The sequence below is a fragment of the Leifsonia sp. NPDC058230 genome, from assembly GCF_042882245.1.
Lineage (GTDB): Bacteria > Actinomycetota > Actinomycetes > Actinomycetales > Microbacteriaceae > Leifsonia.
On sequence record NZ_JBHVWM010000005.1, the window covers coordinates 397,604 to 452,377 of the forward strand.

At 66.5% G+C, this 54,774-nt stretch carries 60 protein-coding genes (2 of these 60 only partly in view); 40 read left to right on the forward strand and 20 right to left on the reverse strand.

All coding sequences use genetic code 11. The annotated features are described in order from the left end of the window. The 3 genes from ACFVV0_RS17925 to ACFVV0_RS17935 form a co-directional block, all read left to right on the forward strand. On the forward strand, window positions 1–499 hold the 3' portion of the coding sequence (locus ACFVV0_RS17925; RefSeq protein ID WP_387066164.1) for a dihydrofolate reductase family protein. 92 nt of this gene lie to the left of the window's left edge; 499 of the gene's 591 nt are visible here — the last part of the coding sequence; its start codon lies off the left edge, out of view; the stop codon is at window positions 497–499. Window positions 500–582: 83 nt separating this feature from the next. Next, window positions 583–1,149, forward strand: a complete 567-nt coding sequence (locus ACFVV0_RS17930; protein ID WP_387066167.1) for an RNA polymerase sigma factor — start codon at window positions 583–585, stop codon at window positions 1,147–1,149. Further along, entirely contained in the window at window positions 1,146–1,910 is a 765-nt protein-coding gene (locus ACFVV0_RS17935; RefSeq protein ID WP_387066169.1) for a hypothetical protein, read from the forward strand. Before ACFVV0_RS17930 ends, ACFVV0_RS17935 begins: the two co-directional genes overlap by 4 nt. Window positions 1,911–2,303: 393 nt before the next feature. Here ACFVV0_RS17935 and ACFVV0_RS17940 read toward each other — a convergent pair whose 3' ends face one another. Further along, window positions 2,304–2,720: a hypothetical protein gene (locus ACFVV0_RS17940; RefSeq protein WP_387066171.1), complete on the reverse strand. Its 417-nt coding sequence runs from the start codon at window positions 2,718–2,720 to the stop codon at window positions 2,304–2,306. A 210-nt stretch (window positions 2,721–2,930) separates the two neighbouring features. Here ACFVV0_RS17940 and ACFVV0_RS17945 point away from each other — a divergent pair, with 210 nt between their 5' ends. The 4 genes from ACFVV0_RS17945 to ACFVV0_RS17960 are packed head-to-tail and all read left to right on the forward strand — an operon-like array spanning window position 2,931 to window position 6,349. Continuing rightward, window positions 2,931–3,893: an aldo/keto reductase gene (locus ACFVV0_RS17945; protein WP_387066173.1), complete on the forward strand. Its 963-nt coding sequence runs from the start codon at window positions 2,931–2,933 to the stop codon at window positions 3,891–3,893. Beyond that, window positions 3,886–4,773, forward strand: coding sequence for an amidohydrolase family protein (locus ACFVV0_RS17950; protein WP_387066176.1), 888 nt, complete (start codon window positions 3,886–3,888; stop codon window positions 4,771–4,773). Before ACFVV0_RS17945 ends, ACFVV0_RS17950 begins: the two co-directional genes overlap by 8 nt. Continuing rightward, window positions 4,770–5,297 (forward strand): GDSL-type esterase/lipase family protein, encoded by a 528-nt coding sequence (locus ACFVV0_RS17955; RefSeq protein WP_387066179.1) that lies wholly within the window; start codon window positions 4,770–4,772, stop codon window positions 5,295–5,297. Before ACFVV0_RS17950 ends, ACFVV0_RS17955 begins: the two co-directional genes overlap by 4 nt. Further along, entirely contained in the window at window positions 5,294–6,349 is a 1,056-nt protein-coding gene (locus tag ACFVV0_RS17960) for an enolase C-terminal domain-like protein (protein WP_387066181.1), read from the forward strand. The genes ACFVV0_RS17955 and ACFVV0_RS17960 overlap by 4 nt, the downstream gene beginning before the upstream one ends. 3 nt (window positions 6,350–6,352) lie before the next feature. Here the strand turns inward: ACFVV0_RS17960 and ACFVV0_RS17965 are convergent, their stop codons facing one another. Beyond that, a complete protein-coding gene (locus ACFVV0_RS17965; protein ID WP_387066183.1) occupies window positions 6,353–7,114 on the reverse strand; it encodes a FadR/GntR family transcriptional regulator in 762 nt (253 codons plus the stop codon). Window positions 7,115–7,307: 193 nt separating this feature from the next. On the opposite strand from ACFVV0_RS17965, the gene ACFVV0_RS17970 reads away from it, so the two are divergent. From ACFVV0_RS17970 to ACFVV0_RS17995, 6 genes are read left to right on the forward strand one after another with little or no spacing between them, the layout of a single operon-like run. Then, window positions 7,308–8,321: an ABC transporter permease gene (locus tag ACFVV0_RS17970; RefSeq protein ID WP_387066185.1), complete on the forward strand. Its 1,014-nt coding sequence runs from the start codon at window positions 7,308–7,310 to the stop codon at window positions 8,319–8,321. Between the two features lie 8 nt (window positions 8,322–8,329). Continuing rightward, a complete protein-coding gene (locus ACFVV0_RS17975) occupies window positions 8,330–9,274 on the forward strand; it encodes a carbohydrate ABC transporter permease (RefSeq protein WP_387066187.1) in 945 nt (314 codons plus the stop codon). 46 nt (window positions 9,275–9,320) lie between these two features. Beyond that, a complete protein-coding gene (locus ACFVV0_RS17980; protein WP_387066189.1) occupies window positions 9,321–10,814 on the forward strand; it encodes an ABC transporter substrate-binding protein in 1,494 nt (497 codons plus the stop codon). Window positions 10,815–10,860: 46 nt separating this feature from the next. Then, on the forward strand, window positions 10,861–11,079 hold the full coding sequence (tatA, locus tag ACFVV0_RS17985) for a twin-arginine translocase TatA/TatE family subunit (protein ID WP_387066192.1): 219 nt from the start codon (window positions 10,861–10,863) through the stop codon (window positions 11,077–11,079). Window positions 11,080–11,131: 52 nt separating this feature from the next. Further along, complete coding sequence (gene tatC / locus ACFVV0_RS17990) at window positions 11,132–11,890, forward strand: twin-arginine translocase subunit TatC (RefSeq protein WP_387066195.1); 759 nt, start codon at window positions 11,132–11,134, stop codon at window positions 11,888–11,890. Between the two features lie 12 nt (window positions 11,891–11,902). Further along, complete coding sequence (locus tag ACFVV0_RS17995) at window positions 11,903–12,229, forward strand: twin-arginine translocase TatA/TatE family subunit (protein ID WP_387066198.1); 327 nt, start codon at window positions 11,903–11,905, stop codon at window positions 12,227–12,229. Here ACFVV0_RS17995 and ACFVV0_RS18000 read toward each other — a convergent pair. Next, the gene (locus ACFVV0_RS18000; RefSeq protein ID WP_387066201.1) at window positions 12,226–12,768 is read right to left on the reverse strand and encodes a GNAT family N-acetyltransferase; all 543 of its coding nucleotides are present in this window, start codon (window positions 12,766–12,768) and stop codon (window positions 12,226–12,228) included. The genes ACFVV0_RS17995 and ACFVV0_RS18000 overlap by 4 nt on opposite strands. A 27-nt stretch (window positions 12,769–12,795) precedes the next feature. Further along, on the reverse strand, window positions 12,796–13,233 hold the full coding sequence (locus ACFVV0_RS18005; protein WP_387066204.1) for a DUF805 domain-containing protein: 438 nt from the start codon (window positions 13,231–13,233) through the stop codon (window positions 12,796–12,798). A gap of 377 nt (window positions 13,234–13,610) precedes the next feature. Here ACFVV0_RS18005 and ACFVV0_RS18010 point away from each other — a divergent pair, with 377 nt between their 5' ends. Together ACFVV0_RS18010 and ACFVV0_RS18015 are read left to right on the forward strand one after the other, a co-directional pair. Continuing rightward, a complete protein-coding gene (locus ACFVV0_RS18010; protein WP_387066207.1) occupies window positions 13,611–14,372 on the forward strand; it encodes an SDR family oxidoreductase in 762 nt (253 codons plus the stop codon). Between the two features lie 102 nt (window positions 14,373–14,474). Next, window positions 14,475–15,299 (forward strand): HNH endonuclease family protein, encoded by an 825-nt coding sequence (locus ACFVV0_RS18015; protein ID WP_387066210.1) that lies wholly within the window; start codon window positions 14,475–14,477, stop codon window positions 15,297–15,299. Window position 15,300: 1 nt separating this feature from the next. Here ACFVV0_RS18015 and ACFVV0_RS18020 read toward each other — a convergent pair whose 3' ends face one another. Then, complete coding sequence (locus ACFVV0_RS18020) at window positions 15,301–15,756, reverse strand: hypothetical protein (protein ID WP_387066212.1); 456 nt, start codon at window positions 15,754–15,756, stop codon at window positions 15,301–15,303. Window positions 15,757–15,934: 178 nt separating this feature from the next. Next, window positions 15,935–18,325, reverse strand: a complete 2,391-nt coding sequence (locus tag ACFVV0_RS18025; RefSeq protein WP_387066214.1) for an ATP-binding cassette domain-containing protein — start codon at window positions 18,323–18,325, stop codon at window positions 15,935–15,937. A 287-nt stretch (window positions 18,326–18,612) separates the two neighbouring features. On the opposite strand from ACFVV0_RS18025, the gene ACFVV0_RS18030 reads away from it, so the two are divergent. The 8 genes from ACFVV0_RS18030 to ACFVV0_RS18065 all read left to right on the forward strand — a co-directional run bounded on the left by ACFVV0_RS18030 (window position 18,613) and on the right by ACFVV0_RS18065 (window position 28,070). Next, window positions 18,613–19,926 carry an ABC transporter substrate-binding protein gene (locus tag ACFVV0_RS18030; RefSeq protein WP_387066217.1) on the forward strand — a complete coding sequence of 438 codons (1,314 nt, stop codon included), beginning with the start codon at window positions 18,613–18,615 and terminating at the stop codon, window positions 19,924–19,926. A gap of 87 nt (window positions 19,927–20,013) precedes the next feature. Beyond that, the gene (locus tag ACFVV0_RS18035) at window positions 20,014–20,946 is read left to right on the forward strand and encodes a carbohydrate ABC transporter permease (protein WP_387066220.1); all 933 of its coding nucleotides are present in this window, start codon (window positions 20,014–20,016) and stop codon (window positions 20,944–20,946) included. 4 nt (window positions 20,947–20,950) lie between these two features. After that, the gene (locus tag ACFVV0_RS18040; protein WP_387066223.1) at window positions 20,951–21,739 is read left to right on the forward strand and encodes a carbohydrate ABC transporter permease; all 789 of its coding nucleotides are present in this window, start codon (window positions 20,951–20,953) and stop codon (window positions 21,737–21,739) included. A 35-nt stretch (window positions 21,740–21,774) separates the two neighbouring features. Beyond that, entirely contained in the window at window positions 21,775–22,980 is a 1,206-nt protein-coding gene (locus ACFVV0_RS18045) for a glycoside hydrolase family 99-like domain-containing protein (protein WP_387066226.1), read from the forward strand. Between the two features lie 24 nt (window positions 22,981–23,004). Beyond that, window positions 23,005–24,030 carry a LacI family DNA-binding transcriptional regulator gene (locus ACFVV0_RS18050; protein ID WP_387066229.1) on the forward strand — a complete coding sequence of 342 codons (1,026 nt, stop codon included), beginning with the start codon at window positions 23,005–23,007 and terminating at the stop codon, window positions 24,028–24,030. A gap of 178 nt (window positions 24,031–24,208) precedes the next feature. Next, window positions 24,209–25,015 (forward strand): ABC transporter ATP-binding protein, encoded by an 807-nt coding sequence (locus tag ACFVV0_RS18055; protein WP_387066369.1) that lies wholly within the window; start codon window positions 24,209–24,211, stop codon window positions 25,013–25,015. Continuing rightward, the gene (locus tag ACFVV0_RS18060; RefSeq protein ID WP_387066231.1) at window positions 25,012–25,998 is read left to right on the forward strand and encodes an iron-siderophore ABC transporter substrate-binding protein; all 987 of its coding nucleotides are present in this window, start codon (window positions 25,012–25,014) and stop codon (window positions 25,996–25,998) included. Before ACFVV0_RS18055 ends, ACFVV0_RS18060 begins: the two co-directional genes overlap by 4 nt. A gap of 2 nt (window positions 25,999–26,000) precedes the next feature. Next, window positions 26,001–28,070, forward strand: coding sequence for an iron ABC transporter permease (locus tag ACFVV0_RS18065; protein ID WP_387066235.1), 2,070 nt, complete (start codon window positions 26,001–26,003; stop codon window positions 28,068–28,070). A gap of 30 nt (window positions 28,071–28,100) precedes the next feature. On the opposite strand, the gene ACFVV0_RS18070 is transcribed toward ACFVV0_RS18065, so the two are convergent. After that, a complete protein-coding gene (locus ACFVV0_RS18070) occupies window positions 28,101–28,724 on the reverse strand; it encodes a LysE family translocator (RefSeq protein WP_387066238.1) in 624 nt (207 codons plus the stop codon). 63 nt (window positions 28,725–28,787) lie between these two features. After that, a complete protein-coding gene (locus ACFVV0_RS18075; RefSeq protein WP_387066241.1) occupies window positions 28,788–29,546 on the reverse strand; it encodes an MBL fold metallo-hydrolase in 759 nt (252 codons plus the stop codon). Window positions 29,547–29,807: 261 nt separating this feature from the next. Between ACFVV0_RS18075 and ACFVV0_RS18080 the strand changes: the two genes are divergently transcribed. Further along, the gene (locus ACFVV0_RS18080; protein ID WP_387066245.1) at window positions 29,808–32,777 is read left to right on the forward strand and encodes a lamin tail domain-containing protein; all 2,970 of its coding nucleotides are present in this window, start codon (window positions 29,808–29,810) and stop codon (window positions 32,775–32,777) included. Window positions 32,778–32,892: 115 nt separating this feature from the next. On the opposite strand, the gene ACFVV0_RS18085 is transcribed toward ACFVV0_RS18080, so the two are convergent. Further along, the gene (locus ACFVV0_RS18085; RefSeq protein ID WP_387066246.1) at window positions 32,893–33,312 is read right to left on the reverse strand and encodes a hypothetical protein; all 420 of its coding nucleotides are present in this window, start codon (window positions 33,310–33,312) and stop codon (window positions 32,893–32,895) included. 192 nt (window positions 33,313–33,504) lie between these two features. Here ACFVV0_RS18085 and ACFVV0_RS18090 point away from each other — a divergent pair, with 192 nt between their 5' ends. Together ACFVV0_RS18090 and ACFVV0_RS18095 are read left to right on the forward strand one after the other, a co-directional pair. Continuing rightward, window positions 33,505–33,858 (forward strand): hypothetical protein, encoded by a 354-nt coding sequence (locus ACFVV0_RS18090; protein WP_387066247.1) that lies wholly within the window; start codon window positions 33,505–33,507, stop codon window positions 33,856–33,858. 128 nt (window positions 33,859–33,986) lie between these two features. Then, window positions 33,987–34,436: a hypothetical protein gene (locus tag ACFVV0_RS18095; protein ID WP_387066248.1), complete on the forward strand. Its 450-nt coding sequence runs from the start codon at window positions 33,987–33,989 to the stop codon at window positions 34,434–34,436. A gap of 27 nt (window positions 34,437–34,463) precedes the next feature. Here ACFVV0_RS18095 and ACFVV0_RS18100 read toward each other — a convergent pair whose 3' ends face one another. Together ACFVV0_RS18100 and ACFVV0_RS18105 are read right to left on the reverse strand one after the other, a co-directional pair. Next, window positions 34,464–35,120, reverse strand: coding sequence for a response regulator transcription factor (locus ACFVV0_RS18100; protein WP_387066250.1), 657 nt, complete (start codon window positions 35,118–35,120; stop codon window positions 34,464–34,466). Next, a complete protein-coding gene (locus ACFVV0_RS18105) occupies window positions 35,117–36,568 on the reverse strand; it encodes a sensor histidine kinase (protein WP_387066252.1) in 1,452 nt (483 codons plus the stop codon). The genes ACFVV0_RS18100 and ACFVV0_RS18105 overlap by 4 nt, the downstream gene beginning before the upstream one ends. Window positions 36,569–36,736: 168 nt before the next feature. Here ACFVV0_RS18105 and ACFVV0_RS18110 point away from each other — a divergent pair, with 168 nt between their 5' ends. The 3 genes from ACFVV0_RS18110 to ACFVV0_RS18120 are packed head-to-tail and all read left to right on the forward strand — an operon-like array spanning window position 36,737 to window position 38,389. After that, complete coding sequence (locus tag ACFVV0_RS18110) at window positions 36,737–37,168, forward strand: hypothetical protein (RefSeq protein ID WP_387066254.1); 432 nt, start codon at window positions 36,737–36,739, stop codon at window positions 37,166–37,168. Then, a complete protein-coding gene (locus ACFVV0_RS18115) occupies window positions 37,162–37,377 on the forward strand; it encodes a helix-turn-helix transcriptional regulator (protein WP_387066255.1) in 216 nt (71 codons plus the stop codon). The genes ACFVV0_RS18110 and ACFVV0_RS18115 overlap by 7 nt, the downstream gene beginning before the upstream one ends. Before the next feature lie 16 nt (window positions 37,378–37,393). After that, window positions 37,394–38,389, forward strand: coding sequence for an NAD(P)-dependent alcohol dehydrogenase (locus ACFVV0_RS18120; RefSeq protein ID WP_387066257.1), 996 nt, complete (start codon window positions 37,394–37,396; stop codon window positions 38,387–38,389). Between the two features lie 134 nt (window positions 38,390–38,523). On the opposite strand, the gene ACFVV0_RS18125 is transcribed toward ACFVV0_RS18120, so the two are convergent. Genes ACFVV0_RS18125 through ACFVV0_RS18140 form a run of 4 tightly spaced genes read right to left on the reverse strand, consistent with a single transcriptional unit; the run spans window position 38,524 to window position 40,820 of the window. Continuing rightward, window positions 38,524–38,838: a CHY zinc finger protein gene (locus ACFVV0_RS18125; protein ID WP_387066371.1), complete on the reverse strand. Its 315-nt coding sequence runs from the start codon at window positions 38,836–38,838 to the stop codon at window positions 38,524–38,526. A gap of 5 nt (window positions 38,839–38,843) precedes the next feature. Next, window positions 38,844–39,440, reverse strand: a complete 597-nt coding sequence (locus tag ACFVV0_RS18130; RefSeq protein WP_387066259.1) for an energy-coupling factor transporter transmembrane component T family protein — start codon at window positions 39,438–39,440, stop codon at window positions 38,844–38,846. Continuing rightward, the gene (locus tag ACFVV0_RS18135; RefSeq protein ID WP_387066261.1) at window positions 39,434–40,132 is read right to left on the reverse strand and encodes an energy-coupling factor ABC transporter ATP-binding protein; all 699 of its coding nucleotides are present in this window, start codon (window positions 40,130–40,132) and stop codon (window positions 39,434–39,436) included. The genes ACFVV0_RS18130 and ACFVV0_RS18135 overlap by 7 nt, the downstream gene beginning before the upstream one ends. A 46-nt stretch (window positions 40,133–40,178) precedes the next feature. Next, the gene (locus ACFVV0_RS18140; protein ID WP_387066263.1) at window positions 40,179–40,820 is read right to left on the reverse strand and encodes a biotin transporter BioY; all 642 of its coding nucleotides are present in this window, start codon (window positions 40,818–40,820) and stop codon (window positions 40,179–40,181) included. Between the two features lie 94 nt (window positions 40,821–40,914). Here ACFVV0_RS18140 and ACFVV0_RS18145 point away from each other — a divergent pair, with 94 nt between their 5' ends. Next, window positions 40,915–41,535 (forward strand): TetR/AcrR family transcriptional regulator C-terminal domain-containing protein, encoded by a 621-nt coding sequence (locus ACFVV0_RS18145; RefSeq protein WP_387066268.1) that lies wholly within the window; start codon window positions 40,915–40,917, stop codon window positions 41,533–41,535. Window positions 41,536–41,585: 50 nt separating this feature from the next. Here ACFVV0_RS18145 and ACFVV0_RS18150 read toward each other — a convergent pair whose 3' ends face one another. Both ACFVV0_RS18150 and ACFVV0_RS18155 read right to left on the reverse strand, forming a co-directional pair. Further along, window positions 41,586–41,933: a DUF3566 domain-containing protein gene (locus ACFVV0_RS18150; RefSeq protein WP_387066270.1), complete on the reverse strand. Its 348-nt coding sequence runs from the start codon at window positions 41,931–41,933 to the stop codon at window positions 41,586–41,588. Window positions 41,934–42,048: 115 nt separating this feature from the next. Further along, the gene (locus ACFVV0_RS18155) at window positions 42,049–43,086 is read right to left on the reverse strand and encodes a hypothetical protein (protein ID WP_387066272.1); all 1,038 of its coding nucleotides are present in this window, start codon (window positions 43,084–43,086) and stop codon (window positions 42,049–42,051) included. Window positions 43,087–43,133: 47 nt separating this feature from the next. On the opposite strand from ACFVV0_RS18155, the gene ACFVV0_RS18160 reads away from it, so the two are divergent. The 6 genes from ACFVV0_RS18160 to ACFVV0_RS18185 all read left to right on the forward strand — a co-directional run bounded on the left by ACFVV0_RS18160 (window position 43,134) and on the right by ACFVV0_RS18185 (window position 48,026). Next, a complete protein-coding gene (locus ACFVV0_RS18160; protein WP_387066274.1) occupies window positions 43,134–43,427 on the forward strand; it encodes a DUF2218 domain-containing protein in 294 nt (97 codons plus the stop codon). Between the two features lie 1,195 nt (window positions 43,428–44,622). Beyond that, window positions 44,623–45,210, forward strand: a complete 588-nt coding sequence (locus tag ACFVV0_RS18165; RefSeq protein ID WP_387066276.1) for a hypothetical protein — start codon at window positions 44,623–44,625, stop codon at window positions 45,208–45,210. Between the two features lie 92 nt (window positions 45,211–45,302). Continuing rightward, complete coding sequence (locus tag ACFVV0_RS18170) at window positions 45,303–45,554, forward strand: hypothetical protein (protein WP_387066278.1); 252 nt, start codon at window positions 45,303–45,305, stop codon at window positions 45,552–45,554. Between the two features lie 46 nt (window positions 45,555–45,600). After that, window positions 45,601–46,269, forward strand: coding sequence for a hypothetical protein (locus ACFVV0_RS18175; protein WP_387066280.1), 669 nt, complete (start codon window positions 45,601–45,603; stop codon window positions 46,267–46,269). 481 nt (window positions 46,270–46,750) lie between these two features. After that, complete coding sequence (locus tag ACFVV0_RS18180) at window positions 46,751–47,263, forward strand: hypothetical protein (protein WP_387066282.1); 513 nt, start codon at window positions 46,751–46,753, stop codon at window positions 47,261–47,263. 175 nt (window positions 47,264–47,438) lie between these two features. Further along, window positions 47,439–48,026, forward strand: coding sequence for a hypothetical protein (locus tag ACFVV0_RS18185; RefSeq protein ID WP_387066284.1), 588 nt, complete (start codon window positions 47,439–47,441; stop codon window positions 48,024–48,026). Window positions 48,027–48,072: 46 nt separating this feature from the next. Here ACFVV0_RS18185 and ACFVV0_RS18190 read toward each other — a convergent pair whose 3' ends face one another. Beyond that, on the reverse strand, window positions 48,073–48,711 hold the full coding sequence (locus ACFVV0_RS18190) for a ScbR family autoregulator-binding transcription factor (protein WP_387066286.1): 639 nt from the start codon (window positions 48,709–48,711) through the stop codon (window positions 48,073–48,075). Window positions 48,712–48,869: 158 nt separating this feature from the next. Between ACFVV0_RS18190 and poxB the strand changes: the two genes are divergently transcribed. Both poxB and ACFVV0_RS18200 read left to right on the forward strand, forming a co-directional pair. Then, the gene (poxB, locus tag ACFVV0_RS18195; RefSeq protein ID WP_387066288.1) at window positions 48,870–50,603 is read left to right on the forward strand and encodes a ubiquinone-dependent pyruvate dehydrogenase; all 1,734 of its coding nucleotides are present in this window, start codon (window positions 48,870–48,872) and stop codon (window positions 50,601–50,603) included. Window positions 50,604–50,678: 75 nt separating this feature from the next. After that, window positions 50,679–52,352, forward strand: coding sequence for an LCP family protein (locus tag ACFVV0_RS18200; protein WP_387066291.1), 1,674 nt, complete (start codon window positions 50,679–50,681; stop codon window positions 52,350–52,352). Window positions 52,353–52,393: 41 nt separating this feature from the next. Here ACFVV0_RS18200 and ACFVV0_RS18205 read toward each other — a convergent pair whose 3' ends face one another. Continuing rightward, entirely contained in the window at window positions 52,394–52,879 is a 486-nt protein-coding gene (locus tag ACFVV0_RS18205; RefSeq protein ID WP_387066293.1) for a MarR family winged helix-turn-helix transcriptional regulator, read from the reverse strand. A gap of 56 nt (window positions 52,880–52,935) precedes the next feature. After that, on the reverse strand, window positions 52,936–53,481 hold the full coding sequence (locus ACFVV0_RS18210; RefSeq protein WP_387066295.1) for a hypothetical protein: 546 nt from the start codon (window positions 53,479–53,481) through the stop codon (window positions 52,936–52,938). A gap of 84 nt (window positions 53,482–53,565) precedes the next feature. On the opposite strand from ACFVV0_RS18210, the gene ACFVV0_RS18215 reads away from it, so the two are divergent. Further along, window positions 53,566–54,348, forward strand: coding sequence for a trans-aconitate 2-methyltransferase (locus ACFVV0_RS18215; protein ID WP_387066297.1), 783 nt, complete (start codon window positions 53,566–53,568; stop codon window positions 54,346–54,348). Window positions 54,349–54,462: 114 nt separating this feature from the next. After that, a protein-coding gene (locus ACFVV0_RS18220) for an NADPH-dependent FMN reductase (RefSeq protein ID WP_387066299.1) crosses the window boundary here: on the forward strand, window positions 54,463–54,774 show its 5' portion. The gene runs 276 nt beyond the window's last position; 312 of the gene's 588 nt are visible here — the first part of the coding sequence; its start codon is at window positions 54,463–54,465; its stop codon lies off the right edge, out of view.

A 54,774-nucleotide genomic window follows, 5' to 3' on the forward strand; every position in this document is an offset into this window, starting at 1 on the left:
CAGCGGTGACGTCCCGTTGGACGAGAGCGGCGAGGTGAAGGTGTCGCAGGCGTCCTACGACTACACCCGCCCGTACTGGGACCAGATCGGGGCGACGATCGTCGGCCGCCACGTTTTCGACATGACGGACGGCTGGGACGGGAAGCCTCCGAGCGGGGTCGACCACGTGGTCGTCGTGACGCACCGGCCGAAGCCTGCGGGCTGGGACCCCGAGGCGCCGTTTCGCTTCGTCGACGGCATCGAGGCAGCCGTGGCCACAGCGCAGGAGCTCGCTGGCGACCGCATCGTCGAGGTCGCCGCCGGCGACGTCGGTGGACAGGTGTTTGCAGCGGACCTGGTCGACGAGGTGCGGATGGACGTCGTACCCGTCGTTTTCGGGTCCGGCAAACGCTACTTCGGGACGGCCCACCCACAGCAGGTGCTGGAGGATCCCGACGCGGTGATCCAGGGCAACCGGGTGCTTCACCTGCGCTATCGGGTGCGCCGTCGACCGAGCTGAGCGGGTTCGCCGCCGAAAGGGGTCTCAATGAATTGCGACCTCGCGTGTAACAAAAGCGGCCGCGGCGGACATTCATGTATGTGATGGATGACGAGGACGAGCTGTGGCAACGAGCGCGTCGAGATGACGGCGCCGCGTTCGCCGCACTCTTCGACCTGCACCACGCCCGGGTCTATCGACGCGCGCTCGCCCTCCTGGGCGATGTGCACGACGCCGACGATATCGCTGCAGCGGCATTCTTTGAGTTGTGGCGCAAGCGTCGCTCAGTGCCTCTCGTCTCCGGATCGGTCCTCCCGTGGCTGCTGGTCACGACCGTCAACCTCTCGCGCAACTCCCGCCGGGGCACGGCGCGTTACCGGGCGCTGCTCCGCGACATCCCTCATCCGCTGTCCGTGGCCGGCCCCGATGCCGAACAGTTGGAGACGAGCCGGCGGCTCACGGAGGCGCTCGGCCGGCTGGCGCCGGTGGATGCCGCACTCTTCGTTCTCACGGTCCTGGAAGAACTCCCAGTCGCGGCGGCGGCGCAGACAGTCGGACTGAAGGCCGCCAACGCGCGGGTGCGTCTCCACCGGGCCCGCACCCGGCTCCGCGTCGAGCTTCACGACCTCAACCCCGATGTCCGTCCGATTGTTGAAGGGAGCCCATCGTGACTGAGCCCGAAATGCACCCGGATGTCGCCCGCGCGGTTCGAGGAGAACTTGCTGCAATCGGAACCAAGCGCAGCCGTCTGCAGCGTCACCAGCGCCGCGTTCGGATACTCTCCATCAGCATCGCCGCGGTCGTGGTCGCCGGCGTTTCCACCGGCGCGGCAATCGCTGTCAACGCCTTCCCGGGCTCCACAACCGTCGTTCCCGTGGGCGGCGTCCGCTCGACGACTCACACCGGGACAGGCGCCCTTGAGCTCGGGCCAGTGCCAAAGGGAGCTACCAGGGTGATCGTCACGGTCCGATGCGGCAACCCGCAGGGCACGATCTCGATCAAGGCCGTGCCACAAGACAAGAGCGGTCCCCCCGGCTTCGCCACGTTCTACTGCGCGGGCGGTGGCTCAGTTGATCCTCAGGGCCGGGTCCACCCGTGGCACATGAAGGACGCGCTCCTCCCCCCTCCCGGCAGCACGTCGATCACCATCACGGCCGACCCCGGAACGACATGGACGGTCACCGGGCAGTACGCAACCTCATCGATGACGCCGTGGGGCAAGAATGCAAAGGGCCAGACCTACGGGGTATGCAACATTGATGGGTGCCCGCAACTGATTGGCGCACGTGCCACGAACGGGAAGGACGGATTCGTGCTCAGGTCGCAGTTCGGTACCTTCCAAGGAACCGGCTACATCCCTGTCTACGAGTCCGACGGCACAACCGTCATCGGCAAGTTCTCCATCGGCATCCCTGAGGACGAATGGAAATAATGGCCCCGACCGGAGAGCAGCCCGCGCTGTGCCGCTAGGGTTGCGGGGTGAATGTCGAGCTGCGGGAGCTGGTGCTGCCCGACGATCGCGGCCGTGTTATCGACTTCCTCAGTGCGAGCGTCTGGCCCTTCCACTCCGCGTCGACACTGAGCGAGGACGCCGTAGGTCAACGACTGGATGCGAATCTCTACGCGCCGCCGGGTGCTGCGGCCTGGTGGATCGCCGTTGCGAGCGACCCACACGCCGGCATCGTGTCGGTCGACGAGCTCGAAGGCAACGCGCCGATGCTCCGGCTACGCCTTGCGACGGGAGTGGGAAGCCAACCGGGACAGCGCTTCAATGGGGCGATGAAACCAGCAATCTTCCCATGCACGAGGCCCCGGGTTCACGTGGTCAATGGTCCACTGCCGCCCTCAGGATGGCGGCGATTCGCTTCTTGTCGGCGTCATCCAATGTGGTCAGAGCGAAACCGACCGGCCACAGGTTCCCGTCGTCCAGTGTCGCCGCTTGCTGGAACTCGAGGGTCGCGTAGCGGATCTTGAACTTCGATCCCGGCTTGAAGGCGACGACCGTCTTGCCGTCGGCGTCTGCATAGGCCGGCATCCCATACCAGGTCTTCGCAGCCAGCGAGGTGTTCTCCTTGACCAGCTGGTGGAATGCCTCCGCGAGTTCCTTGTCGGTCCCGGTCATTGCGGCGATCGCAGCATCGCACGCGGCCGCAGCGTCCGCGCCCTCCTGCGCAGCCTTCTTCTCGGCGATGGCTGCCTTGATGGCGGCCTTTTCCTCTTTGTTGAATGTGGTCGTAGCCATTGGTTTCCTTCCTGTCTGTGAGCTAACACCAGTATTGAGTCGGCGTACTGCCTTTCGCTTCTCGAATCCTGCTCGATTGCAGTGACCGGGGCGGGCATTCCAACTTTGATGGCCCGCATGGGCTTGGCAATGCTGTGTCATCACATATAAGATCTATGTTGAGTTAGCAGCCGGACTCACTAAATCGGCCGTCAAGGAAGACAGGATGCCATGTCGGCGGCGACTGAGGTGATCGAGATCGGCACGCGCGAGCATAAACCTGGCCCCGTGGCGATCGGATACGGTGCCGCCGCGCTCGGCGCTCCGGCAATGACCGATGATCAGGCGAACGATCTCGTCGACCGGGCCTGGGAGTGCGGCATCCGTTATTTCGACACGGCACCGCATTACGGCCTCGGAGTGTCGGAGCGACGCCTCGGTCGCGCGCTCCGCGCACGCCCGCGTGACGAGTTGATTCTTTCGACCAAGGTGGGGCGACTGCTGATGCCCGATGCGGGCGGCGAGTTGCAGCGTGTGTGGGACTACTCGCCAGAGGGCATCCGGCGCAGCATCACGGACTCGCTGACGCGGCTGGAGCTCGAGCGTATCGACATCGCGTATCTTCACGATCCCGACTTCTATGAGGGCGCAGATGACGGAGTTAACGCCCTAGAGACGGCGATCGATGCGCTGGTCGAGCTCCGTGATGAAGGCCTGATCGAAGCGATCGGCGTGGGCTCGACGGATGTCGACGTTCTCGCAGGGGCCGTCCGAACAGGAGTTTTGGACCTGGTGATGCTCGCTGGGCGATTCACCTTGCTCGAGCAGTCTTCGCTGCGAGAGCTTCTTCCGTTATGCCTCGTCCACGGCGTCGGAGTCGTCAACGTCGGCGTCTTCAATACCGGCATTCTGGCCGAGACAACACCGACTGATTCCGCGCGCTATGCGTATCGTCCAGCCTCGCCTGATGTGGTCTCGCGGGCTCGGAGGCTAGCAATCGTGTGCGCCGAGTTCGGGGTCGATCTGCCGACGGCAGCAATTCACTACGCCAAGCGACATCCGGCCGTTCGGGCCGTCGTCGTCGGTGCCGACGACGACGCCCAGATCGCGCAGAATGTCGAGCGATGGCATACATCGGTGCCCGACGGGCTGTGGACGCGTCTCGCAGAACTCGAGCTGATCGCCAATGTCTAGGAGGATCGACGCGCACCTCCATCTTTGGGATCGCACTGATGGCGGCTACGACTGGATCGCCAAGGGAAGTGCACTCGATGCGACCTTCAGCGCCGCTGACGCGCGAGCCGAACTGGATCGTGCCGGCATCGATGCGGCGGTAGTCGTCCAGGCCGATGAAAGCGCGCGGGACACGGAATTCCTGCTTGCGTGCGCACGCAGGTACCCGTGGGTCGCCGGTGTGGTCGGGTGGCTGCCGATCGAACACCCCGCAGTGTCACTCGCCGTGCTGGACGCCTTGGGTGTCGATGACCGATTGTGTGGCATCCGTGTCGCGACCCGTGACTCATTTCTCGAGCGAGCATCGGTACGCGACACTCTTTTCCACGTGGCCGAAAGAGGGCTCGCTTTCGACGTGCCCGCCGTTTGGCCGCGCCACTTCGACGATGTCGAGGCGCTGGCGGACGCCGTCCCCGAGCTGACGATTGTCCTCGACCATCTCGGTAAGCCTCCCCTCGCGGACCGCTCACAAGCGAAGCGCACAGCGTGGCGCGACGCGCTGGCTCGTCTCGCCATGCGACCCAATGTGTTCGCAAAGGTGTCGGGTTTGCGTAACACGCTGCCCGAGGGTAGCTCGCTCACGACGGCCATCGCGCGCCCCGCCTGGGATGCCGCGCTCGAGACGTTCGGTGTTTCCCGCCTGATGTATGGAGGCGACTGGCCCATCACGGTTGCCTTCGATGGCTATCAACCCGTGTTCGAGACGCTCGCGTCACTGGCCGCGGAGCTGTCGGACCACGAGCAGAACCAGTTCTTCGGCGGAACGGCCGAACAGGTGTATTCACTATCCGTCATCGGCGCTGGGCCGATGACGAACACAACAGAGGAGAGCAAGCAATGACAGGACCGGTCGTATTTCTGGGCGATAGCCTCACGTATGGGGGCAAATGGGACGAGTGGTTCTCCGAGCTCGACGCCCGCAACTTCGGCATTGGCGGCAACAAGGCCTCCGATGTTCTCAAGCGATTGGATGCGGTGATCGAGCTCGAACCGAGCCTGGTCGTCCTCATGCTGGGGACGAACGACATCGGACAACCCGATCTCACCACGATCGATATCGCGGCGGGGTACGCGCAGATTCTGGCGCGGCTCAGGCTCGAGTCGTCGGCATCGGTCATCGTGCAGTCTGCGCCGCCGCGGCAGGCCCAATGGGCCGCTCCGCTGCGCGAGCTGAACAATCGATATCGATCGTTGGCCGACGCGTTCGGACACGGGTACCTCGACGTGTGGCCCGTCTTCTCGGCAGACGGCGTCGAACTCGATGGACCCCTGACCACGGATGGTGTCCATTTCACCGATGAGGGCTACGACCGCTGGATGTCCGTCTTGCGCCCGATGGTCGAACGCGAGATCAGCGCTTCATGAGAATCACGGGGGTCACGGTCGAGCATGGCCCGAGCGCCACGAGGAGCTCTCTGCCGTGGCGAGACGGGCTGCCGCGTCGGTCGTGGGTGGGGCAATCGGGCTTTCTGCGCATCTCGACCGATGAGGGGATCGACGGCTACGCGGCGATCGACAACCCGCGGCGCATGCAAGACCTGGTCGACAAGCACTTCGCGACCGAGCTGATCGGCCAGGATCCGCTCGCTCGCGAGTACCTCTGGCACCGGATGTGGGAAGTGAACAGGCTCGAATACATGCCGACGCCACTTTTCGGAACGGTCGACATCGCACTCTGGGATCTGGCCGGAAAAGCTGCAGGGATGCCGGTGCACAGTCTGCTGGGCACATTCCGTCGATCGATCCCCGCCTATGCAAGCACGGTGACATTCGGGTCGATCGCTGAATACCTCGACGTGATCGATCAGTGCCTTGACCTCGGGTACAGGGCGGTCAAGCTCCACGCTTGGGGTGACGCCCGGCGCGATGCCCAGTTGTCGCAGGCTGTGCGCGATCATGTCGGACCGGGCTTTCCGCTCATGTTCGACGGTTCCGCCGGTTTCGATCTGAACGACGCCGTGTACCTGGGTCGTGCTCTGAGTGAGGTCGACTACCTCTGGTACGAGGAGCCCATGCGCGAGTTCAGCGTGACATCGTACAAATGGCTCGGGGAGCGCGTCGATGTGCCGTTGCTCGTCGCAGAAGTGACGGAGGGTGCGCACCTCAACGTCGCCGACTTCATCATGGGCGGATCAGCGAGCATGGTGCGCACGAGTTCAGGATTCAAGGGCGGTATCACGGGCGCGATGCGGATCGCGCATCTCGCGGACTCCTTTCAGATGCGGGCGGAAGTCCACGGTGCCGGGCTCGCCAACGAGCATCTCTGCATGGCGATACCGAACACCACCTACTACGAGTCGCTGGTGACGACGAATCCGGTGCGTCAGGATGCACGGCTCACGGCATCCGCGGAGCTCGTCGCCCCCGAAGAGCCCGGTATCGGATGGGAGCGGCTGCCGGAGCAGGCAATCGCATAGGGTTCAAACGCGCTCCACCGGGATCGTGGAGCGCGTTTTCTCCCATGACGTGAGAATGTGCTGGCGCATTGCAGCGTAAGCGCCGTCGGCATCGCCGGAGAGGATCACGTCATGGATTCTGCGGTGCTCGTCGAGCGACGACCGCAAGCGTTCCGGATCGGTGACAGTCGCATTGATGACCGCCCACTCGTGGACCTTGTGGACGATGCGGGTGCCGAACAGATTGCCGGAGGCGCGCAGGATGATGTCGTGGAACTCGTGGTCGTACGTGACGAACGACGAGCCCACAGTGACGCTGTCCGCAAGCCGGCCGAGGGCCTCAGTGAGGTCGTCCTTGAATTCGTCGGTCATGCGCTGGGTGGCGATCCTGGCGAGTTCGGCCTCCATGGCGGCGCGCACGGTGACGAGTTGGTCGAGGGTGTCGAGAGTCCGGTCGAAGCGAACCTGCGCTGCGATGACAAGGGGGTCGAGGAGGTTCCACGACTCAATGCTCGTCACGATTGTTCCGCGTCCCTGATGAATCTTGATGAGACCCTTTTCCTCGAGCACGCGTAACGCCTCCCTCGCGACCGTGCGGCTCACGCCGTACTGTTCGCAGAGGTCGGACTCTTTGGGCAGCAAGCTACCGGCCGGGAACTCGCCAGAGGTGATCCGATCGACCAGCGCCTCGACGACTGCGGGGACGAGCTTCTGCGGTCGGTTGAGGCGATGATCGAGGCGGCCTGCACTCGCGGCGGGCGTGCGGTCATCTGTCTGGAGCGTCACAAGGGGCCTCCCGGCTGTCGTCGTCGCGGGCTGCGACGGGGGATCATTCTGTCTAGGATATCATTCGTCACAGAGTAGACATCATACCTTTGCGAGCTATACACTCCATTGAGCACGACCCGTTGGCACGACGACGTTTTGACGATTCTGTAAGGAACATTGTGGTCCCTCTCATCCCACTCGGCCCGCTCGCATGACGGTGGCGGCCGAGAAAACCACGGGCGCGCCAGAGGAGACGGCACCTCAGGTCCTGCGACCAACACCGCCGCGAGCAGGTCGGCGCCCCGGTAGCGTGCGGGTGCGCCTTTTCGGCAGGAGCCTCACGCTCTGGTGGATGGCGCTCCCCGCCCTGGCTGTCATCTTCGTATTCCAATACATTCCGATGGCCGGACTCCTCATCGCCTTTCAGAATTACAAGGCGTCGACCGGTCTGTTCGGAAGTCAATGGGTCGGGTTCAGCAACTTCGAGTACCTGTTCGCAACGAACGACGCGCTGCGGATCACAGTCAACACGGTGTTCATGAACTCGCTGTTCATTCTGGCCAATCTCGTGGTGGCGTTGCTGATCGCGATTCTGCTCAACGAAGTGCGAGACCGCTGGGCGTGGCTCGGCAAGTTCTACCAGTCGGTACTCTTCCTCCCGCACTTCTTCTCATGGGTGGTCGTGAGTTATTTCGCCCTGGCGTTCCTCGATCCTGCGAACGGCCTGATCAATCACCTGCTTGAATTCGTCGGGCTGCCGAAGGTCAATTGGTATGGCGAGCCGGGCTTCTGGCCCGCCATCCTCACGATCGTTTCCGTATGGAAGAACGTGGGCTTCTGGGTGATCGTATATACCGCCGGCATCCTGGCGATCAGTCCGGAACTCTACGAAGCCGCCCGTATCGATCGGGCGAGCAAATGGCAGCAGATCCGCCACATCACGATTCCCTCATTGATGCCACTGATCATCATCAACTTCCTGCTATCGGTCGGTGGCATCTTCCGCGCCGACTTCGGGCTGTTCTACATGGTGACGAACAACAGCACTCTCCTGTACCCCACCACCGACGTGATCGACACCTACGTGTATCGCTCGCTCACTTCACTCGGCGACGTCGGAATGGCGTCGGCTGCGGGCTTCTACCAGGCCATCGTCGGATTCGCACTCGTGATCATCGCCAATTGGCTGGTACGACGCAATGATCCCGACAGAGCACTCTTCTAGGAAGACAGATGACTCAGATACTCAATCCGCCTCCCACCGTCGCGCCCGCGAAACGGCGCAAGCGTACGCAGCGTGTCGCCGTTCCCGCCAAAGCGCCGACAGTCGGCCAGCTCATCATTCATTTCGGGCTGCTCTTGTGCGCCATGTCGTTCCTCACGCCGCTCGTGCTCGTGGTCTCCGCCTCGTTCTCCTCCGAGAAATCGATAGCCGACAACGGCTACGCACTCGTGCCTGGACAGTTCAGCACCCGCGCGTACCAATATCTGCTGACCGACCCGAGTCAGTTGATCCAGGCCTACGCGGTCTCGATATTCGTCACCTTCGTGGGCACGGCCTTCTCCGTTCTGATCATGGCGCTGCTCGGCTATGTGCTCTCGCGACGAGACTTCCGGCCGCGCCGAGGTTTGGCCTTCTATGTGCTCTTCACGATGCTTTTCAGTGGCGGACTCGTCCCGTCATACATCTTGATGACCCAGTATCTGCACCTTCAGAACAACATCCTGGCCCTCATGCTGCCGTACCTCGTCGTGCCATGGAATGTGCTCCTTCTGCGCACCTTCTTCATGCAGCTGCCGGTCGGTGTGATCGAGGCGGCGCGGGTCGACGGCGCTGGCGAATGGCGCACCTTCTTCCAGGTCGTCTTGCCCATGTCGACACCCGCGATCGCGACGATCGGCATGTTCACGATGCTCATGTACTGGAACGACTGGTGGCTCGGGCTGCTTTATATCAGCGACGCGAACCTCAGCCCCGTACAGCTGTGGCTGTACAAGATCATGTCGAACATCGACGCCTTCTCCACCAACCCCATGCTCGGCGGCGTCGGAGACACCCCCGTTCAGTCCCTTCGCATGGCAATCGCTGTTCTCGCAATCGGCCCGGTGATCATCGCTTTCGTCTTCTTGCAGAAGTACTTCGTACGCGGTCTGACCCTGGGCGGAGTGCGTGAATAGTCCGTTCGGCCCGCTCATCCCCATCCATCACAGCAAAGGAGCTCCAATGAAGGTACCTGTCTCGCGTCGCGCATTTCTCGGCGCCGGCCTGTCGACGGCGGCATTCGCCACACTAGCGCTGGCAGGATGCGCGCCGGCAACGACGAGCGTTGCCGCAAACGGCACCATCCGCTACCAGTTCTTCACTGGATCGGCACTCAAAGATGTCGGTTCGGTCGAGACCGCGATCAATGCGCTGCTCAAGAAGCGGGGCAAGAAGTTCACCGTCAAGCTCGAGCCGCTCGACAGCACCACCTATCGCCAACGCATGCCCCTCGACCTCGCGGCAGGAACAGCCGCCGACGTCTTCTTCACCGCTCCCTGGCTCAATGACTATTACAAGAACGTCTCCGACGGCAACCTGCTCGCCCTCGACAGCCTCCTGTCGAAGAGTGCCCCGACGCTCAAGAGCACGATGTCCGAGAGTTGGTGGAACGCGGTTCGGGTCAACGGCAAGGTCTATGGAGTGATCAACCAGCAGTTGTTCCCGAAAACGTGGGGGTTCGTAGCAAAGGGCGACCTCGCCGAGAAATACGGTCTCGATGCGTCGAAGATCACACGGTACGACCAACTCGGCCCCTTCCTTGCTGACGTGAAGAAGGGCGAGCCCGACGTGACGCCGCTCTACAGCGAAGTGAGCGGGTCGACCTTCTTCCGGTCGGAGATCTACGGCTGGGACGGTTCGCTGGAAACGTACGGCCTTGCCGTCAAGGCCGACGACAAGAATCTCAAAGTCTTCAACATGTTCGAGACGGACGAGTTCAAGGAGACCTGCGAGCTCATGCGCAAATGGGCCCGCGCCGGGTACACAGCGACGACGGCGCCTTCGGGTACCGACGCCAACTCGGCCTGGGCGAATGGCAAGATCGCTCTCCAATTCAACCAAGTGAATCGGGGAACGCCCTGGCCGTTCGATGTCGTGCAGAAGACTCTCGTCGATCCTCTGACCCTGTCGACGGCATCCGTCAATGCGACGATGACCGGGATCAATGCGGCGAGCAAGAATCCGCAAGCGGCGATCGAATGGATCGAGCTCCTCAATACCGACAAAGAGTTGTACAACCTGATCTGCTTCGGCATCGAAGGCAAGCACTGGGAGTTCATCGACAAATCCAAGGGGGTCGTTGGATTTCCGGCCGGGGTCACCGCCTCGACCAGTCCTTACAACCCGAACGAGGATTGGGCGTTCGGTAACCAGTTCAATGCGTACTACCGCACGCGAGAAGCGGCCGACGCTCAGCTCTGGAAACAGCAGGAGGGGCAGAACAGCTCGGCCGCGATCTCCACTCTCATGGGCTTCAACCTCGACACCACGTCGCTGAAGACGCAGATCGCGACAGTGACAGCGGCGATCGGTCAATACAAGCCGCAGAGCGTTCTCGGGCAGGTCGACCCGGCGACCGGGGTCCCCAACATGGTGAACCAGCTCAAAGCGGCCGGTATCGATGCGATCCAGAAAGAAGCGCAGAAGCAGATCGACGCATGGAAGAAGAACAGCTGACGCACTCTCTCGCGCAGCACCCGACACCTTCACAAAGGAGATCATCATGATCGGTGGACTAACAGGATGGCACCTGCTCATCATTCTGGCCGTTGTACTGCTTCTCTTCGGAGCTCCGAAGTTGCCGGCGCTCGCCAAGAGCGTCGGGCAGTCCATGCGCATATTCAAGGGCGAAGTGGACGAGCTGAAGAAGGGGCCGGCTGTGCCCGAGGCACGTAGCACGCCAACCCATGATGACGTGAGCGCGTCCGAGTCCAAGCCCTAGTCCGTTGACCACAGCGACGAGGCGAGCCCGCGGTAAGGGGCGTAACCGGAGCATGACGCTGGCTCAGCACTTCGCTGAGCTCCGGAGACGCCTTTATTGGGCAGCGCTGGCCCTTGTGGTCGGCTCGGCGGCAGGCTGGTTCGTATCCGATGTCGTGATGGACGCATTGCGGGTTCCCGTCATGCAGATCACTCAGACGCAAGGACGAACGGCGGCGCTCAACTACGACAGCATCACCGGCGCCTTCGACCTCAAAATGCAGATGGCACTGACGATCGGCGTGGTCGTATCCAGTCCGGTATGGCTCTACCAGTTGTGGGCATTCTTCGTGCCAGGCCTGACTCGCCGCGAACGCCGCTACGCCTTCGGCTTCTTCTTCAGTGCCGTTCCACTGTTCGCGGTGGGCGTGGTCAGCGGGTGGCTCCTCGTTCCCCACATCGTGACCCTCCTCACGGGCTTCGCATCCAATCAAGACAGCGCAATCATCGGTGCGAAGACCTATTTCGACTTCGTGATGAAGTTGGTCATCGCCGTCGGCATCGCGTTCGTCTTGCCGCTTTTCCTTGTTCTCCTCAACTTTGTCGGCGTGCTGAGCGCGAAATCGATTCTTTCGTCATGGCGGGTTGCGCTCATCGTCATCGCGATCTTTTGCGCTATCGCAACTCCGGCTGCCGACGTGCTTTCAATGTTCTTGCTCGCGGCGCCCATGGTGTCGCTGTACTTTGGCGCTGCCGGGGTCGCAGTTCTTCACGACAAACGTCTCAAGCGGGCCGAACTCCAGCCCACGTTCAGCGCCGGCACAATCGCCTAGGAGCATCCGCCCATGTTTGGACTGACCTTCGACAAACTCGTGCTCATCGGCGTCATCGCAGCCTTCCTTCTGGGGCCGAAACGCCTACCCGCGGCGGCCGCAACACTAGGCAGCTGGGTTCGTCGGATGCGCACGGTCACAGAGGACGCAAAGAACAGGCTCCGCGAAGAAGCGGGTCCAGAATTCGACGATATCGACTGGAAGAAGCTCGACCCGCGACAATACGATCCACGACGGATCATCCGCGAAGCCCTGCTCGAGGAGCATCCGACCCCATCGGAATCCACGGCTGCGGCGCCCACAGAACCACCCGAAGCGAATCGAAGTAGCCAGCCTTAGCCTCGGTTGGGTACGTGTGGAGGTGCGGCGGTGAACAGTTCGCACTCCGTGTCGTAGTAGCGAGTAGTGGGTCCTTCGTCTGTCATGCCGAGCCGCAGACAGATCCGATGCGACGCAAGGTTTTCGGGGTGGGCTACGGCGATGATCCGATCGAGACCGGACTCGAACCCGTGTTGCAATACGAGCTTCGCCGCAGCCGTCGCGTAGCCGTGACCCCACGCATCCGGGTGGAAATGCCAGCCGATCTCGATCTCGTCTGAGGGGCCTTGGGTACCGGAAAGCCGGATGCCCTGCAGCATGACCGTACCGACGAGCTCTCCTGTGGCAACTGCCTCGACAGCCCAATAGCCAAGAGTCGGGTCTTCGGTGCTGCGCAGGCGCCTGATCAATGCGTGAGCTTGTTCGGGGTCTTCCATGACCTTGGGTTCACGCCCGATGTACCTCTGAACCGCCCACCTCGAATAGAGGTCGTAGACGAACGCTGCATCCTCCGAGCGCCACGGGCGCAGAAACACGCAGTCCCCGGTCAATTCGTTCACCCTCCGAGCCTAGGGCGCTCTTCCGCTCTAAGGCTGGGCCGGCATAAGGGGGTCAGCTTCTGCGGCTGGACGGGAGGCCGCCGGGGCCCGTGCAACGTCGAAGCGTGCGCCGTCGGGGTCGGATGCTCCCGCGAGGTTGATCAGCAGCATTATCGGTCCGATCACCGGAATGAGGGCAAAGAAGAGCAGGCCGCCGGAACTGTTCACGTCGTGCAGTCGCCGCCAGGTGACCGCCAGCAGCGGCACGATCAGAGCGACAGCGTATCCAGTCGTGGCCAGCAACAGCACAAGCAATGCGATGCGGTAGGCCGCTTCGGGGAGCAACTGAAGCGGAAGCGGTAGCACGACGTTGCCGAGGAATAGCGGAAGGATGGCGACGAGGTACGCGAACCAGAACTCGGAGCGGCCTGCACGGCCTGAGAACGTCGCGTACTTCCGCCAGAAGCGCGACGCGGCCTGGTCCATCGTTGCATGCGCAAGTGGCTGATCAAGCGACGCTGCCACACGCTCTCTGTTCGGAACGTTCACGCTCGAACCCTAGCGCCTGCTTACCCCATTGGTACCCGCATCCCCGGCGACAAAGGGATCGAGGCGGGGTACCATCCACATTGGCTGAGACTGCTCTCCGACGTCGGCATCGAGCTCGCAGCCCCCGCGCCACGGACGCGGACCCGGCCCCACTGCGCAGGATTCGCTTGGATCGTCGCTCTTCCGCCGGTCGCGTCCGCACCGGAACACGCACGTTTCCACCCGTGACGGGTCGAACGAGTCCGACGTCGCATCACCGTCGGCGACCACGTCGACATCCACCAACAGAGAAACGACGAAAGGCAACGAGGACGATGACTGGAACACAGACAGGAAAGGTCGCGATCGTGACCGGCGGGGCGAAGAACCTCGGCAAGCTCTTCTCCACAGCGCTGGCTGAAGAAGGGGCGAATGTGGTGGTTCACTACAATTCGGCCGGCAGTGCGGACGACGCGGCAGCGACCGTTTCGGAGCTCGAGAAGCTCGGAGTGCAGGCCCTCGCCTATCAGGGCGACCTCACCACGGTCCCCGAGATCAAGAAGCTCGTGGATGCGACCATCGAGCGATTCGGACGCTGGGACATCCTGGTGAACACAGCCGGGTTGATCGTTCGGAAGCCGCTCGCCCAGACCACCGAGGAGGAGTACGACAACTCGTTCCTCATCAACGCGAAGATCCCGTTCTTCCTGATGGCGGAAGCGGACGGCCGCATGTCCGACAACGGACGGATCATCAACATGGTCACGACCCAGCTGGCGTTCACGGCTCCGACGTATGCCGCATACACCGGTAGCAAGTCGCCCGTCGAGCAGTTCACGAAAGCGTTCGCGAAGGAGGTCGGCGGGCGTGGCATCACGGTCAACTCGATCGCCCCCGGACCGCAGAAGACCAAGTTCTTCTACGACGCCGAGAACGACCAGACGATCGCCTGGCTGAAAGGCCTCACCATCAGCGGCGACATCGGCGACCCCGAGGACGTCGTGCCCGTCATGCGGTTCCTCGCATCACCGGATGCGCGATGGGTGACCGCGCAGACCATCTACGTGAACGGCGGGATGATCGCACCGATCAACTGACACCACGGTCGGGTCGGCAGGTGGTGACGGCCGAAGGCGGGTTCGGGCAGTGACCTGGAGTGGGAGCCGCGTCCGCCATCCGTTTGCTGAGAGACTCTCGACGTGCCCGCGCCAAAGCCTCCTGCCGCTCCTCGACCGACAATTCGTCATCGCACTGGATGGGGGAAGGGCCCCACCCGAACGAAACGACTCGCGATCGCGGGCCTCGGCGTGCTCGCCGGAGGGGTCGTCGCGACGCTGGTGAGCGGTGCCGTCTTCGGTGCGATCAACTCGAACCCGGCGACGCCGGTCTCAGCATCGCCGACCATTTCGGCGTCGGTCCCGGTCGCCGGCAGCTCGGCAACGCAGGGCGGGGCGCTCGACCTCCTCGAAACGCTGCCGGTGAAAGGACGGGCACCGAAGACCGGCTACGACCGAGTTGCACAGTTCGGCACGGCGTGGCTGGACGTCGACCGCAACGGCTGCGACACCCGCAACGACATCCTCGCGCGGGACCTTCACCCGGCCGTGAAGTCCGGCGTATGCAGGGTGACGGCGGGCACGCTCGACGACCCGTACACCGGCAAGACGATCGCCTTCGTCCGTGGCAGTGCAACGTCGGCCGCGGTGCAGATCGACCATGTCGTCCCCCTCCTGAACGCGTGGGAGACGGGTGCGCAACAGTTGACGCAGGCGCAGCGCGTGGCGCTGGCGAACGATCCGATGAACCTGTTCGCAGTCGACGGACCGACGAACGGCAAGAAGGGCGCAGGTGACGCAGCGACCTGGCTGCCGCCCGAAAAGGGCTTCCGTTGCACGTACGTTGCACGACAGGTCTCGGTCAAAGCCACCTACGGGTTGTGGGTCACCCGGGCCGAGCACGATGCGATCGAACGGATTCTGGCGAGCTGCGCGAGCGAGCCCGCGATCACGTCGACGCTGCCGTGACCTACCAGCGAACCTTGTCGCCGACCACCGAGCCCAGCTCTCCGAGCGAGCAGCACTCGTAGAGTCCCGCGAACCATCCGCCTCGCCCGCGCGAGTCGAGGAGCGGCTTGAGGGTGACCACCGGGCCCGCGGGTTCGGAGAGTTGCGGCCAGTCCCGGCCGAGGAGGAGGGTCACGTCGGCCTGCACCTCACGGAGCACGGCGGCGGCGGCACGATCGAGCTGGTGCTCCTCCACCTGGAACGAGCGATCCCCGAACCGTGCGAACAGGGGAGCGCCGCTCACCCGGGGATTCGCGTTGCGGGCGAGTTGCTTCGCTTTCGTCGTGGTGCCCGTGCGCGATCGTCCGTCGTAGAGGATGAGGTCGGGCACGACGACGCTGAGTCGCGATGTGTCCTTCCTCACCACGTCGACGATCGCCATGAGCTCACTCCGTTGGAAGCCGCGTTCATTGCTCATGAGTGAATTCTCATCCAGCGGGGAGGACTCGCGACCGACCCTTGCGGCATTCGAACGTCGGGAGCGCGTTCCGTAACGGGATCCGAACGGGACCCCCCGTTGCGAGCCGATCCGGGGGCTACAGTCGCATGCTTCTCGAAGCTCGGATTCACGGTCCGGCCCCAGGAAGGGTGACCGGTCAGGCGCCGACGTACGCCGCGAGGTGCTCGCCGGTGAGGGTGGAGCGGGCTGCGACGAGGTCGGCGGGTGTTCCCTCGAAGACGACCAGCCCGCCGTCGTGGCCGGCGCCGGGGCCGAGGTCGATGATCCAGTCGGCGTGCGCCATGACGGCCTGGTGGTGCTCGATGACGATCACCGATTTTCCGGCGTCGACGAGCCGGTCGAGCAGGCCGAGCAGGTTCTCGACGTCGGCGAGGTGCAGGCCGGTGGTCGGCTCGTCGAGGATGTACACGCCGCCCTTCTCGGCCAGGTGGGTGGCCAGCTTGAGGCGCTGCCTCTCGCCTCCGGACAGGGTGGTGAGCGGCTGGCCCAGGCTGACGTAGCCGAGGCCGACGTCGGCGAGCCGACTGAGGATGGCGTGCGCGGCCGGGATGTGCGCCTCACCGCTGCGGAAGAACGCCTCGGCCTCCTCCACCGACATCGCGAGCACCTCGCTGATGTCCCGCCCGCCGAGGTGGTACTCCAGCACCGAGGCGTCGAAGCGCTTCCCCTCGCACACCTCGCACGTCGTCGCGGCGGTGGCCATCATCCCGAGGTCGGTGTAGATGACGCCTGCGCCGTTGCAGTTCGGGCATGCGCCCTCGGAGTTGGCGCTGAACAGTGCCGGCTTCACACCGTTGGCCTTCGCGAAGGCCTTGCGGATCGGCTCGAGGAGGCCGGTGTACGTCGCGGGGTTGCTGCGCCGTGAGCCACGGATCGCGCCCTGGTCGACCGAGACCACGCCCGCGTCGGTGGGGATCGACCCGTTCACGAGCGAGCTCTTTCCCGAGCCGGCGACACCAGTGACCACCACGAGCACCCCGAGCGGGATGTCGACGTCGACGTCGCGCAGGTTGTTGGCCGTCGCCCCGCGGATCGAGAGGCTTCCGGTCGCCGTGCGCACCGCATCCTTGACCGCCGCCCTGTCGTCGAGATGACGGCCGGTGAGCGTCTCGCTGGAGCGGAGCCCGTCGACCGTGCCCTCGAAGCAGACCGTGCCGCCGGCCGCACCGGCTCCCGGACCGAGGTCGACGACGTGGTCGGCGATCGCGATCGCCTCGGGCTTGTGCTCCACGACGAGCACCGTGTTGCCCTTGTCCCTGAGCTGCAGCAGCAGCTTGTTCATGCGCTCGATGTCGTGCGGGTGCAGTCCGATCGTCGGCTCATCGAAGACGTACGTGACGTCGGTGAGCGAGGAGCCCAGGTGCCGGATCATCTTGGTGCGCTGAGCCTCTCCGCCCGACAGGGTGCCGGCCGGGCGATCGAGTGAGAGGTATCCCAGCCCGATCTCCACGAACGATTCGAGGGTCTCTCGCAGGGCGGTCAGCAACGGTGCCACCGTCGGCTCGTCGAGGCCGCGAACCCATTCGGCCAGGTCGCTGATCTGCATCGAGCACGCGTCGGCGATGTTGACGCCGTCGATCCGGGATGAGCGGGCACCCTCGTTGAGCCGGGTCCCGCCGCAGTCGGGGCAGGTCGTGAACGTGACCGCGCGGTCCACGAAAGCGCGGATGTGCGGTTGCATGGCCTCGCGGTCCTTGGAGAGGAAGGACTTCTGCACCTTGGGGATCAGCCCCTCATAGGTCAGGTTGATGTCGCCGACCTTCACCTTGACCGGCTCCCGGTAAAGGAAGTCGTGCAGTTCCTTCTCGGTGTAGTCGCGGATCGGCTTGTCGGCGTCGAGGAACCCCGACCCGGTGAAGATGCGCACACCCCACCCGTCCGCGGTGTATCCGGGGATGGTCATCGCACCCTCGTTCAGCGACTTGGTGTCGTCGTACAGCTGGGTGAGGTCGATGTCGTTCACCTTGCCCATGCCCTCGCACCGCGGGCACATGCCGCCGGTGAGCGTGAAGCTGCGACGCTCTTTCACGGTCTTCCCGCCGCGCTCGATCGTGACCGCGCCGGCCCCGCTCACCGACGGGACGTTGAAGGCGAAGGCCTGGGGCGATCCGATCTGCGGCTGCCCGAGCCGGCTGAAGACGATCCGCAGCATGGCGTTGGCGTCGGTGGCCGTGCCGACGGTGGAGCGGGAGTTGGCGCCCATCCGCTCCTGGTCCACGATGATCGCCGTTGTCAGCCCTTCGAGCACGTCTACATCGGGCCGGGCGAGGTTCGGCATGAAGCCCTGCACGAAGGCGCTGTACGTCTCGTTGATCATCCGCTGCGACTCGGCGGCGATCGTGCCGAACACGAGCGAGCTCTTCCCCGAGCCCGACACCCCGGTGAAGACGGTGAGGCGGCGTTTCGGGAGCTCGAGGCTGATGTCTTTGAGGTTGTTCTCGCGGGCGCCCTGCACCCTGATCACGTCGTGGCTGTCGCCGATGTGCCGTGCGGGCGACTCCGTCGTGGTGCTCGTGGCGGTACTCATCTGCGTCTCCATCTTTCGCGCGGTGGTCACCTGATCTAGGGTGCCATCTCGCGCCGGAGTTGCCTAGGCGACCTGCCTCCGGCCGGTGGGTGCGCACGCGCGTTCGGCAGAGCAGCGATGATAGAGCGGCGGCCGGCGGTGCTGGCGTCCGAATTTGAAATGATTCACCGATTTTCTCTAGACAAGGAGGCGATGAAGGTTCTAGAGTGACAAACCAGTTGAAACATTTCAACTCTCGGCAGCACGATCACACACCTGCAATTGAGTCACGCGAAGGAGCTTGACAAATGCATCGCACAGTAAAGCGGGGCGCCACCGTTCTTGCGGCCATCGCCCTGGCAGCAGCCGCCCTCACCGGATGCTCGTCCTCGGCGCCGGCCGCGGACGCCCCGGTGTCGCTGACCTGGTGGGGCTGGAACGCCTTCAACAAGGATCAGGTGATCAAGGACTTCCAGGCAGCGAACCCGAAGATCAAGGTCACCTACAAGCAGTACGCCTACAACGACTACGTCACCGCCCTGCGTCCCGGACTCTCCTCCAACAAGGGACCGGACGTCTTCCAGGTGCAGCCCGGCGACCTCGTCACGAACTTCGGCCCGCTCGCCGTTCCCGTGGAGGATCGGGTCGCCAAAGACCTCGGCGACGACTGGGCGAGCAAATTCAACCAGGAGGGCCTCAGCCAGCTCCAGTTCGAGAAGAAGCAGGTGGCTCTTCCGGCGTACATGTCGGCTGCCGGCCTCATCTACTACAACAAGAAGATCCTCGACCAGTACGGACTCAGCGTGCCCACGGACTTCGCTGAGTGGAAGACGGTCTGCGAGACGCTGAAGGCCAACAACGTCGGCTGCCTCGCACACGGCGCCAAAGACGCCTGGGTCAACACCGACGTCTTCCTCGCGCTGATCAACAGCATCGCCCCCGGCAAGGTCTACGACGCGATCGATGGAAAGACCTCGTGGACCGACCCCGAGTTCGTGAAGGCGATGGACGCCTGGTCCGAGCTGTTCACCAGCGGCATCATCGGTTCGGGCGCCACGGCGGCGACCGAGTATCCGGATGCGCAGACCACCTTCATGGAGGACAAGGCCGCGTTCATCGCGCTGGGCACCTGGAACACTCCCGCGACGATGACGAAGACCGGCCAGGTCGACGCCCAGAAGACCGTGACGAAGAAGATCGACGGGCTGTTCCTGTCCGCGCCCTTCCCGGCGCCGGTCACGGGAGACGACCCCACGAAGCTGTTCGGCGGACCGGACAACGGCTTCGCGGTCTCGGCCAAATCGTCGAAGCAGGATGCGGCGTTCAAGTTCCTCGAATTCCTCACCGCTGGTGGCGGCCAGAAGATCCAGGCGGCCGGCGGGAACATCCCGGCGATCACCTCCGTCAAGGTGGCGACCACCGACGTGATCGACCCCAGCCAGGTCGCTGACATCGAGGGCCAGCAGGAGGCGCTCGCCGATCTGGTCGGCGCGCGTCAGATCCCGTACAGCGATCTGACGACGGCTCTCGGGGATGCGCTCTCCGCAGTGGCGGCGGGCACATCGTCTCCCGCGGATGCACTGAAGCAGGTCGAATCGGCGTCGAAGTCGGTCAGCCGGTAGAAAGAGCTGGCGAACACGGCGGGGGTGGGCTCGGAGCCCGCCCCCGCCCTGGTCACCGCAGACTGCTGCACTCGAAGAAGAGGACGTATGACCACCCAACTGCAACAGAGGGTCTCGGTGCCGCCGCGCGCGGAACCGGTCCCACCGCGCCGGCGTCGTGCGCTGCGCGTCTCGGACTACCTGTGGGCGCTGCCGGCGCTCATCCTGGTGATCGGCGTCATCCACGCGGGAATCGCGGCCAACGCCTTCTACTCGCTGTTCGACTGGTCCGGTGTCGGTGCGCCGACGGACTTCGTCGGCGGTGCGAACTACGTGAAGCTCCTCCAGGACCCGATCTTCTGGCAGTCGCTCGGAAACACTCTGGTCTTCGCCGTGGCCACGGTGGCGATCCAACTCGTGCTCGGCCTCGGGCTCGCGATCCTCGTGCGCACCAAGGTGCGCCTGCGCGGCCTGCTTCGCACGCTGGTCTTCGTTCCCGTCGTGCTCGCGCCGGCCGTGGTGGCCACCTCGTTCCGATTCCTGCTCACCCCCGACGGCGGATTCAACCAGCTCCTGAGGGGGCTGGGACTCGAGGGCTTCAGCCAGCCGTGGCTCGCCGATCCGAAGACTGCGTTCGGCGTGATCATCCTGATCAATGTCTGGCAGTACACGGGCTACAGCTTCCTGATCTACGACGCGGCGATCGGCCAGATCGATCGCGGCATCTTCGAGGCGGCGCGCATCGACGGGGCGTCGACCTGGAAGATGACCCGGATGGTCATGGCGCCCATGCTCCGCGGATCGCACATCGTGCTCATCGTGCTCGGCTTCATCAGTGCGCTCAAGATGTTCGACCTCGTCTACCTCACGACCGGAGGCGGTCCCGGCACGACGACGCAGGTGCTCACGGGCTACATCTATCGACAGGTGATCGCCCAGTTCCACGCCGGCTACGGAGCTGCGCTGTCGATCGTCCTGGTGGCGATCGCGCTCGTCTTCGCGATTCTGCAGGTTCGGCTCTCCACCCGGGAAGGCAGGTAGCGACGTGTTCCAGTTCCAGAAGCCGACCGGTCGGGTGATCAGTCAGATCCTCGTCGTGATCGCCCTCGTGGTGCTCGTGATCCCGCTCGTGCTCATCCTGAAGGAGTCGCTCGCCGGCGAGGGTCTCAACAACTATGCGCTCGTGCTGTCGACCACCCCGTTCCTGCAGTTCTTCGGCAACAGCCTGATCGTCTCGGTGTCGACAGTCGTGCTCGTGATGTACCTCGGGCTCAGCGCGTCGTACTGCTTCGCCGTGCTGCAGCCACGGGGCTCGACGGTCGGAGCGGTCGTCATCCTCACGGGGCTCGCGCTTCCCGCGATCGCGCTGGTGGTCCCGCTGTATTACGTGATCCAGGCCGTCGGCCTCCTCGACACCTACTGGTCGGTCATCATCCCGCTCACGGTCATCTCGATTCCGTTCGGCGTGCTCGTCGGCACCAACTACATCCGGGGGCTGCCGGCCGAGCTGTACGAAGCCGGGCGGTTGGACGGCGCCAACTCCTGGCAGTTCTTCTGGCAGATCCTGGTTCCGGTCTGCCGTCCGATCCTGTCGGTCATCGCGATCTTCACTTTCCTCGCCGCCTGGAACGAGTACCTGCTTCCCCTGCTGTTCATCCAGTCGACGGATCTGCAGGTGCTCACCCAGGTTCCGACGTACTTCCAGAGTGAACGCCTCGTCGACACTCCCAAGATCTTCGCCGCGAACATCCTGATCTCCCTGCCCATCGTCGTCGTCTTCATCGTTCTGCAGAAGACCTTCCGGGCCGGCGTCTCCGCGGGGGCGGTCAAATGAGCGTCGTCTCACCACACAATCAAGGAGCAACATCGATGGATCGACCGAAGGTACTCGCGTACTACTTCCCGGACTGGCACAAGGATCCGAGGAATGCGCGGTGGTTCGGCCAGGACTGGGACGAATGGACCCTTCTGAAGTCGGCGAAGCCGCGCTTCGACGGGCACCGGCAGCCGCGCGTGCCGATCGACGGATACTTCGACGAAGCGACCGCGGCGGGAGCCGAACGTCAGATCAGCATCGCCAAGAAGTACGGCGTCGACGGGTTCCTCGTCGACTACTACTGGTACGACGACGGATCGTATCTGCAGGCCGGCCTCGACGACGGCCTGCTCGCCGCCGAGAACGGCGAGGACGTGGAGTTCGCCCTGATGTGGGCGAACCACGAGCTCGTCGACATCTTTCCGCACGACGATCCTGCGAACCACTCGCCGGCCCGGCTGAAAGACGGCGCGATCGATCGTGAGGCGTTCGAGAAGATGGCACGGCACGTCATCGACGCCTACTTCTCCCGCCCGAACTACCTCACCGTCGACGGCCGGCCCTGGTTCTCGATCTACGAGCTCGGAAACCTGATCCTGGGGCTCGGCGGTGTCGAAGAGGCCGCGAGCGCTCTCCGCTGGTTCGACGAGGAGACGAAGCGCGCAGGGTTCGCCGGCGTGCACCTGGATGCGGTGATCTGGGGGATCGGCGTGCTGCCCACGGCGATCGCGCTCGACGACCCGGCGCAGCTGATCCCGAGACTCGGCTTCCTGTCGGCGACCTCGTACGTCTGGGTGCACCACGCCGATGTGAGCTCCTTCGACTTCCCCGTCGCCCGGATCGAGGCGCTGCGGGATGCCGCATTCGCCGAGTACGAGGCATACGCCGCGGAGCTCGCCGTGCCGTTCTATCCGAATGTGACGGTCGGCTGGGATGCGTCCCCGCGCACCGACCAGAGCCGCGAGTTCGTCCAGGGCCGCTACCCGTGGACTCCCACCTGGGACCCCACTCCGGAGGAGTTCGGGGAGGGGCTGGCGATGGCGAAGGATTTCCTCGAGCGGCACCGGCCACCGCATCCGATTGTCACGATCAATGCCTGGAACGAATGGACCGAGGGGTCTGCGCTCCTCCCCGACAGTCACAACGGCTACGGCTTCCTCGAGATGGTCCGGGAGGTGTTCGGGGTGGCGGATGCGCGCCTCGAGGCGGTCCCGCCGGAGGAAACCGTCCGTCAGGCTAGTGTGGGCACAGGTCGATAGACATCCAGCTATTGGGAGTTGGCAATGGCGAAGAACGTCACCATCAAAGACGTCGCCGTCCTCGCGGGCGTGTCGCTCGGAACGATGTCGAACTACATCAATGGCACCAAGACGGTGTCGGCCGAGACGCGGGCTCGGATCGACCGCGCCATCGAAGACACCAGGTTCGTTCCGAACCGGGCCGTGCGAACGCTCCGGGGCAACCGCACGCACACGCTCGGGCTCCTCGTTCCGGATGCCGCGAATCCCTATTTCACCGAGATCGCCCGCGGAGTGGAAGACGTGGCGCGCAGCCGCGGCTACGTTCTCGTGTACTGCGACACGGCGGGTGATCCGGTGCGCCAGGGCGTCTACGTCCGCAACCTCGCCGAGATGCGCGTGGGTGGACTCATCATCGCTTCGGCGACCGCTGAGCCCCCGGATCTCGGCGACCTCGAGTCCCTCGGCACCCCGATCGTCGTGCTGGGGCACGAGGGCATGGCGCTGAACTCGTCCTCGGTGTCGGTCGACCAGCACCAGGGGGGCTTCCTCGCGATGAAGCACCTGCTTGATCTCGGCCACAAGCGGGTGCTGTTCGCCGGTGGACCCGGCGGCGACCTCGTCATGAAGGCCCGTTTCGAGGGGGCGACACTCGCGATCAAGGCGGCCGGTGAGGATCCGGAGATGCTGCACCGCGCGGATGCGTCGGGTCGCACGGTGCGCGAGCGCAGCGAGCTGGCCGACATCATCATGGCGATGCAGCCGAGACCGACCGCCGTTCTCTGCGGGAACGACATGATCGCCATCGCGATCGTCAACAAGCTCATCCGTGACGGCTGGTCGGTGCCGGACGACATCGCGATCGTCGGCTACGACGACATCGACGACGCGCAGCTGGCGGTCATCCCGCTGACCACGATCAGGCAGCCCGCCCACGAGATCGGTGAGTCGGCGGCAAGGCTCCTGTTCGAGACGGCCGACGATCCGACGCGACCCCAGCGGCAGGTCAGCTTCACGCCGGAGCTCGTCGTGCGCGGGTCGACGATGCCGCCGCTTCGCCGCGAGTCCTGACAGCGGGACTTTCAGCCGATAGGTTAGGTAAGGCTTGCCTCAAATCGGAGTTGTGGAGTTAGGTTAGCCTGCCCTAAGCTCATGGCTTGTGGCTCCCCGCATCCCGACCCCCGAACCCCATCGAATCGACGATGACCCGGCAGGCGAACGCCGACGGGCCGGTCTGACAGCCCGGTCGATGCGCGTGGCCTACGACGGCGTCGACGTGGTCCACGACGCCATGCTCGTGCTGCCCGAAGGCCGGGTCACAGCGCTGATCGGCCCGAACGGCAGCGGCAAGTCCACCCTCCTGCGGGCGGTCTCGCGGCTGCACAAGGTGCGTTCGGGAAGCGTGACGCTGGAGCACGCCGACGCGCTGCCCGAGAACGCCCTGACTCTGACCCGCACCGAGTTCGCCCGGTGCGTCACGCTCCTGGCGCAGAGCCGCCCGACCCCCGCCGGGCTGAGCGTTCGCGACGTGGTCGGGTTCGGCCGGCATCCGCACCGTCGGAGATTCCGCGGGGTCGATGCGGATGCCGCACTCGCGGTCGAGCGGGCCATGGCACTCACCGGGGTGAGCGAGTTCGCCGACCGCGGCGTCGAGAGCCTCTCCGGCGGACAGCTGCAGCGGGTCTGGCTGGCCTGCTGCCTCGCGCAGGACACCGACGTTCTGCTGCTCGATGAGCCGACCACCTACCTCGACCTGCGCTATCAGGTCGAGATCCTGGACCTCATCCGTGACCTCGCCGACCTCCACGGAGTGACCATCGGCGTGGTGCTGCACGACCTCGACCAGGCCGCCGCCGTCGCCGATCAGGTCGTGCTGCTCTCGGCAGGCCGCGTCGTCGCCGCCGGACCGGCAGCAGACGTGTACGACCCCGAGCGACTGACCGAGACGTACGGCATCCGTATCGAGGTCGACGTCAACCCGTCGACCGGCATGCCACGAACCCGCCCTGTGGGCAGCCATCACCTCAGAACCGAAAGGACCCCCCTCCCCTCATGACCAGACGCCCGATCACCCGACGCCTGATCCCCTCCGCGATCGCCGTCGCCGCGGTCTTCGCGCTCGCCGCCTGCGGCACGACCGAAGCCCCGGCCGCCGGCTCCACGAACGGCGCCGCTCTCACAGTGACGGATGCGCGCGGCGAGAAGGTAGAGCTCGCCGGTCCCGCCAAGCGCGTCGTCGGCACCGAATGGAACGTCGTCGAGACGCTCGTCACGCTCGGCGTGGATCCCGTCGGGGTCGCCGACGTCCCCGGCTACACGGCCTGGGACACCGCCGCCGCACTGCCGAAGGGCGTGAAAGACATCGGTACACGCGGCGAGCCGAGCGTCGACACGGTCGCTGCGCTCAACCCCGACCTCGTCGTGGCGACGACCGACCTCTCCGAGTCGGCCATCGCCCAGTTGGAGAAGATCGCCCCGGTCGTCGTCGTGCGTTCGGCGGATGCGAGCAGGCAGATCGATCAGATGATCGACAACGTGAACCTGATCGCCGAGGCCACGGGCACCGAGAGCGCGGCGAAGAGCGAGATCGCCGCGTTCGAGAAGGCGATCGCCGACGGCAAGCAGAAGCTCGCCGCGGCGGGGCTCGCCGGTGCGAAGCTCGCGTTCGCCGACGGGTGGAAGGAGGGCAACCAGGTCTCCGTGCGCCCGTACGTCACGGGCTCGCTGCTCGCCGACATCAACACCGAGCTCGGCCTCGTCGATCCGTGGGCGCTCGACGGGGACAAGGACTACGGACTCGCCTCGACGGATGTCGAGGGCCTGACCAAGCTCGGGGATGCGCGCTTCGCCTACATCGCGAACAACGCAGACGCCGGCGATCCGTTCGCCGACGGCCTCAAGGACAACGCTGTGTGGAACTCGCTGCCGTTCGTGCAGAACGGGCAGACGTACCGTCTCGCCGACGGCATCTGGATGTTCGGCGGCACCGCGGCGATGAAGCAGTACATCGCCGCGATCGTCGACGCTCTCACCGACTGAGCATGGAGCTCCGCGCACTCCCGAGCGCGACGCTCGCGGTGCCGCGCGGCGGCCGGATGCTCCTCCTCGCGATCGCCGCAGCGCTCGCGGTGGGCGTCCTGGCCGTCGTGCACCTCGGCCAGGGCACGGCGACGCTCGACCCGAACGCGCTGTGGCGCGCGCTGACCGGATCCGGCTCCACGCAGGCCGACGCCGTGCTCGTCGCCTCCCGGCTGCCGAGGCTCGCGGCGGGGCTGGTCGTCGGATGCACGCTCGGCGCAGCCGGCGCCGCGCTGCAATCCGTGTCGCGCAACGTGCTCGCCTCCCCGGACACGCTCGCCGTGAACGCGGGGGCGTATCTCGCGGTGGTGTCGATCGCGGCGTTCGGCATCACGCTGCCCGCCCTTCCGGCGGGCGGGGCCGCCTTCCTCGGCGGATTGGCCGCGGCCGCAGTCGTGCTCGGTCTGTCGCGCGCCGGCGCGGGCCCGATCCGGCTGGTCCTGGCCGGTTCGGCACTGACCCTCGCGTTCAGCGGTCTGAGCGGGATGCTCCTGCTCCTCCGCGCGCAGCAGACGACGGGACTGTTCGCCTGGGGGAACGGCTCGCTCGCCCAGATCGGGATGCAGGGAATCGAGCAGCTCGCCCCGATCGCGTTCCTGGCGCTCGCGGGCCTGCTCATCCTCGGCCGGCGCCTCGACATCCTGACGCTCGGTGACGACGAGGCGGCCGTTGTCGGCGTCGACCCGCGCCTCACGCGGAGCATCGCCGTCATCCTGTCCGTGCTGCTCGCGGCGGTCGCCGTGACGATCGCCGGACCGATCGGATTCGTCGGGTTGTGTGCGCCGGCGATCGTCCGGCTGGTCGCGACGCGGGTCCCCGGGCTGATGCGGCATCGGGCGTTCGTGCCCGCGTCGGCGGTGGCCGGTGTCCTCGTCGTGCTGGGCTCGGACGTTCTGCTTCGAGCCGTGTTCGGTGCGCAGGCGGGCGTCTCGGTTCCCACGGGAATCGTCACGACCATCCTGGGTGCCGTCGTGCTCGTGGTGCTCGCGTACCGGTCGCGCGACACGAGCTCGAACAGCCCGACGACGGCGTTCACCCGGCTTCGCAGCCGGCGGGCGTTCGTGCTCACGCTGGTCGTCGCGAGCGTGGCACTGGTCGCCGCCGTGCTCGCTGCGACGCTGCTGGGGGATGCGCGCCTCCTGCTCGGCGACGTCGGAAACTGGCTGACCGGCCAGGCCGGACGGGTCGTCACCTTCGTGCTCGACACCCGGATACCGCGGGTCACTGCTGCTCTGCTGGCGGGTGCGGCGCTCGCCGTCGCTGGCGCCGTGGTGCAGGCGGTGTCGCGCAACCCGCTCGCCGAGCCCGGCATCCTCGGTGTCGTCGGGGGAGCGGGAGTCGGCGCTGTCGCTGTGCTGACGGTCATCCCGCTCGCGAGCTTCTGGCTGGTCGGCGGCGCCGCCCTGGCCGGAGCCGCGGCGGCTGCGGCCGTCGTGTTCGGCCTGGCTGCGCGGAGGGGTCTCGAGCAGAACCGGCTGGTGCTGATCGGTGTCGGAGTCTCTGCGGGAGCGTCGTCCATCGTCAGTCTTCTGATCGTGCTCACCGATCCGTACAACGGGGCCAAGGCGCTCGTCTGGCTCTCCGGGTCGACCTACGGCCGCACGTTCCCGCAGGTGCTGCCCGTGCTGGTCGTGCTCGTCTGCGCCCTGCCCGTGCTCGCCGTCATGAGCCGGCAGCTCGACCTGATCGGGCTGGATCCGGACACGCCTCGCCTGCTAGGCATCCGTCTCGGGCCGGCCCGCTTGGGGCTGCTGAGCGTGGCGGTCGTGCTGACGGCGGCGTCGGTGGCCGCCGTCGGCGTTGTCGGGTTCGTCGGGCTCGTCGCGCCGCATGCCGCTCGGGCGCTGGTCGGTCAGCGTCACGCGCGCGTGATCCCGGTCGCCGCGGTGCTGGGCGCCCTGCTGGTCTGCGTGGCCGACACCATCGGCCGGACCATCATCGCGCCCGCGCAGATCCCGGTCGGCCTGGTGACCGCGGTCGTCGGAGCGCCCTACTTCATCTGGCTGCTCTGGAGGTCCCGCCGCGAAGCGTGAGCGGAGCCGGCCGGGTCAGGCAGCGTCGGGCTATTCGGCGCTCGTCGCAACCGTTACGACGCCGAGCGCGGCGAGCACGCCCGCCGACACCCGCTCGAGCGTCTTCGTGACCCGCGGCCGCCGCAGCCAGACCACCGCGCGAGACGCCAGAACCGACACGATGGCGAGATAGACCATCGCGACGACGGCGTCGACTGCGCCCAGCAGCATGGTGTTGCCGATGGATGCGCTGTCCTGCGGGATGAACTGCGGCGCCACCGCGAGGAAGAACAGCCCGACCTTCGGGTTGAGCAGCGTCGACACGGCGCCGGCCGCCAGGCTCGAATGGAGTCGCACGCGCGGCGGCTCCAGTTCGAGCTTGCCGGCACCCTTGCGGGAGGCGAGGAAGGCGCTCACCCCGAGGTAGACCAGGTACAGGCCGCCGACGATCTTCAGCACGCGGTACGCTTCCGCCGACTGTTCGAGCAGAGCCGCCAGACCGAAGGCGACGGCGGCGGCCCAGATGAGCGAGCCGACCGCCGAGCCGATGGATGCGGCGATGCCGGCGCGCATCCGCACCAGGCTGTACCGGAGAACGAGAAACGTGTCCGGTCCGGGTGTGAGCGCCAGCAGGGCGCAGAGCCCGGCGAAGGCGAGGATCGAGGGCAGCGTCATCGGCACAGAGTAGCAGCGGCCGGAGGTGCGCGCGGCCGCGGGCCAGGTGCCGGTCGGCAGCGGCTAGCGCTGCGTCCGCCGGAGCGCCTCCGCGACGACGAATGCCGGGGACGCTTCGATCAGCGGGCCGTGTCCGGGGAGGATCAGCCGCGCGGGGATGGCGGCGATCGACTGCAGGTTGGCGAGCGCAGCATCCGGATCGGTGTGCCACATCCGGGCGAGCAGCTGCGGCCCCGCGCCGGCCGTGGTGGGGTGCGCGGTGACGAGGGCGTCGCCGGTGATCAGGATGCCCGCATCCGGAAGCAGGTAGGCCGTGTGCCCGGGGGTGTGCCCGGGGATCGGCACAGCCTCGATCCGCTGCCCGGCGACGGTCTGCAGGCCGTCGGGGAGTGGCTGAACCGTGCGGACTCCGACGTCGCCCAGCCCGCCGGCGCGGATCGCGTGCACGGTCCAGCGGGCGACGCGCGGTCTCCAGACCCTCGGGAGGATGTCGCCGACGCCGATCTGGTGCAGCTCGGTTCTGGTGATGTTCGGAAGCTCGTCAGGATGGCCGAAGACGCGGGGTCCGTACCGCTCGACGAGGGCCGCGATGGACCCGATGTGGTCGCTGTGCCCGTGCGTGACCAGGATGCTCGCCAGATCCTCCGGCCGGCCCCCGGCCCGCCTGATCGACTCCTCGACCAGCGGAAGGTCGGCCGGATACCCCGCGTCGACGAGCGCGACCTCGCCGCCGCCCACGAGCACCACCCAATTCGAGGCCGGCCCCTGAACGAACTGAACGCCCGGCGCCATCTCGCCCTGCCACACGATCGAAGAACTCACCTCCCCAGTCTGCCGACAACCCGCCGAGTACACGAATTCTCCGCGTACTCGACGGTTTTCGCCGCACTTCGCGCGTACCCGAGGGGCAGGATGCGCGGACTCGGGGGGACGCGGTGGTTCAGGTGGCGTTAGGGCCGCGTTCACGCGCCGTTCGTCCTGCTGCTCGAAGCTGCAGGAGATCGCACCTCCGTTCTCGAAGATGCCGCCCGCGGCATGGAGGTGCGCGACCCTCACCTCTTTTCCCTAGAAGGAGACCTACGCGTGCGCACTCATAGGCGCGGCCTCATCGCCGCCCTCGTCACCGGATTGGTGGTCGTGGCCCCGTTGACGGCCCTGGCCGCCCCGGCCGCAGCCGCCACACCCACCGTCGTCATCAACGAGGTCGAGTCGGACGGCGGAACGCCTGGCGACTGGATCGAGCTGAAGAACACCGGGACCGATCCTGTCGATCTGTCGGGCTTCATCGTCCGCGACAACAAGGATGCGGACACATTCGCCATCCCGGCCGGCACGATCGTCGCAGCGGGCGACTACTACGTGGCCGACGTCGACCCGGAATTCGGACTCGGGGGCGCGGACAGCGCACGTCTGTTCGAGCCGGACGGCACCACGCTGGTCGACACGTACACCTGGACCGCGGCCGCGACGACCACCTATGGGCGCTGCCCGGATGGCACGGGAGCGTTCACGACGACCGGATCCTCGACCCGCGGGGCTGCGAACGACTGCTCCGCCCCGGTCTCGACCGCGCTCAAGATCAACGAGGTCGAGTCCGACCAGGGCGTCCCCGGCGACTGGATCGAACTGGTGAACACGGGCGCGACTCCGGTCGACGCATCCGGGTACATCCTGAAGGACAACGACGACACCGACGTGTTCCCCATCCCCGCCGGCACCACGATCGCGGCCGGAGGCTTCTACGCGGCGGATGTCGACCCGGTCTTCGGGCTCGGCAAAGCGGACTCCGCGCGTCTGTTCGCGCCCGACGGCACGACCCTCCTCGACACCTACTCCTGGACCGCCCACGCAGCGACGAGCTACGGCCGCTGCCCCGACGGGACCGGCAGTTTCGTGACCACGGTCAGCACCACGAAGGGCGCGGCCAACGACTGTGCGGCGGCGCCGGTCTCCAGTGTGAAGATCAACGAGGTCGAGTCGAACGGCGGCACCCCTGGCGACTGGGTGGAGCTGATCAACACGGGCGGCGCATCCGTCGACCTGACCGGATGGTCGGTGCTCGACAACGACGACACCCACACCAAGGTGCCGCTGCCGGCCGGTTCGACGATCGCCGCGGGCGGGTACTTCGTGGTCGAGGAGTCGACGCTCGGCTTCGGCCTCGGTGCACCGGATTCTGCGCGTCTCTTCGACGCGAGCCAGACCCTGGTCGACTCCTACAGCTGGACCCAGCACGCGGCCTCGACGTACGGACGCTGCCCGAACGGCAGCGGAGCGTTCGCGAGCACCACCTCCACTAAGGGTGCAGCGAACGATTGCAGCGTGCCGGTGAAGATCAACGAGGTCGAGTCCGACGGCGGAACGCCGGGCGACTGGATCGAGCTCATCAACAACGGAACGTCCACGGTCGACCTGTCGGGCTACATCCTGCGCGACAACGACGACTCGCACACCTTCACGCTGCCGGCCGGTTCGACGATCGCCGCGAACGGCTACCTCGCTGAGGACGTCGACCCGTCGTTCGGTCTCGGCGGCGCGGACTCGGCGCGCCTCTTCGCGCCCGATGGCACGACCCTGATCGACTCGTATTCCTGGACCGCGCACGCCGCCACGACGTACGGGCGCTGCCCGAACGGCACCGGCGCCTTCACCACGACCAGCGCCTCGACGAAGGGTGCCGCCAACGCGTGCCCGGGCCAGGTCTCGACGTCGGTGTGGCCGGGCGGAGCGGCCGTGAACACCGTCGACGACGCGAACGTGCTCGGCGGCAACATGAGCGGTCTCTTCTACGAGCCCTCGGGAACCAGCGCGCCGGGCGTGCTCTGGGCGGTCAAGAACGGCCCGGGAACCCTGTTCCGCCTGGTCTGGAACGGCACGATCTGGACTCCGGACACGGCGAACGGATGGGCGGCCGGCAAGGCGCTGCACTACCCGGACGGCACCGGCGACCCCGACTCCGAGGGCGTGACGGTGACCGGAGGCGCTGTCTACGTCTCGACGGAGCGCAACAACTCCGACAGCGGGGTGAGCCGGCCCGAGGTGCTCCGCTTCGACCCGTCGCAGAGCGGCACCTCGCTCAACGCCACCGCCGAGTGGAACCTCACGGCGGACCTCCCGCCGCTGGGCGCGAACCTCGGACTCGAAGCGGTGACGTGGATCTCCGACTCGTACCTGACAGCGCATGGCTTCACGGATGCGCACACCGGCTCGGCGTACTCGCCCGCCTCGTACCCGGGGCACGGCGACGGCCTGTTCTTCGTCGGCGCCGAGGCGAACGGGACGATCTACGCATACGCGCTCACCGCATCCGGGAACTTCACCAGGGTCGCCACGATCAGCAGCGGTATGGCCGGGGTCATGGAACTGCAGTTCGACCAGGAGACCCAGAAGCTCTGGGCCGTCTGCGACGACACCTGCAGCGGCCAGGTCGAGACGCTGACGATCGCGACGACCGGCGCCTCTGCGGGCACGTTCGCGGTCGACCAGGCGTTCGCGCGGCCCGCGGGCATGCCGAACCTCAACAACGAGGGCTTCGCGATGGCGCCGCAGGCGGAATGCGTCAACGGGCTGAAGCCGGCGTTCTGGTCCGACGACACGAACGACGACGGGCATGCGCTCCGGGCCGGGACGGTCGACTGCACCGCTCTCGCAGCGACGACGCCGGTCACGATCTCGGTCGGCACGATCTCGGCCGGCGGAGCCCTCCAGCTGTCAGCCGGCGGGTTCACAGCGGGTGAGACGGTCGAGGTCTGGCTGCACTCGACCCCGGTCAAACTGGCCAGCCTCATCGCGAGCCCGTCGGGTACGGTCAGCGCGCGCATCACCATCCCGGCGAGCACCCCCGCGGGCGCTCACACGCTGGTGCTCACCGGACTGACGTCGGGGGTCACCGGATCGACGGCCCTCACGGTCACCGCGGCGAACGGGTCCATCGCCGGCCTTGCGACCACCGGATCGTCGATCACCACCCCGCTGGCGATCGCTCTGATCGTGTCGCTCGCGGGGATCGCGCTCCTGCTCGTGGGAGTGTTCCGCCGGCGCAAATCGGCCTGACGACTCGAGCGCGCTGACTAGCGGCACATCGACCTTCCCGAGTTCCGGGAAGGTCGATGTGCCGCGACTCGGCGAGGATGGGGCCGGGATGCGCTGGGGCGCGGGATGCGGCCCGTCAGCAGCTCGCGGGAGATGCGGGCGGGCACGGCGTCCCGTTCGCACGCAGCCGCGACAGACGCAAGGCGCGGCGGATGGTGGAGAGGATCCCGGGCTGACGCGGCTCGCTCTCGGCCTCGGCCTCGGCCTCGGCCGGGAGGGGCAGGCGCACCGGGATGCGGCCCGGAGCGAGGTCGTGCAGATTGTTGCGCCGGGAGCCGTCCCAGTTGGCGAAGAGGTAGCCGCCGCCGATGCCGGGCATCGCCTTCACCGGGGTGCGCACCCACGAATCGGGACCGGCGACGTAGCGTGCCTCGCCCCGGGAGATCTGGGACGAAGCGGTCGTCGCGTCGACCACGCCGCTGTCGGTGATCAGGGCGACGATCGCGCCCAGGTGGTCGCGGACGACGATCTCGATCTTCAGGTCAGGTGCATTCATGTCTGATTTCGATGCTACGCAGGGTTATTCATCGACTCCAATAGACGACGCTTCTGCCATTCATCAGCGGCATGAATGAATGCTCGCGGGACGCGGAATAAGAGCATTCTCATCCCCGCCCGGTGCCGCCCGTCGCACCGCAGGGGACAATGGGGGGAAGGGTGGGCATCCCGCCCGGAACGGGGAACGGGCATGGAGCAGCGCAGGCGGCAATCGCGCTGGGCGTTCGCGCTCGGAGCGGCCGCGGTCGCGCTCGTGCTCGCGTCTGCCGGTGTGGCGTTCGCCGTGGCGACCGGCCTGCCCGATCAGGCCGGCGAATCCGTCGGTGTCACCGGTGTGTCCGTCGAGACGGGAACCGGTCCGGCGACGCCCACCGGAACACCGAGCTCGACCCCGACACCGACCGACACGGGAGCAGTCGTCGTCCCCGATCCGACGCCCGTTCCGGCCGACGACCACGGCGGAGACAACGGCAACCGCGGCAAGGGCGGCGGCGGCGACGATAGCGGCGGAAGCGGGAAGAGCGGTGGCAGCGACGACGACTGAGTCGTCGCCGGCTAAGAGCTCTCTCATCGCAGGCTTTCCATCGTCTTAGAAGCACCGGCGAGGGTGGGGATATGGCACGAAGCCAGTCACCAACCGCCGCCCTCGCGGCGCAGACGAAGGGAAGATCGATGTCCGTTCTCAGCACGAAGCGTTCAAAGCTCATCGCCTCCGCGGTCGTCACGGCCGCCCTCATCGCGGGCGGGGTCGGATTCGCGGTCGCGGCCAACGCAGACCAGAGCAGCCAGGTCGTCGACGACAACGGCGGTCAGGGCACCTCGACCGACGACCCCACGTCGGGTCAGAGCCCCACACCCTCGCCCGAGGACTCCTCGCGGCCGACCCCGCCCACCGTGGCGCCGACGACCCCGGTCGTTCCCGGTCCGGCCGTTCCGTCCCCGACGCCGACCGTGGAGGACAACCCGCACCTCGGTGACGACCACCGTCGCGGTGAGGTCGAGCCGGGCGACGACCACGGTGGAGACCGTCACGACGGCAGCGACGACAGCAGCGGCCACGGCGGAAGCGGGCACGGCGGCAGCGGTCGCGGTGGTCACGACGACGGCCCCAACCACGACTGACGCAGCACCACCGGATGGGCTGCCGACTCAGACGAGTCGGTAGCCCATTCCTCGTACGGTCTCGATGCGTTCCGCCCCGAACTTCTGGCGCAGGTAGCCGACATAGACGTCGACGACGTTGGACCCCGGGTCGAAGTCGAATCCCCACACCCTGCTCAGGAGCTGCTCGCGGCTGAGCACCTGCCCCGGGTGGCGCAGGAACTCCTCGGCCAGAGCGAACTCGCGCGCCGACAGGTCCACCTGCCTCCCCTTGGCGGTGGCGCGCCGGGTGCGGGTGTCGAGCTCGAGGCCCTCCACCTCCAGCACGGTCTCTACGACCTTCGAGGCGTCACTGAGCCGCAACCGGATGCGTGCGAGCAGCTCGTCGAACCGGAACGGCTTGGGCATGTAGTCGTTCGCTCCGCCTTCGAGGCTGGTGAGCACATCCTCGGCCGACGACCGCGCGGTCAGGATGATCACCGGCATAGTCGACCCGCCCGCCCGCAGGCTCCGCATCACCTCGTGACCGTCGAGGCCGGGGAGCCCCAGGTCGAGCACGAGCAGGTCGTAATCGCCCGTGGATGCGTGACTCAGCGCATCCGGACCCGTGCGGACCACGGTCGCCTGGAACCCGGCCGCTCTGAGCCCTTTCTCGATGAAGGACGAGATGCGGTCCTCGTCCTCCGCGATGAGGATGCCGGTCATGTCGTTCCTCTCGTCAGCGGAAGGATGATCGTGAACGTCGCGCCCTCGCCGGGCTGCGAGTCGACGGTCACGCGTCCGCCGTGGGCGGCCGCGATGCCCGATACGATCGCCAGCCCGAGCCCCGAGCCGCCGGGACCTCGTCCGCGTGTCGACGGTCCGCGCTGGAACCGCTCGAAGATGCGCTGCTGGGCATCGAGCGGAATGCCGGGACCGAAGTCGCGAACCCAGAGCCGGAGCTGCCCGCCGTCCGGGGCGTCTGCGTCGAGCGCGCTGCCCAGCTCGATCCTCCCGCCGGCCGTTTCGCCGTAGGCGACGGCGTTCGCCGCGAGCTGCAGCATCGCTTGGGTGATGCGGTCGGCGTCCACGTCTACGATGCCGTGGGCACGCTCGGACACCACCCACTCCCGGTCGGCCATCGCTTCCGCCTTCGCCCGGATGCGGTCGGTCAGGTCGGCGATATCCACCGGCGCGAGGTCGAACCCGCCCGCGCGCCCGCTGTCGGCGAGCAGGGTGATGTCGGTGACGAGCCCGCTCATCCGGTCGAGCTCGTCGATCGCGAGGTCGCGGGATGCGGCCACGTCGGCAGGGTCGGACACGTCCACCAGCTCGAGGTGCCCGCGCACGATCGTGAGGGGTGTCTTCAGCTCGTGCCCGACGTCGTCAAGCAGCTGGCGCTGGGCGGTGAGGGCGTCGTCGAGGCGGTCGAGCATCCCGTTCACCGTCGTCGTCAGCTGCGAGATGTCGTCGTTGCCGGCCACCGGGATGCGCTCGGACAGGTCGGATGCGGTGATCCGGTTGGCGGCGTTCGTCAGCGAACGGATCGGCCGCAGCAGCCGCCCCGCGACGAACCAGCCGACGATCCCCACGGCCACCAGTGCGATGGCCGCGACGAGCGCGTAGGTGGTGAACGCGTCGGTCAGCGGCCGGAGCTCAGCCTGGAGGTCGACGGCGGCGACGAAGCTTCCGGTGCGCGCATCCGAGCTCACCTGCACGGGTGCGGCGATGTAGCGGAGGGTTCGGCCGTCGGCCGTGACGGTGCCGCGGACGACGTCGCCGTCCGCGGTCTCGGAGACGACCCGGGTCACGAGGGCCGCATTGCCGTCGAGCCGGAAGTCGACGCTGCCGCCGGGGGAGAGGGCGGGCGCCCGGTCGATGATGGCGAGGCTCGACTCGTTCGCACCCGGTCGCAGGCGCTGGATGATCGCGGTCATCACTCCGTCGAGCGTGGTCGCACCCGAGTCGGCCGCCACGGTCTTCGCGTCGGAGACCAGTGTCGTGAGGCGCTCGTCGACGGTGGCCAGCACGCGCTCGCGCTGCAGGAGGTAAGCGGTCGCGCCGGCCACAGCCATCCCGATTCCAGCGGCGAGCAGCAGGGTCGCGAGGATGCGCACCCGCACCGAGACCCGCACGCGCGGTCGCGCGCCTGGCTCGGACGGCGAGTCGGACATCTGCTCATTATCGACGGCGCCGGCTCGGGTCGGGCGGAATCGCCGGTGAGAAGTTCCTTATGCGGCCGCAATGAACAGGGGAGCGCTCTCTGCGTCGAGTAAATAATTCTTGACACGCTGTCGCGTTTGTTTTACCTTGAGCATGTCAATAATTCTTTACAGGGAGCCATGATGTCATTCGAAGAGAAGAACGCCTGGGCGTTTCTCGTCATCTCTGTGGTGGGCTACACGGTCTACCTCATCCTGGTGCTGTCGCAGACCGCGACGGTGCCGCTCGTGGAGGTCGACTACGTTCCGCCGCTGCTGTGGACGATCGGCGGCGCGATCGTCGCCGGCATCATCGGAGGCATCCTCGTCGCGATCGGATCGCCCAAACCGAACGACCGAACAGACCTGCGCGACAAGCAGATCAAATGGTTCGGCGACCGAGTCGGTCAGGCGTTCGTCGTGATCGGGGCTCTCGGAGCGATGCTGCTCGCGGTGTTCCAGGCGGACTACTTCTGGATCGCCAACGTCGTCTATCTCGGGTTCGTGGTCTCGGCGATCGTCGGATCCGTCGCGAAGCTCGTCGCCTACCGCGCGGGACTCCCCGAATGGTGAAGCCGACGAGGGTGACCAACAGCATCCGTTCGCTGCGCTTCGCGGCAGGCGAGATGACGCAGGCCGACCTCGCCGACCGGATCGGTGTGACCCGCCAGACCGTGATCGCCATCGAGCAGGGGCGGTACTCGCCCTCCCTCGAGATGGCGTTCCAGATCGCCAAGGTGTTCGGGGTTCCCCTCGACTCCGTTTTCCAGTATCCCGATTGACCCGAAAGGCACCATCATGAACGAGACAGACCGCATAACGATGATGAGAGCGATCGCGCAACGACGCTACGGATCGTACGACGTTCTCGAGGAGACCGAGCTCAGCATCCCGACGCCGGCGCCGAACGAGGTGCTGGTGCGGGTGCGGGCCGCGGGGGTGGATGCGGGCACCTGGCACCTCCTGACCGGCCGTCCGCTCCTGATGCGGGTGATCGGGTTCGGGATGCGCGGCCCGAAGCAGCCGGTGCGCGGGCTCGCGTACGCTGGCCGGGTCGAGTCCGTCGGGGCTGCGGTGACCGGCTTCGCTCCCGGAGACGACGTCTTCGGCAGCGCTGAGGCCTGCTTCGCCGAGTATCTGGTCGCGTCGGAGCCGGACGTCGTGTCGATGCCGCAAGGACTCGGGTACGAGAAGGGGGCCGCGCTGCCGATCTCCGGTGTCACGGCGATTCAGGCGGTGCGCGCCGCGGGCGTGCAGGCCGGGCAGCGCGTGCTCGTGATCGGAGCGGCGGGCGGCGTCGGCAGCTACGCCGTGCAACTCGCGGCCGGGCTCGGGGCGGCGGTCACGGGCGTGTGCAGCGGGGCGAAGGCAGACCTGGTGCGAGAACTCGGCGCCGATCGGGTGATCGACTACACCGTGGACGATGTGACAGCAGGCACGGAGAAGTGGGATGCGATCATCGACACCGCGGGCAACCGGCGGCTCTCGCGGCTGCGCGGCATCCTGGCGCCGACCGGAACGCTGGTCCTCGTCGGAGGGGAGGCGGGCGGACCGCTGCTCGGCGGGATGGGCCGGGTGGTGCTCGCGGGAGTCCTCAACGGCTTCACGAAGCAGACCCTGTCCGGGCTGATCTCCAAGGAGAACGCCACCGATCTCGCGGAGCTGGCCGGCCTGGTCGAGGCGGGCCGCCTCGACCCGGCGATCGACACGGTCTACCCGCTGGCGCACGCGGCCGACGCCATCCGGCATCTCGCCGAGGGCCGCGCTCGCGGCAAGGTCGTGCTCGCGGTCTGACGCGGCGCGCGGCGCCGCCCCGCAACGGCGCTGACTCGCGCCAGATCGACCTTCCCGCCGGCCGGGAAGGTCGATCTGCCGCGAGTCAGCGGCGACACACGGCCGACCCGCGCCGACACACGGCCGGCAGAGCCTCAGGCGGTCTGGAAGTACAGGTGGGTGTGGAGTCGGCAACCGGGGTTGAAGGCGGCGCCGCAGGTCGGGCATCCGGAGACCTGCAGGTAGTCGGCGATCGTGAGCTCGGTCGAGCAGACCCCGCAGATGACAGCGAGCTGGTCGCGCTCGCTCACGGGCCACTGCTGCGCCGGATGGTCGGCGTCTTCGAGGTGGCAGAGGTGGCACGGGTAGTAGAGGCCGCAGCAGGCGAACTTGATCGCGATGACGTCTTCCGCCGTGCCGTAGTGCACGCAGCGGGTCTGCTCGTCGATCGTCTGGCCGTGGATGCGCATCCCGGTCACCTTACGCCTCTCGCGGTGAGCGCGTCTCCGAGGTCGTCCGCATGCTTGAGCGACACCACGAGGAACGGGATCACGAACCCTTGGAGGCTCGCCCGGGCGCCCCGCGCCCGCTGGGCCTCGCGAACGCCGGCCGCCAGGCGGGCGAGCACCGGGATGGTGTTGACGGCGACCGCGAGCACGATGGCGATGCGCGCCGGGTCGACCCCGAACCGGGCGAACGGTCGGAGTCCCCGCTCGAACGCGTCGAGCAGGTCGGACACGCGCGTCGTCAGCACGAGCAGGGAGGCAAGCAGCACAGCGGCGAGTACCCGCGTGGTGTTGGCCACGGCGGCCTCGGTGCCGAGGAACAGCAGCTGACACGTCAGCGTGATGAGGATCAGCCAGCGCACCGAGCGCGTCTGCCGGCCGAGTTCGCGCCAGCCGAGCCCCGCGACGAGGTAGCCGACGGTCGCGACCAGCGCAGCAACCGCGGCCGCCCAGAACGTCGACGGCAGGAACGAGACGGCCATCACGACCACGAGCAGCCCGGCCGCTTTCGGGCCGGCGGGTGCGCGGTGCAGCCACCCGGTTCCCGGCCGGTAGAGCGTCAGCATCGCAGGCTCACCTCGTAACGGTCCACGACCTCGGCCGGCTCGCCGACGTCGATCAGCCGGCCGTCCTCGAAGCGCACGGCGACGTCGCACCGCGCGGCCAGTCGCAGATCGTGGGTCACGAGCACCAGCTGGCGCCCGGCGGCAGCGGCCGCGTCGGAGAGGAGGTGGTCGGCGATCCGGATGCTGTTGCGAGCATCCAGATACGCCGTCGGTTCGTCTGCGATCACCAGCGAGGGGTTCCGGATGAGCGCGGCACATAGCGCGAGCAGCTGCTTCTGCCCGCCCGAGAGGTCGTGCGAAGGCTGGGCGGCGAGTTCCGCCAGCCCGAACTCGGCGAGTGCCGCCTCGACGCGCGCGGCGGACTCGGAGCGGGGGAGGCGCTCGCCGCGCAGCGAGAAGGCGGCGTCTTCGGCCACGGTCGGCATGATGATCTGGGCGTCCGGATTGCTGAACACGAACGAGGTGCGGCGGCGGTGGGCAGCGGCATCCCGCACGGGATCGAGACCGTGCACGCTCAACGCGCCCGCTGTCGGGGCGATCAGGCCGCCGAGGAGCCGGGCGAACGTCGACTTGCCCGAGCCGTTGGATCCGATCACGGCGATCCGCCCCTGATCGAGCGTCAGGGTCACGCCGTCGAGGGCGACCCGGTCGCCGAGGCTCACGGTGACGTCGCGGAGGGAGAGCTCGCTCATCGGCGCATCCTCCGGCTCACGCGGCGCCGCATCCGTCGGCGCGGCATCACGGAACACGGGTGCCGGGCTCGGAGTCGACCGCAGCGTCTGCGGCCGCCTCCTTTACGGCCGGCGCGGCCGGGCGCTGGGCGAAGCGGAAGGCACGGGGATACGCGCGCACGAGCGTCATGGTGATCGCGGTGGCGATGACCGCTTTGACGATGTCGCCCGGCAGGAACACGGTGCTCTGCAGCGCGGTCTCGGCGAGCGGGAGCCGCGTGATCAGCGACTGCACCGGGATGCCGAACGCGTAGACGACGAGGATGCCACCGACCACCGCACCGAGGATCGTTCGCGGCCAGGTCGGTTTGCGGCCTCCGGCGTGCACGATCGCGCCTGTGACGAAGGCGCCGAAGATCCAGCCGACGATGTAGCCGCCCGACGGACCGAGGAACACGGCGATTCCACCGGCCCCTCCTGAGAGCAGCGGGAGGCCGACAGCGACGAGCACGACGAACACGAGCATCGAGAGCGCCCCACGCCACGGGCCGAGAATCGCGCCGGCCAGCATCACGCCGAGTGTCTGCGCGGTGATCGGGACCGCGCCGAAGACGGAGATCCCGCCCGGCAGTCCGAGCACGGCGACGATGGCGGCGAACACCGCGATCCGCGCGATGTCGGTGGCGTCGATACGCAGTCGACGAGTCATGGGGAACCTTGCTTTCTGTGGTGCTTCCGGAGGTTTCTTGAACGCCGTTCACCTGAACACCGTTCACCTGAACTGCGTTCACTATACTGACGGCATGGCCGGAACGGAAAGCGCGAACTCCAGAAACGTGCGGCACTCCCGCGACGACGTCGCCGAGGCCGCCCTGCGCATCCTCGACGAGCTCGGGTTGCCCGACCTCACGATGCGGCGGCTGGGCGCCGCGCTCGACGTGCAGCCGAGCGCCCTCTACTGGCACTTCCCCAACAAGCAGACACTGCTGGCCGAACTGGCCGACCGCATCGTCGCGCAGCACGCGCCCGCCGTCGATCCCGACGCCGACTGGGTCGCCCGCACCCGCGCCGAGTCAGCGGGGCTCCGGGATGCTCTGCTCGCCTACCGCGACGGGGCAGAGGTGGTCTCCAGCACGTTCGCGCTCGGGCTCGGCGCATCCGCCCCCCTGGAGCGTCTCAGCGCAGCGATCGCTGCCGGTGGCTTCGACGACGAGACCGCTCACCGTGCGGCCACCGCCCTGCTTCACTTCATCCTCGGCCACGTCTCGCACGAACAGCAGCGACTCCAGTACGACAGTCTCGGTGTGCTCGCCGATGGGGCGACTCCGGATGCGCTCGACGGCGGCGTCGACCAGGGCGAGGCGTTCGAGTTCGGCGTGACGCTGCTCGTGACGGGACTGGAGCGGCTCGCCGTTTCACGCTGAACGCCGCGCGCTCGCCCGTCGTCGCGACCGTTGCGGTTGCGAGCTGCGGCTCAGTCGTTGCCGAAGCCGACCTTCGCGCCGCCGGTCACCCGCACGGCCAGGTTGAAGAGGGCGGCGAACACGGCGCCGAGCGCGGTGACGATGATCAGCTCCAGCAACGCGACCACACCGGTGAAGGCCATCACGCTCTCGAACGTCATCCCGTCGAGGAGTGAGGAGCCCTGCGCGCCGGCGATGTCGGTGAGCAGACCGCGGGCGGTGTCGAGGAGGCCTGTGCTGGCGAGCACGTTCCAGGCGAGGAACGTGATGACGATGGTCACGGCCGCCAGCGCGAACGCCACGAGGAACGCGAGCTTCACGCTCGACCATGCGTCGATGAAGACGAGAAGAAGCGTCACCCGCTTTTTCTTGCGTTTCGTGCTCACTGCTGCCCCGCATCCGTCACCGTGGTTCTGGCCGGCGATCCCCGATGTCAGTGTACCGGCGAGCCTGTCGAGAAGCTGGGCGCCGCGGTCACCGTGCCGTGAACAGGTCGATCAGCCACCAGCCGACGAGGAAGGCCGCGATCACGAGGCCCAGCACCGGGAACGACTGCCGCAGCCGGCGGCCTTGGGGCGCGATCGAGCGCCCCGGTTCGGCGCCGGCGTGATCGTCGCTGTAGCGTCCCGCCCGGTCGGTGGTCTTGCTGCCGACGGTGGCCAGGATGCGGAACAGCCGCCGCACGACGGACGCATCCGTCATGCGGAACGGGGCCGAGGAGTAGACGAGCATCCAGTCGTCGACGACCTCCACATCGAACGCCTGGGCCTCGTCGATGAGCAGGGCCATCAGGTCGGGCGTCAGCAGGTAGAGGGCGTCGCGTTCGTATTCGCGCGGGCAGTACAGCGTGAAGTACCGGTCGAAGTCGCCTTCGAGCGAGAGACGCTGCGAGCGTGCGAAGACCTCGGGCAGGTTGGTGGCGCCGAAGAGTCCGTTGTTGCTCTTGGCGTCGAGCAGGATGTGCGGCATCGGCCGGTCGAGCCGCACAGCGAGGTACCCCCAGTGGTGCACCTGACGTGACTTGCCCGATCCAGTCGTGTACTCGTAGTTCCCGATGTCGAAGTAGCGTCCGGTCGTGGCGGTGAGCCGGTCCCGGATGCGGCGCTCCGACCCCTCCTGGAAGATCGCGCCGGCGTAGGCGGGCGGGCCGGTGACCGGGGTGAAGGTCAGGCCGTTGGCGCGTGCGAAGCGGTCGAGGCGCATCCAGCCGCCCCACTTGGTCCGCGACGCCAGCATCGAGAGCGCCACGGCCACGGCGATGCCGACCACTGCGACAACCAGAAAGAGCGCGGACGACCCGGGCGAGCCGGTCGCGAAGGAGGCGAACACGGGGATGAAGACGAAGATGGCCACCATCGCGCCGATCACCGTCCAGAGGACCACCGCGATCGTGTTGCGGCTCCACGGCGCACCGCTTGCTCGTGTCTCGCGTCGGTACGCGGCGACCTCGGCCATCGTGATCGGCCTGGTCAGGGCGGAGAAGTCGGCGGTCGCCGGAAAGGTCTCGGGCACGAGCCCACCCTATCGACGCCGGGTGACCGGTGAGTATCGTGGGGCAGGTGAACGAATATGCGCTCTCCTCCCGCGCCGAAGTGCGCACCGACCGCCCGGAACGCTGGGCCAAACAACTCGTCTCGCACTTGAGCACCAAGCTGACGACGCGAGAGGTTCCCAACGGCCACGCGCTGGACATCGGCGATGCGGAGGGTCGCGTGTTGGTCGAACCCGGCAGGATCGTGCTGACGGCGGTGGCCGACGACGAGGAGACCCTCGAGCGCGTGGAGACCGTTCTCGCGAGCCACCTCGAACGCTTCGGCGCGGCCGAGGGCTTCAAGGTCGACTGGGAGCGCTGACCGGCTGAAACATACCGTCCGTCCGGTTGCGTGTATCATTTTCGGGAGGGCGCCGACGCCGCTCGACCGTCGCAGATTGGGGGTGTGACGGTCCCCGTCGGCGCCTTTTCGGCGTCGGCGGACGTGTCTGCTGAGTCGTGTTCCGCATCCGGCCGGTGAGCGTTGGCCCTTGTTCTGGGCGCATTCCTGTACGAACTCTCACGATTCTTTGGTTTCTTGCAGTAACGCACGTCGATAGGTTCAGCTCAATGGACCCACTGGAAACCATCCGCCGGCTCACGAAGGTCATGCAATATGTCGCGTGGGGAATACTCGGTTGCATCAGGCTACATTGCCGGACACACGGAGGTGTTGGTGCGTACTTCAAGGGCATTTTCTAGCGTCCAATTGCGAACGTGGTCTCGTGCCACCTTCATTGCTGGCTCTGCGCTTCTCGTCTGCGTGCTCGCAGTGCAACTGATTCTTCCTGCACTGCAATTGACGTGGTTGACGGGCCCGATTGCTTTTGCGACCGTGTTTGGTGGGTCCTTTCTGCGTATTCGGGGAGGCCAGCAGAAAGAAGAAGAGGACCGACTGGTGTCGGATGCCGCGTCGTCGATTCAGGGCGAAGACGCTGACGGCGGCGACCGGCGGCGCACGGAGGAAGATTAGGTTTGCTCCGAATGAGCAACTTGGGCCTACTTCGAGACTGCGCACTTCAGTTGGGACCGCCTGCAGAGTCCAGCCGTCCTTCGGCAGAAAGTCACCGTGTGGTCATCGGCGGGATCGTCACAGCGTTGGGTCACTCATGACGGCGTTTGCCGCAATCGCATTGTGCGTCGGAGCTGGGTTCGTGCTCGCAGGTGTGAGTCTGGTGTTTTTGCGAGCCATGGCTTCCGAGTGGCTGATCATACGAGCTCAACGCGCCGACGTGCGGCCACCGTTGTTCATCAACTCCAGATATCTTCTCTTCGTCGGCGTTTTCACCGTCGTGGTCGGGGCTATTGCGATAGTGCTTGGTGCAACTCGATAGGCGTAGCGCGTAGCTGGAACTCGTCGCGGTGGTCGAGGACGTCGATCGGGGTGACGCTCGTGCCGAACTACCAGCGAACCAAGAGGCAACCGATCATCGCCGAGCGTCAGACGCTCACAGCACGGCATAGCGAGCGCCCGGCCGGGCCGCCTCGTCGGGAACGGTAACCCAGGAGGAGTGCAGATGTTTACGTTCAGCAGGGCCTTCTCCGTCGCGCAAGTAGTTCTCGCTGTCTTGGCTCCGATGGTGGTGCTCGTCGGCGTCCTCTTCTTCGCTGGAAACGGTCGGCCGTCGGAGAACCTTGTGATGGCTCTCATCGCCTTCGTCGCATTCGTTGCGCTGGTGGCTCTCGCCAGACTGGTGAATCTCTCAGTCGTCGCCGCGAGCCGAAAATCGCTGCCGAACTCAGCTGAATCGCTTGCCCGATTCGGCGGCTACCTGAATCGAAAGTCATACGAGAGGCTTGTGCCTTCGTTTGTATCCGGAGCGCTCCGATACCAGGCATCCTTGCCGCTCACAGTCCTGGCGGACGACAGAGAAGTCAAGATATGGACCAGATCTCCGTCCGTGGCGATCCTCAGCATTCCGTGGGTGTCAATCCAGAGCTTCTCCGCCATCGACAGGCCCTTTCGCAGGGCTGTTGAGATTCACGGTAGCCATCCGCTTCCGATCACGCTCGTTCTCCAATCGGAGCGCTTCTTCGGAGCGAAGCCCGACGTTCGAACATTGGTTGCCCAGCTCGAAAGCAAAATCTCGGCCTCGAGTAATTGAGATCAAGAATCGCCTCGCTGAATTCCGCTACGCTGCGGGTGCGAAGTTGGATGTAGCGCCGGCGGCGGCTAGGCGTGGCAGAAGGAAGAGACATGGGAACTGTACTGCCGAACCTTATCGTCGGGCCGATAGCGCTGTGCCTGGGCATTCTGGTATTCATCTTTCGCGCACGAATTCGCGACTGGACAGTGGACTCCCAGGGGGCGATGTTCGGGCACAAGACTGCTGAGACAGCAGGGCGGCTGCAGACGCCGATCTGGGTCGGTGTTGCCGGGATATTCATCGCCGCTATTGGGGTCCTAATGATTGTCGGTGGCATCGCAGTTCTCTTGGCGGCAAAGTGATGACGAATGGCAGTATCAAAGGAACTTCGAGCGAGGATAGGGTTTCGTGAAGGACAGGCAAACTGCGCGTAGTGCCTATTGGCTGTCGGGTGCATCCTTGCTGGTAGTGAGTGGCGCAGCTGTGCGACTCATAGCCCAATTTGCGCAGTCCCCTGATCGGAGCAGTCGTAATCTGGCTATCTTCCTCACCGTTCTTGTGGGGGCGGTGATCCTCTGCGTCGTCTCCACGCTCATCTACTCGGTTGTCAAAGTTGCTGAGGCGTCACGGGTGAAACGGAATGTGCCAGACGCCTATGTCTTCATCGCCCGCGTCTCGGAAGACTTCCTTGAAACGATGAACAGCTTCGCGTTAGCGGACGCCTCACGGCCCCTGAGGCGCGGCTTGGCCAATCCCGTGCTCAGCATTGATTCTGAAGCGATATCCGTCTGGCGTGGAATCCGTGATCCGAAACGGGCAGCCAGCTTTCCCGCGAGCGAGGTGGTGGCGATCGTGGTGGAGGAGTCCCGGAAGCGCGGGTTTCGGCAGTCCAGTCTGGTGATGACTGTCGCCGGAACAGACCGTGAACTCAGGTGGAGGGTCCAAAAGCTGGGCCTGCTCGGCCTATGGCCGGTGCGGCACAAAGCCATCAAAGCTGCGCGGGCAAGGATTGTGGGTCTCACGATCGGTTCAGCGGAATCGTCCACGACCGAACTGGGGAGTTGGGATAGGGGATGAGCGAATCGCCTCCGAAGGCTCGCTTGTGCTGGGCCTCACTCATCGTCACCGTATCTCGGAGGTTCTGGCGGATCGGCGTTGGCTTTGGAGGACGAAATGACACAAGACGATCTGCCCGATGAGGATGTTCCTGCCATCCCGCAATCTCCAATCCCCGGCTACTATCGGTACACCCCAGGTGTGAATCGCTGGCTTTACCACGACGGAGAAAGGTGGGTCGGCGATCCGGTCAAGCTTCCCTGGTACAAGATTCCGCTGCCGTGGGCGAGGGGCCGAGCGCCCCTTGGAGCTCTAGTCGGCGTGCTTGCGGCCGGGGTATTGGTCGCGATCGGGAGCTGGTTGGGCGTCCTGAGATGAGCTCCCGCCGCCACGTATCCATACATAGAACTAGCAGTTTGGAATGGGATCCGATCAATGGGATTGATTCCGTCAGCACTACGACCTTGCTTGGCCCACAGGCAAGTTGTCTCAGTGGAGTGCCGTGAACGTCAGTGAAGCAGTAACGATCCGCAAAGCGACCGAGGTGGCCGCACCGAGCGAGTCGGACATCAAGTATGGATATCTCCGGGGTCTTCTGTCGCCAGCGGATTGTGTGAGCTACTTCTCGCAACAGATGGCGGAAGGTGCTCCGCTCAGCGGACCAGCCGAGCAGATTGCTCTTTTGCTTTCGGACGAGCTCGAAAAGTTTGAGGTCCTCGCGAGGGGCCTTGCGAGTCCACGTGGAGCGGAGTCAAGACGGTATTGGATTCTTGTAGCGCTCGTTGTGGCCTCAGATCAACGCCCACGAAGCATCGAGAATGTCGAAGATGCGTACGAGTTCTTCGACTCCGACGAATCGTTGCTGGATTTTGTGCCGTGGATACGGCCGGACTTCAACATCCCGAGTGAGGAGAAACTCTTCCGGCGACTCGGGTCATACATTGCAGGCGAAACGGAGTGGGCGAAGAGCCGGCCTGGCGCAAAAGCGGACGAAGCTGAATGCCGACACGAATAGGTGCCGGTTCGCGAAGCGCGGATGTCGTGACCGAATCAACGGGTTGCCTTACAGACGTTCACCCCTGCCGGTCTCACCTTCGGTGCGGCGGGCGTTACGCTGCTGTTCGGCGGGGAAGCAGGCGCAGCGATCACCGGTCTAGCATCCACTACTGGCAAAGCCGGGAGGCAAACAAATGAGACTCTCGGCAAGGATCGCCCTCTATTGCCTGGTGGGCATCGTCCTCATAATCACGTCGGTGTCCCAGATCGCGCGGCTGTACGGCTCGGGATCACGCTTTGCGGCATCCACGTTCCTCGGCCTGTTCCTGGCAGTTGTAGTCGTGCTGGTGATCTATCTGAGCTTCGCCGCGGCTGTAGGTCGCATGCTCAGCAAGGTCCGCAAACGCAATCGAAATGGTGTCCAGATCCTGTTCGCAGCAGACGAACGGCTCTGGGAACCAGCCGCTCCGACCGGGCCGATTCCCCGAGTCCGCTACGGGGTCATGGATGCATCGCCCGATGGTTTGCGATTCTTTGCAGGCGTCAACGACCCGCAGGTTCGCGTGTTCATCGCCGCACCGCTCGTGGAGCGCATGACTGTTGGTAGTGGAAGGCTCGGCCTGCGCAGAATTCGCAGCCTCGAGGTGAGGCTTCGTCCGGGAGCTTCGACCGCGCCACTGATCTGCTTTCCCATCCGACCCACATTCGCGGCGGAGAATCCATCGATCCTCCAGCACAAGTTCATCGAGGCCCAGAAGTTGCTCACTGGTGCGTTGAACTGATCGCTCGGTCCCTGCTGCGCTCAAGTTGCGTGATCGCGGCTGCCCGTCAGCGATCGGCAGCAATCAACTCGGGCAGCCCTTTGAGCGCCTCGTACCGCTCCGCCCGCACGATCCCCGGCAGCAGGATCGCCCACATCTGCTGCACGCGCTCGCGCAGATCCTTGCGGCCGGTCATCGTCTCCGACACGAGCTGAACCCCCGTGAAAGCGGGGATGATGAAGTGTGCCAGGATCGCGGGCTCGACCCGCGGGTCGACATCGCCCTCGTCGATGGCGCGGCTGGTGAGTGTCTCGAAGGTGGCCAGCCAGTCCTCGTAGGGGTCGGCGACAGGGCGTTCGAAGTTGGAGACCTCGGTTGTGAGACGGATGCCCGCCTGCACGATCCGGTCGCTGAGCAGCTGGCCCGCGAGGCCGGCGCACAGCCGGATCATCGTCTCGAGCGCCGGGTATCCCTGCTCCATGATGGCGGTGCCGGCAGAGAACGAGATCTCGTGCTGGCGCTGGATGACGGCCCGGGCGATGTCGTCCTTCGACGGGAAGTGGAAGTACAGCGCGCCCTTGGTGACGGATGCGGCGGTCGCGATGTCCGCGATCGAAGCGCTGCCGTATCCCTGACGCTCGAAGACCGCGGCCGCGCCCGCGACGATGGCTTCTCTGGTGAGCTGAGCACGAGCCTGCTTGACCATGCGGGACGACTCCTGAGGTCGGTTCCGGGCTGAACCTCGTCCCCGGTGTCCCCCCTCCGGAAACGGCTACCACCCACCGTAATGGAAGAGGGGTGCCGATGAGCAGTGGCGGGCGTAAGTTCGTAGGCGTCCACCCCCACCACTGCCAGGAGGTCTCCATGCCGACCGTCGCCGACACCATCGTCGAGATCATCGAGAACGCCGGAGTGAAACGGGTCTACGGCCTCCCCGGCGACTCGCTCAACGGCTTCACGGATGCGCTGCGCCGGGCCGGAACGGTGGCGTGGCAGCACGTGCGCCACGAGGAGGCGGCAGCGTTCGCCGCCGGCGCGGAGGCGTCGCTCACCAACGAACTGGCCGTCTGCGCGGGCAGCTGCGGACCGGGCAACCTGCACTTCATCAACGGTCTGTTCGACGCGAACCGCAACCGGGTCCCGGTGCTCGCGATCGCCGCGCACATCCCCGAGGCGGAGATCGGGAGCACCTACTTCCAGGAGACGCACCCGCAGGAGCTCTTCCGCGAGTGCAGCGTCTACTGCGAGCTGGTCAGTGTGCCGGAGCAGCTTCCGCGGGTGCTCGAGATCGCGATGCGCACGGCGATCGAACGGCGGGGCGTCGCCGTCATCGTGGTTCCAGGCGAGGTCTTTCTGAAGGACTCCGTCGGCCGGCGCCCATCGGCGGCGATCACCTACTCGCCGCGCATCACCCGGCCCGAAGCGTCCGGGCTGCAGGCCGCGGCCGACCTGCTCAACTCCGCGCGCAAGGTCACGATCCTCGGCGGTGCCGGCACCGAGGGAGCGCACGGCCACCTGCTCGCGATCGCCGAGAAGCTGCAGGCGCCCATCGTCCACGCGCTGCGCGGCAAGGAGTTCATCGAGTACGACAACCCCTACGACGTCGGGATGACCGGGCTGCTGGGGTTCTCATCCGGCTACCGGGCGATGGAGAGCTGCGACGCGCTGCTCATGCTCGGCACCGACTTCCCGTATCAGCAGTTCTATCCGTCGAAGGCGAAGGTCATCCAGGTCGACATCCGGGGCGAGCAGCTCGGCCGGCGCACCCCCATCGACCTGGGGCTGGTCGGCAGCGTTCGGGACACGGTGGATGCGCTGCTCCCGCTCCTCAAGGACCGCAACGACACGAAGCACCTCGACGCATCGACGGCCCACTACGCGAAGGCGCGCAAGAGCCTCGATGAGCTGGCCGTGAACGATCGCGACCGCACGCCCATCCACCCCCAATACCTCGCCCGCCTGATCAGCGAGCTCGCCACCGAGGATGCGGTGTTCATCCCCGACGTCGGATCGCCCGTGGTGTGGGCGGCCCGCTACCTGCGCATGAACGGAGCGCGTCGGCTGATCGGGTCGTTCTCGCACGGCAGCATGGCGAACGCGCTGCCGCAGGCCGTCGGGGTGCAATCCGCGTTTCCGGAACGGCAGGTGGTCGCGCTCGCCGGGGACGGCGGCCTGGCGATGCTGCTGGGGGAGCTGCTCACGCTGCGGCAGAACAAGCTGCCGGTGAAGATCGTCGTGTTCAACAACTCCTCGCTGAACTTCGTCGAGGTCGAGATGAAGGCCGCCGGATTCGTGAACTTCGGCACGGGGCTCGACAATCCGAACTTCGCCGACGTCGCGACGGCGGTGGGGCTTTACGGCCAGCGCGTCGAGAAGCCCGGCGACCTCGAGGGTGCGCTGCGGGCGGCGTTCGAGCACGACGGGCCTGCGCTGGTGGATGTTGTCGTCGCGCGGCAGGAACTGTCCATTCCGCCCGCGATCACGGCCGAGCAGGTCAAGGGATTCACGCTCTACGCACTGCGCACGATCATGTCGGGCCGCGGCGACGAGCTGATAGATCTCGCAGACACGAACGTGTTCCGGCGGATGTTCGACTGAGAGCCCCCTGACGATTCGTCGGGAAACGCCGGGTTCGCCAGTCGTTTCGCAGGCGTCGCCCAATAACGTTTGCGTGTGCGACGCCCCAGCTTTCCCCAACCTGACGAGCCCCGCGACGAGCGGGAGCCGGCCACCGAGATCTTCGGCCGCGTTCCCGAGCGCGACCCGCGGCGGCCCGTGCGTGCGACGCGCCCGGCGGATGGGCGTGGGCAGGCGGCTGCGCAGGGTGCTGCTGGTGGCGTGGGCGATCTCTTCGGCAGCGGCTTCGGCAGCAACGGCGGCGGCAACAACGGCGGCAACGGCGGCGACGACGGCGGGAGCGGACCGGGGGAACCCGGCGGCCCAGGCAAGCCGCGCAAGCGCCGCAGCCGCACCAAGCGAATCCTCGGCTGGACGGCTTTCGGCCTCGCCGTCGTGCTGGTGGTGGTCGGCGGATACGCGGCGTACAGCTACTTCCGCTTTGTCAACGGCGTGAAGCACGTCGACGCCATCTCCCAGTCGAACAAGCCGTCGACGGATGCGGACGGAACCGACCAGAACATCCTGCTCGTCGGCGACGACCACCGTCCCGACAACGCGTCGCAGGCCGAACTCGACCAGCTCGGCACCACCGCAGACGGCGGAGGCACGAACACCGACACGATGATGATCCTGCACATCCCCGCCGACGGCCGGTCCGCGACCCTCATCTCGCTTCCGCGCGACTCGTGGGTCGAGGTGCCCGGTCACGGCATGAACAAGCTCAACTCCGCGTTCTCCATGGGCGGCGGAAACAGCAACCCGGCGGGCGGCGCGCAGCTGCTCATCCAGACCGTGCAGAACCTCACCGGGCTGACGATCGACCACTACGTGCGTGTCTCGCTGCTCGGCTTCTACGACATCGCGAACGCGCTCGGCCCCATTCAGGTGTGCCTGAACAACGCGGTCGACGACCCGTACTCGCAAGCGGTCTTCCCGGCAGGCGTGTCGACACTCGACGCGCACCAGGCGCTCGCGTTCGTGCGTCAGCGCCACGGTCTGCCGCGCGGCGATCTCGACCGGGTCGTGCGCCAGCAGTACTTCCTCTCCGTCGAGGCACGCAAGTTCCTCTCGGCCGGCACCCTGCTCAATCCGGGCAAGCTCACGAAGGTGCTGGATGCGGTGAGCGGCTCGCTCGAGACAGACCCCGGACTCAACTTCCTCTCCCTCGCAGCCCAGCTGCAGGGCCTGACGGGCGGCAAGATCCAGTCGGCGACCATCCCGATCTCCGGCACGCCCACGATCCGCGTCAACGGCCAGAACCTCTCGATCGTCCAGGTCGACACCGCCGCGATGCCAGCGTTCATCCAGAGCCTCGTCAGCCCGCCGAGTCCGAGCGCGTACGACAAGGCGACCGCGGCCAAGCCCGCCGATACGACCGTCACCGTGCTCAACGGCGGCAGCGCGAACGGTGCCGCGACCGCGGCGACGCAGACCCTGGCGGCGGCCGGCTTCACGACGGGCACGCCGGGGGATGCGAACACCAGCGCGACCACGGTCATCCAGTACCCAGCGGGGCAGGAGGCGCAGGCCAAGGCGGTCGCGGCGTTCCTGCCCGGAGCGACCGTTCAGGAGACCGCGTCGGTCAAGGGCGTCACCGTGGTGCTCGGCGAGGACGGGATCATGCCCGCCGCGCCGACCGCCGGTGCGCCGGCCGGAGGTGCGCCCGCCGTGACGCCCACGCCGAGCTCGCCCGCCCACAACTACAGCGACACGGTCTGCATCAACTGACCGGCGGACGGCGTTGGTCCGGCAGCGCAGGCAGTGCGGCCTCAGGCGCCCGGCTCGTCCTCGATGGCGGCGAGCATCCGGCGCGAGATGTCCAGGAAGTCTGCCTGCTGCTCGTCGGTCAGCGGATCGAAGAGGATGCGCCGGATCGTCGCCGTGTGCTCCGGCAGCACCCGCACCACGACTCGCCGGCCTTCGCCGGTGAGGTGGATGTAGCTGGCCCGCTTGTCCTCGGAGCACTCCTGCCGGTCCACGAGACCGCGGGCCTCCATCCTGGTGACCTGGTGCGAGACGCGGCTCTTCTCCCAGCCGGTCACCGCCACGAGCTCACGCACCCGCAGCCTTCGACCGGGGGAGCGCACGAGCGCCATCAGCACCTCGAGCTCCGAGATCGACACGCCGGCGTCGCGTTGCAGCTGGGCGTCGAGCGCACGGTCGAAGCCGCGGCGCATCCGGTAGAAGGTGGAGAAGAGTTCGTCCTCTTGCTCTGTCAGCTTCCGCGGATCGGGTTTCGGGAATGCGCTGGGCATATGCCATCCTCCCATGCCACCCGTGCCGGGAGCGGGTATCGGCGAAGCGCGCCGGGTCAGTGGGCGAGCTGCTCGAGAAGGATCACCGCGACGCCGAGCGCCACGATGGCTCCGAGGGCGAGCAGCCGCTTGCCGAAGCTCAGTCTGGTGCGCCTCACCGCGATCAGCGCGATGACGGCGAGGGAGACGATCAGGGCGATGAGCGAGATCCTCAACGCCGTTCCGTTCTCGATCACGCCGAACGCGGCGAGCCCGAGCGCGATGGCGGGCACGCCCAGAACGGTGAGGGCACGGGATGCGACGGCCACCATGTGCCGGAACTCGCGCGAGCTCGGCAAGGTGTTGTGCACGATCATGTGGGAGATGAGATCGGAGGCGAGGCCGGCGAGCAGCACGCCCGCGACCGAGATCACCAGGGTCCACAGCACGTCGCCGGCGCGAGGCGTTTCGGCGTGGCTGCCCAGTGCGACGAGCACCGCCAGGGCCGTGAACGTGGCGTAGATGCGTTCGCGCAGCCGATCGCCGGCCGCGCGGCGTTCCTCCTCGGTCGCGTCGTCGGGGAGCTCGGTGTCGTCCGGTCGTCTGCGCTCTGGCCTCGCCATCCGTGCCCCTTTTCGCTCGGGCGTCGAGCCTACCGTCGGGTTAGGCTCGACGTGAAGCACAGGCGCCGTCAGCGAAGGAACGCTATGCCCGCGACCCTCTGGAACCCCGCAAGCTACGACCGCTACCAGGTCGAACGGTCGCGACCGTTCTTCGACCTCGTCTCGCGGATCGATGCCGACTCGCCCCGCCGGGTGGTCGACCTCGGATGCGGGCCGGGTCAGCTGACGGAGACCCTTGCACGCCGCTGGCCCGACGCCGAGGTCGTCGGCTTCGACTCCTCGCCGGAGATCCTCGCACGGGCGCGCGCACGCGACGACGCGCCCGCCAATCTGAGCTTCGACGAGCTCGACATCGGCGCCTGGATGCCCGGCGCATCCGACGACGTCGTCATCACCAATGCGGCGCTGCAGTGGGTGCCGAACCACCGTGAACTGCTTCCGCGCTGGCTCGAGGCGCTCCCGCCGGGAGGGTGGTTCGCGATGCAGGTTCCGGGCAATTTCGGGGCAGCGTCGCACCGATTGCTGCGTGAGACCGCCGCGGGTCCGCGGTGGAGGGACCGGCTCGACGGTGTGCTCCGGCACGAGGATGCGGTCGGTGAGCCCGACGACTACCTCGCCACGTTCCTCGATGCGGGCTATCGCACCACGGCGTGGGAGACCACGTATCTGCAGGTGCTCCCCGGTGCGGACCCCGTGCTCGACTGGATGCGCGGAACAGCCCTGCGGCCGGTGCTCAGCGCGCTCGGCGACGACGGGCCGGACTTCGAAGCCGAGCTCGGCGCGCGTCTGCGCGATGCGTACCCAGCCGGCCCGCACGGAACCGTGTTCCCGTTCCGTCGGACGTTCGCGGTCGGCGTGCGCGACTGACGCGCGCCGCGCCGCCTCCGGGAGCGCATCGGATCGTCTCGCGCCGGGAATGGATCGCACCGTCGACACGTTCGGGCATGGTGACACGTCACCAAACCAACGAAAGGTCTCTTCATGACGAAGATCGCGATCATCATCGGCAGCACCCGGCCGGGGCGTCACGGCGAAGCCGTCGCACGCTGGGTGAACGAGCACGCCGCACAGCGCGAGGGCGTCGAGTACGAGCTCGTCGACCTGAAGGACTGGGAGCTTCCTCACCTCGACGAGCCCCTGCCCGCCGGCGCCGGCCAGTACGCCGGTGAGCACACCAAGGCGTGGGCGGCGAAGATCGGCGAGTTCGACGGCTACGTCTTCGTCACGCCGGAGTACAACCACAGCACCTCGGGCGTGCTCAAGAACGCCATCGACTACGTCGGCGCCGAGTGG

Bases quoted from the DNA above. Each gene is read 5' to 3' on its own strand.
- ACFVV0_RS18190 (WP_387066286.1), bottom strand. From the start codon at position 48,711: ATGGTCAAGCAGGCTCGTGCTCAGCTCACCAGAGAAGCCATCGTCGCG.
- ACFVV0_RS18010 (WP_387066207.1), top strand. From the start codon at position 13,611: ATGACTGGAACACAGACAGGAAAGGTCGCGATCGTGACCGGCGGGGCG.
- ACFVV0_RS18185 (WP_387066284.1), top strand. From the start codon at position 47,439: ATGAGACTCTCGGCAAGGATCGCCCTCTATTGCCTGGTGGGCATCGTC.
- ACFVV0_RS18135 (WP_387066261.1), bottom strand. From the start codon at position 40,132: ATGAGCGAGCTCTCCCTCCGCGACGTCACCGTGAGCCTCGGCGACCGG.
- ACFVV0_RS17940 (WP_387066171.1), bottom strand. From the start codon at position 2,720: ATGGCTACGACCACATTCAACAAAGAGGAAAAGGCCGCCATCAAGGCA.
- ACFVV0_RS17930 (WP_387066167.1), top strand. From the start codon at position 583: ATGGATGACGAGGACGAGCTGTGGCAACGAGCGCGTCGAGATGACGGC.
- ACFVV0_RS18090 (WP_387066247.1), top strand. From the start codon at position 33,505: ATGGAGCAGCGCAGGCGGCAATCGCGCTGGGCGTTCGCGCTCGGAGCG.
- ACFVV0_RS17980 (WP_387066189.1), top strand. From the start codon at position 9,321: ATGAAGGTACCTGTCTCGCGTCGCGCATTTCTCGGCGCCGGCCTGTCG.
- poxB (WP_387066288.1), top strand. From the start codon at position 48,870: ATGCCGACCGTCGCCGACACCATCGTCGAGATCATCGAGAACGCCGGA.
- ACFVV0_RS18165 (WP_387066276.1), top strand. From the start codon at position 44,623: ATGTTTACGTTCAGCAGGGCCTTCTCCGTCGCGCAAGTAGTTCTCGCT.
- tatC (WP_387066195.1), top strand. From the start codon at position 11,132: ATGACGCTGGCTCAGCACTTCGCTGAGCTCCGGAGACGCCTTTATTGG.
- ACFVV0_RS17975 (WP_387066187.1), top strand. From the start codon at position 8,330: ATGACTCAGATACTCAATCCGCCTCCCACCGTCGCGCCCGCGAAACGG.
- ACFVV0_RS18145 (WP_387066268.1), top strand. From the start codon at position 40,915: ATGGCCGGAACGGAAAGCGCGAACTCCAGAAACGTGCGGCACTCCCGC.
- ACFVV0_RS18125 (WP_387066371.1), bottom strand. From the start codon at position 38,838: ATGCGCATCCACGGCCAGACGATCGACGAGCAGACCCGCTGCGTGCAC.
- ACFVV0_RS18065 (WP_387066235.1), top strand. From the start codon at position 26,001: ATGGAGCTCCGCGCACTCCCGAGCGCGACGCTCGCGGTGCCGCGCGGC.
- ACFVV0_RS18140 (WP_387066263.1), bottom strand. From the start codon at position 40,820: ATGACTCGTCGACTGCGTATCGACGCCACCGACATCGCGCGGATCGCG.
- ACFVV0_RS18205 (WP_387066293.1), bottom strand. From the start codon at position 52,879: ATGCCCAGCGCATTCCCGAAACCCGATCCGCGGAAGCTGACAGAGCAA.
- ACFVV0_RS18100 (WP_387066250.1), bottom strand. From the start codon at position 35,120: ATGACCGGCATCCTCATCGCGGAGGACGAGGACCGCATCTCGTCCTTC.
- ACFVV0_RS18070 (WP_387066238.1), bottom strand. From the start codon at position 28,724: ATGACGCTGCCCTCGATCCTCGCCTTCGCCGGGCTCTGCGCCCTGCTG.
- ACFVV0_RS18005 (WP_387066204.1), bottom strand. From the start codon at position 13,233: ATGGACCAGGCCGCGTCGCGCTTCTGGCGGAAGTACGCGACGTTCTCA.
- ACFVV0_RS18130 (WP_387066259.1), bottom strand. From the start codon at position 39,440: ATGCTGACGCTCTACCGGCCGGGAACCGGGTGGCTGCACCGCGCACCC.
- ACFVV0_RS18020 (WP_387066212.1), bottom strand. From the start codon at position 15,756: ATGAGCAATGAACGCGGCTTCCAACGGAGTGAGCTCATGGCGATCGTC.
- ACFVV0_RS18055 (WP_387066369.1), top strand. From the start codon at position 24,209: ATGCGCGTGGCCTACGACGGCGTCGACGTGGTCCACGACGCCATGCTC.
- ACFVV0_RS18105 (WP_387066252.1), bottom strand. From the start codon at position 36,568: ATGTCCGACTCGCCGTCCGAGCCAGGCGCGCGACCGCGCGTGCGGGTC.
- ACFVV0_RS18045 (WP_387066226.1), top strand. From the start codon at position 21,775: ATGGATCGACCGAAGGTACTCGCGTACTACTTCCCGGACTGGCACAAG.
- ACFVV0_RS18035 (WP_387066220.1), top strand. From the start codon at position 20,014: ATGACCACCCAACTGCAACAGAGGGTCTCGGTGCCGCCGCGCGCGGAA.
- ACFVV0_RS18110 (WP_387066254.1), top strand. From the start codon at position 36,737: ATGATGTCATTCGAAGAGAAGAACGCCTGGGCGTTTCTCGTCATCTCT.
- ACFVV0_RS17955 (WP_387066179.1), top strand. From the start codon at position 4,770: ATGACAGGACCGGTCGTATTTCTGGGCGATAGCCTCACGTATGGGGGC.
- ACFVV0_RS18210 (WP_387066295.1), bottom strand. From the start codon at position 53,481: ATGGCGAGGCCAGAGCGCAGACGACCGGACGACACCGAGCTCCCCGAC.
- ACFVV0_RS18030 (WP_387066217.1), top strand. From the start codon at position 18,613: ATGCATCGCACAGTAAAGCGGGGCGCCACCGTTCTTGCGGCCATCGCC.
- ACFVV0_RS18115 (WP_387066255.1), top strand. From the start codon at position 37,162: ATGGTGAAGCCGACGAGGGTGACCAACAGCATCCGTTCGCTGCGCTTC.
- ACFVV0_RS17945 (WP_387066173.1), top strand. From the start codon at position 2,931: ATGTCGGCGGCGACTGAGGTGATCGAGATCGGCACGCGCGAGCATAAA.
- tatA (WP_387066192.1), top strand. From the start codon at position 10,861: ATGATCGGTGGACTAACAGGATGGCACCTGCTCATCATTCTGGCCGTT.
- ACFVV0_RS18095 (WP_387066248.1), top strand. From the start codon at position 33,987: ATGTCCGTTCTCAGCACGAAGCGTTCAAAGCTCATCGCCTCCGCGGTC.
- ACFVV0_RS18170 (WP_387066278.1), top strand. From the start codon at position 45,303: ATGGGAACTGTACTGCCGAACCTTATCGTCGGGCCGATAGCGCTGTGC.
- ACFVV0_RS18120 (WP_387066257.1), top strand. From the start codon at position 37,394: ATGAACGAGACAGACCGCATAACGATGATGAGAGCGATCGCGCAACGA.
- ACFVV0_RS18060 (WP_387066231.1), top strand. From the start codon at position 25,012: ATGACCAGACGCCCGATCACCCGACGCCTGATCCCCTCCGCGATCGCC.
- ACFVV0_RS18025 (WP_387066214.1), bottom strand. From the start codon at position 18,325: ATGAGTACCGCCACGAGCACCACGACGGAGTCGCCCGCACGGCACATC.
- ACFVV0_RS18085 (WP_387066246.1), bottom strand. From the start codon at position 33,312: ATGAATGCACCTGACCTGAAGATCGAGATCGTCGTCCGCGACCACCTG.
- ACFVV0_RS17995 (WP_387066198.1), top strand. From the start codon at position 11,903: ATGTTTGGACTGACCTTCGACAAACTCGTGCTCATCGGCGTCATCGCA.
- ACFVV0_RS17950 (WP_387066176.1), top strand. From the start codon at position 3,886: ATGTCTAGGAGGATCGACGCGCACCTCCATCTTTGGGATCGCACTGAT.
- ACFVV0_RS18050 (WP_387066229.1), top strand. From the start codon at position 23,005: ATGGCGAAGAACGTCACCATCAAAGACGTCGCCGTCCTCGCGGGCGTG.
- ACFVV0_RS17960 (WP_387066181.1), top strand. From the start codon at position 5,294: ATGAGAATCACGGGGGTCACGGTCGAGCATGGCCCGAGCGCCACGAGG.
- ACFVV0_RS18215 (WP_387066297.1), top strand. From the start codon at position 53,566: ATGCCCGCGACCCTCTGGAACCCCGCAAGCTACGACCGCTACCAGGTC.
- ACFVV0_RS17970 (WP_387066185.1), top strand. From the start codon at position 7,308: ATGACGGTGGCGGCCGAGAAAACCACGGGCGCGCCAGAGGAGACGGCA.